At 63.4% G+C, this 55,479-nt stretch carries 58 protein-coding genes, 2 tRNA genes and 1 riboswitch (1 of these 61 only partly in view); of the genes, 28 read left to right on the top strand and 32 right to left on the bottom strand.

Annotated elements, in window-relative coordinates; translation table 11 throughout:
- The first annotated feature begins 1,268 nt into the window (after positions 1–1,268).
- Positions 1,269–1,829, top strand: coding sequence for a hypothetical protein (locus tag DL891_RS14695; protein ID WP_157962540.1), 561 nt, complete (start codon positions 1,269–1,271; stop codon positions 1,827–1,829).
- Between the two features lie 133 nt (positions 1,830–1,962).
- Here DL891_RS14695 and DL891_RS17165 read toward each other — a convergent pair whose 3' ends face one another.
- On the bottom strand, positions 1,963–2,907 hold the full coding sequence (locus DL891_RS17165; RefSeq protein ID WP_157962541.1) for a LysM domain-containing protein: 945 nt from the start codon (positions 2,905–2,907) through the stop codon (positions 1,963–1,965).
- Between the two features lie 291 nt (positions 2,908–3,198).
- Between DL891_RS17165 and DL891_RS14710 the strand changes: the two genes are divergently transcribed.
- Positions 3,199–3,786, top strand: a complete 588-nt coding sequence (locus tag DL891_RS14710) for a recombinase family protein (RefSeq protein ID WP_111721215.1) — start codon at positions 3,199–3,201, stop codon at positions 3,784–3,786.
- Between the two features lie 324 nt (positions 3,787–4,110).
- Positions 4,111–4,473, top strand: coding sequence for a hypothetical protein (locus DL891_RS14715; RefSeq protein ID WP_111721216.1), 363 nt, complete (start codon positions 4,111–4,113; stop codon positions 4,471–4,473).
- Between the two features lie 22 nt (positions 4,474–4,495).
- Here the strand turns inward: DL891_RS14715 and DL891_RS14720 are convergent, their stop codons facing one another.
- The 3 genes from DL891_RS14720 to pdhA are packed head-to-tail and all read right to left on the bottom strand — an operon-like array spanning position 4,496 to position 8,009.
- Complete coding sequence (locus DL891_RS14720; RefSeq protein ID WP_198668942.1) at positions 4,496–5,890, bottom strand: dihydrolipoamide acetyltransferase family protein; 1,395 nt, start codon at positions 5,888–5,890, stop codon at positions 4,496–4,498.
- Complete coding sequence (locus tag DL891_RS14725) at positions 5,887–6,900, bottom strand: alpha-ketoacid dehydrogenase subunit beta (protein ID WP_111721218.1); 1,014 nt, start codon at positions 6,898–6,900, stop codon at positions 5,887–5,889. Before DL891_RS14725 ends, DL891_RS14720 begins: the two co-directional genes overlap by 4 nt.
- Positions 6,897–8,009 (bottom strand): pyruvate dehydrogenase (acetyl-transferring) E1 component subunit alpha, encoded by a 1,113-nt coding sequence (pdhA, locus tag DL891_RS14730; protein ID WP_111721278.1) that lies wholly within the window; start codon positions 8,007–8,009, stop codon positions 6,897–6,899. Before pdhA ends, DL891_RS14725 begins: the two co-directional genes overlap by 4 nt.
- A 277-nt stretch (positions 8,010–8,286) precedes the next feature.
- Here pdhA and DL891_RS14735 point away from each other — a divergent pair, with 277 nt between their 5' ends.
- From DL891_RS14735 to DL891_RS14745, 3 genes are all read left to right on the top strand, one after another.
- Positions 8,287–8,760: an Lrp/AsnC family transcriptional regulator gene (locus DL891_RS14735; protein WP_111721219.1), complete on the top strand. Its 474-nt coding sequence runs from the start codon at positions 8,287–8,289 to the stop codon at positions 8,758–8,760.
- A 191-nt stretch (positions 8,761–8,951) separates the two neighbouring features.
- The gene (locus DL891_RS14740; RefSeq protein WP_111721220.1) at positions 8,952–9,881 is read left to right on the top strand and encodes a DUF4190 domain-containing protein; all 930 of its coding nucleotides are present in this window, start codon (positions 8,952–8,954) and stop codon (positions 9,879–9,881) included.
- Positions 9,882–9,978: 97 nt separating this feature from the next.
- Positions 9,979–11,652, top strand: a complete 1,674-nt coding sequence (locus tag DL891_RS14745; RefSeq protein WP_111721221.1) for an FAD-binding dehydrogenase — start codon at positions 9,979–9,981, stop codon at positions 11,650–11,652.
- Positions 11,653–11,761: 109 nt separating this feature from the next.
- Here DL891_RS14745 and DL891_RS14750 read toward each other — a convergent pair whose 3' ends face one another.
- A complete protein-coding gene (locus DL891_RS14750; protein WP_111721222.1) occupies positions 11,762–12,439 on the bottom strand; it encodes a hypothetical protein in 678 nt (225 codons plus the stop codon).
- Positions 12,440–12,520: 81 nt separating this feature from the next.
- On the opposite strand from DL891_RS14750, the gene DL891_RS14755 reads away from it, so the two are divergent.
- Together DL891_RS14755 and DL891_RS14760 are read left to right on the top strand one after the other, a co-directional pair.
- The gene (locus DL891_RS14755) at positions 12,521–13,402 is read left to right on the top strand and encodes an acyl-CoA thioesterase II (protein WP_111721223.1); all 882 of its coding nucleotides are present in this window, start codon (positions 12,521–12,523) and stop codon (positions 13,400–13,402) included.
- A gap of 50 nt (positions 13,403–13,452) precedes the next feature.
- Positions 13,453–14,865 carry a DUF2254 domain-containing protein gene (locus DL891_RS14760; protein WP_111721224.1) on the top strand — a complete coding sequence of 471 codons (1,413 nt, stop codon included), beginning with the start codon at positions 13,453–13,455 and terminating at the stop codon, positions 14,863–14,865.
- Positions 14,866–14,889: 24 nt separating this feature from the next.
- Here the strand turns inward: DL891_RS14760 and DL891_RS14765 are convergent, their stop codons facing one another.
- The 6 genes from DL891_RS14765 to DL891_RS14790 all read right to left on the bottom strand — a co-directional run bounded on the left by DL891_RS14765 (position 14,890) and on the right by DL891_RS14790 (position 20,189).
- Positions 14,890–15,567 carry a GntR family transcriptional regulator gene (locus DL891_RS14765; RefSeq protein ID WP_111721225.1) on the bottom strand — a complete coding sequence of 226 codons (678 nt, stop codon included), beginning with the start codon at positions 15,565–15,567 and terminating at the stop codon, positions 14,890–14,892.
- Positions 15,564–16,547 carry an EamA family transporter gene (locus DL891_RS14770; RefSeq protein ID WP_111721226.1) on the bottom strand — a complete coding sequence of 328 codons (984 nt, stop codon included), beginning with the start codon at positions 16,545–16,547 and terminating at the stop codon, positions 15,564–15,566. Before DL891_RS14770 ends, DL891_RS14765 begins: the two co-directional genes overlap by 4 nt.
- A 79-nt stretch (positions 16,548–16,626) precedes the next feature.
- Complete coding sequence (locus tag DL891_RS14775; RefSeq protein ID WP_111721227.1) at positions 16,627–17,118, bottom strand: thioesterase family protein; 492 nt, start codon at positions 17,116–17,118, stop codon at positions 16,627–16,629.
- 6 nt (positions 17,119–17,124) lie between these two features.
- Positions 17,125–18,807 carry an energy-dependent translational throttle protein EttA gene (ettA, locus tag DL891_RS14780; protein WP_111721228.1) on the bottom strand — a complete coding sequence of 561 codons (1,683 nt, stop codon included), beginning with the start codon at positions 18,805–18,807 and terminating at the stop codon, positions 17,125–17,127.
- 182 nt (positions 18,808–18,989) lie between these two features.
- Positions 18,990–19,493 (bottom strand): hypothetical protein, encoded by a 504-nt coding sequence (locus DL891_RS14785; RefSeq protein WP_232819205.1) that lies wholly within the window; start codon positions 19,491–19,493, stop codon positions 18,990–18,992.
- A gap of 141 nt (positions 19,494–19,634) precedes the next feature.
- Entirely contained in the window at positions 19,635–20,189 is a 555-nt protein-coding gene (locus tag DL891_RS14790) for a single-stranded DNA-binding protein (protein WP_111721229.1), read from the bottom strand.
- A 462-nt stretch (positions 20,190–20,651) separates the two neighbouring features.
- On the opposite strand from DL891_RS14790, the gene DL891_RS14795 reads away from it, so the two are divergent.
- From DL891_RS14795 to DL891_RS14805, 3 genes are all read left to right on the top strand, one after another.
- Positions 20,652–21,650, top strand: a complete 999-nt coding sequence (locus DL891_RS14795) for a DMT family transporter (protein WP_111721230.1) — start codon at positions 20,652–20,654, stop codon at positions 21,648–21,650.
- 79 nt (positions 21,651–21,729) lie between these two features.
- On the top strand, positions 21,730–22,008 hold the full coding sequence (locus DL891_RS14800) for a hypothetical protein (RefSeq protein ID WP_111721231.1): 279 nt from the start codon (positions 21,730–21,732) through the stop codon (positions 22,006–22,008).
- A gap of 75 nt (positions 22,009–22,083) precedes the next feature.
- Positions 22,084–22,908: a hypothetical protein gene (locus DL891_RS14805; RefSeq protein WP_111721232.1), complete on the top strand. Its 825-nt coding sequence runs from the start codon at positions 22,084–22,086 to the stop codon at positions 22,906–22,908.
- A gap of 126 nt (positions 22,909–23,034) precedes the next feature.
- Here DL891_RS14805 and DL891_RS14810 read toward each other — a convergent pair whose 3' ends face one another.
- Both DL891_RS14810 and DL891_RS14815 read right to left on the bottom strand, forming a co-directional pair.
- On the bottom strand, positions 23,035–24,513 hold the full coding sequence (locus tag DL891_RS14810) for an arsenic transporter (RefSeq protein ID WP_111721233.1): 1,479 nt from the start codon (positions 24,511–24,513) through the stop codon (positions 23,035–23,037).
- Between the two features lie 134 nt (positions 24,514–24,647).
- Positions 24,648–24,720 (bottom strand) — tRNA-Arg (locus tag DL891_RS14815).
- Between the two features lie 211 nt (positions 24,721–24,931).
- On the opposite strand from DL891_RS14815, the gene DL891_RS14820 reads away from it, so the two are divergent.
- On the top strand, positions 24,932–26,425 hold the full coding sequence (locus tag DL891_RS14820; protein ID WP_111721234.1) for an APC family permease: 1,494 nt from the start codon (positions 24,932–24,934) through the stop codon (positions 26,423–26,425).
- A 34-nt stretch (positions 26,426–26,459) separates the two neighbouring features.
- Here DL891_RS14820 and DL891_RS14825 read toward each other — a convergent pair whose 3' ends face one another.
- Positions 26,460–26,738, bottom strand: a complete 279-nt coding sequence (locus DL891_RS14825) for a thioredoxin family protein (RefSeq protein ID WP_111721235.1) — start codon at positions 26,736–26,738, stop codon at positions 26,460–26,462.
- 55 nt (positions 26,739–26,793) lie between these two features.
- Between DL891_RS14825 and orn the strand changes: the two genes are divergently transcribed.
- The 4 genes from orn (at position 26,794) to DL891_RS14845 (ending at position 29,448) form a co-directional block, all read left to right on the top strand.
- The gene (gene orn / locus DL891_RS14830; protein ID WP_111721236.1) at positions 26,794–27,414 is read left to right on the top strand and encodes an oligoribonuclease; all 621 of its coding nucleotides are present in this window, start codon (positions 26,794–26,796) and stop codon (positions 27,412–27,414) included.
- Positions 27,415–27,466: 52 nt separating this feature from the next.
- Positions 27,467–27,542, top strand: a tRNA-His gene (locus DL891_RS14835).
- Between the two features lie 62 nt (positions 27,543–27,604).
- Positions 27,605–27,946 carry a metallopeptidase family protein gene (locus tag DL891_RS14840; RefSeq protein ID WP_111721280.1) on the top strand — a complete coding sequence of 114 codons (342 nt, stop codon included), beginning with the start codon at positions 27,605–27,607 and terminating at the stop codon, positions 27,944–27,946.
- Between the two features lie 194 nt (positions 27,947–28,140).
- On the top strand, positions 28,141–29,448 hold the full coding sequence (locus tag DL891_RS14845) for a D-alanyl-D-alanine carboxypeptidase (protein ID WP_111721237.1): 1,308 nt from the start codon (positions 28,141–28,143) through the stop codon (positions 29,446–29,448).
- Here DL891_RS14845 and DL891_RS14850 read toward each other — a convergent pair.
- From DL891_RS14850 to DL891_RS14865, 4 genes are read right to left on the bottom strand one after another with little or no spacing between them, the layout of a single operon-like run.
- Positions 29,445–30,080 carry an ATP-binding protein gene (locus DL891_RS14850; RefSeq protein WP_232819206.1) on the bottom strand — a complete coding sequence of 212 codons (636 nt, stop codon included), beginning with the start codon at positions 30,078–30,080 and terminating at the stop codon, positions 29,445–29,447. The two genes, DL891_RS14845 and DL891_RS14850, sit on opposite strands and share 4 nt — an antisense overlap.
- Entirely contained in the window at positions 30,077–30,898 is an 822-nt protein-coding gene (locus DL891_RS14855) for an energy-coupling factor transporter transmembrane protein EcfT (RefSeq protein ID WP_111721282.1), read from the bottom strand. The genes DL891_RS14850 and DL891_RS14855 overlap by 4 nt, the downstream gene beginning before the upstream one ends.
- A complete protein-coding gene (locus DL891_RS14860; protein ID WP_111721238.1) occupies positions 30,898–32,424 on the bottom strand; it encodes an ABC transporter ATP-binding protein in 1,527 nt (508 codons plus the stop codon). The genes DL891_RS14855 and DL891_RS14860 overlap by 1 nt, the downstream gene beginning before the upstream one ends.
- Positions 32,424–33,077, bottom strand: coding sequence for an ECF transporter S component (locus tag DL891_RS14865; RefSeq protein ID WP_111721239.1), 654 nt, complete (start codon positions 33,075–33,077; stop codon positions 32,424–32,426). The genes DL891_RS14860 and DL891_RS14865 overlap by 1 nt, the downstream gene beginning before the upstream one ends.
- Before the next feature lie 58 nt (positions 33,078–33,135).
- A riboswitch (TPP riboswitch) is annotated at positions 33,136–33,245 on the bottom strand.
- A 49-nt stretch (positions 33,246–33,294) separates the two neighbouring features.
- Between DL891_RS14865 and DL891_RS14870 the strand changes: the two genes are divergently transcribed.
- The gene (locus tag DL891_RS14870; RefSeq protein WP_111721240.1) at positions 33,295–34,224 is read left to right on the top strand and encodes an LLM class F420-dependent oxidoreductase; all 930 of its coding nucleotides are present in this window, start codon (positions 33,295–33,297) and stop codon (positions 34,222–34,224) included.
- A gap of 3 nt (positions 34,225–34,227) precedes the next feature.
- Here DL891_RS14870 and DL891_RS14875 read toward each other — a convergent pair whose 3' ends face one another.
- On the bottom strand, positions 34,228–34,566 hold the full coding sequence (locus DL891_RS14875) for a hypothetical protein (protein ID WP_111721241.1): 339 nt from the start codon (positions 34,564–34,566) through the stop codon (positions 34,228–34,230).
- Between the two features lie 123 nt (positions 34,567–34,689).
- Here DL891_RS14875 and glgX point away from each other — a divergent pair, with 123 nt between their 5' ends.
- Positions 34,690–36,867, top strand: a complete 2,178-nt coding sequence (glgX, locus tag DL891_RS14880) for a glycogen debranching protein GlgX (RefSeq protein WP_111721242.1) — start codon at positions 34,690–34,692, stop codon at positions 36,865–36,867.
- Positions 36,868–36,938: 71 nt separating this feature from the next.
- Here the strand turns inward: glgX and dinB are convergent, their stop codons facing one another.
- Entirely contained in the window at positions 36,939–38,186 is a 1,248-nt protein-coding gene (gene dinB, locus DL891_RS14885) for a DNA polymerase IV (RefSeq protein ID WP_111721243.1), read from the bottom strand.
- A 62-nt stretch (positions 38,187–38,248) separates the two neighbouring features.
- Positions 38,249–38,758, bottom strand: a complete 510-nt coding sequence (locus DL891_RS14890; protein ID WP_111721244.1) for a DUF664 domain-containing protein — start codon at positions 38,756–38,758, stop codon at positions 38,249–38,251.
- 190 nt (positions 38,759–38,948) lie between these two features.
- Here DL891_RS14890 and DL891_RS14895 point away from each other — a divergent pair, with 190 nt between their 5' ends.
- A complete protein-coding gene (locus DL891_RS14895) occupies positions 38,949–39,188 on the top strand; it encodes a DUF664 domain-containing protein (RefSeq protein ID WP_111721245.1) in 240 nt (79 codons plus the stop codon).
- Complete coding sequence (locus DL891_RS14900; RefSeq protein WP_232819207.1) at positions 39,185–39,628, top strand: hypothetical protein; 444 nt, start codon at positions 39,185–39,187, stop codon at positions 39,626–39,628. Before DL891_RS14895 ends, DL891_RS14900 begins: the two co-directional genes overlap by 4 nt.
- 236 nt (positions 39,629–39,864) lie before the next feature.
- Here DL891_RS14900 and DL891_RS14905 read toward each other — a convergent pair whose 3' ends face one another.
- The gene (locus DL891_RS14905; RefSeq protein WP_111721246.1) at positions 39,865–40,089 is read right to left on the bottom strand and encodes a hypothetical protein; all 225 of its coding nucleotides are present in this window, start codon (positions 40,087–40,089) and stop codon (positions 39,865–39,867) included.
- Positions 40,090–40,278: 189 nt separating this feature from the next.
- Here DL891_RS14905 and DL891_RS14910 point away from each other — a divergent pair, with 189 nt between their 5' ends.
- Positions 40,279–40,584 (top strand): winged helix-turn-helix domain-containing protein, encoded by a 306-nt coding sequence (locus DL891_RS14910; protein WP_111721247.1) that lies wholly within the window; start codon positions 40,279–40,281, stop codon positions 40,582–40,584.
- Position 40,585: 1 nt separating this feature from the next.
- Complete coding sequence (locus DL891_RS14915; protein ID WP_111721248.1) at positions 40,586–40,831, top strand: hypothetical protein; 246 nt, start codon at positions 40,586–40,588, stop codon at positions 40,829–40,831.
- 46 nt (positions 40,832–40,877) lie between these two features.
- Here the strand turns inward: DL891_RS14915 and DL891_RS14920 are convergent, their stop codons facing one another.
- Positions 40,878–41,840 carry an acetylxylan esterase gene (locus tag DL891_RS14920; protein WP_111721249.1) on the bottom strand — a complete coding sequence of 321 codons (963 nt, stop codon included), beginning with the start codon at positions 41,838–41,840 and terminating at the stop codon, positions 40,878–40,880.
- A gap of 107 nt (positions 41,841–41,947) precedes the next feature.
- Here DL891_RS14920 and DL891_RS14925 point away from each other — a divergent pair, with 107 nt between their 5' ends.
- Positions 41,948–43,639, top strand: a complete 1,692-nt coding sequence (locus tag DL891_RS14925) for a long-chain-fatty-acid--CoA ligase (RefSeq protein WP_111721250.1) — start codon at positions 41,948–41,950, stop codon at positions 43,637–43,639.
- The gene (locus DL891_RS14930; protein ID WP_111721251.1) at positions 43,636–44,289 is read left to right on the top strand and encodes a DUF1345 domain-containing protein; all 654 of its coding nucleotides are present in this window, start codon (positions 43,636–43,638) and stop codon (positions 44,287–44,289) included. Before DL891_RS14925 ends, DL891_RS14930 begins: the two co-directional genes overlap by 4 nt.
- A 114-nt stretch (positions 44,290–44,403) precedes the next feature.
- On the opposite strand, the gene DL891_RS14935 is transcribed toward DL891_RS14930, so the two are convergent.
- The 4 genes from DL891_RS14935 to DL891_RS14950 form a co-directional block, all read right to left on the bottom strand.
- Positions 44,404–44,910: a GNAT family N-acetyltransferase gene (locus tag DL891_RS14935; RefSeq protein ID WP_111721252.1), complete on the bottom strand. Its 507-nt coding sequence runs from the start codon at positions 44,908–44,910 to the stop codon at positions 44,404–44,406.
- 153 nt (positions 44,911–45,063) lie between these two features.
- Positions 45,064–45,894 (bottom strand): DUF3097 domain-containing protein, encoded by an 831-nt coding sequence (locus DL891_RS14940; protein ID WP_111721253.1) that lies wholly within the window; start codon positions 45,892–45,894, stop codon positions 45,064–45,066.
- A gap of 67 nt (positions 45,895–45,961) precedes the next feature.
- Positions 45,962–46,486 carry a hypothetical protein gene (locus tag DL891_RS14945; protein ID WP_111721254.1) on the bottom strand — a complete coding sequence of 175 codons (525 nt, stop codon included), beginning with the start codon at positions 46,484–46,486 and terminating at the stop codon, positions 45,962–45,964.
- Positions 46,487–46,608: 122 nt separating this feature from the next.
- Positions 46,609–47,277 carry a Type 1 glutamine amidotransferase-like domain-containing protein gene (locus tag DL891_RS14950; protein WP_111721255.1) on the bottom strand — a complete coding sequence of 223 codons (669 nt, stop codon included), beginning with the start codon at positions 47,275–47,277 and terminating at the stop codon, positions 46,609–46,611.
- A gap of 585 nt (positions 47,278–47,862) precedes the next feature.
- On the opposite strand from DL891_RS14950, the gene DL891_RS14955 reads away from it, so the two are divergent.
- A complete protein-coding gene (locus DL891_RS14955; RefSeq protein ID WP_111721284.1) occupies positions 47,863–48,444 on the top strand; it encodes a hypothetical protein in 582 nt (193 codons plus the stop codon).
- 471 nt (positions 48,445–48,915) lie between these two features.
- Here the strand turns inward: DL891_RS14955 and DL891_RS14960 are convergent, their stop codons facing one another.
- Entirely contained in the window at positions 48,916–49,572 is a 657-nt protein-coding gene (locus DL891_RS14960; RefSeq protein ID WP_111721256.1) for a TetR/AcrR family transcriptional regulator, read from the bottom strand.
- 83 nt (positions 49,573–49,655) lie between these two features.
- Here DL891_RS14960 and DL891_RS14965 point away from each other — a divergent pair, with 83 nt between their 5' ends.
- Complete coding sequence (locus DL891_RS14965; protein WP_111721257.1) at positions 49,656–50,105, top strand: DUF6326 family protein; 450 nt, start codon at positions 49,656–49,658, stop codon at positions 50,103–50,105.
- Positions 50,106–50,126: 21 nt separating this feature from the next.
- Here DL891_RS14965 and DL891_RS14970 read toward each other — a convergent pair whose 3' ends face one another.
- A complete protein-coding gene (locus tag DL891_RS14970) occupies positions 50,127–50,630 on the bottom strand; it encodes a VanZ family protein (protein ID WP_111721258.1) in 504 nt (167 codons plus the stop codon).
- Positions 50,631–50,754: 124 nt separating this feature from the next.
- On the opposite strand from DL891_RS14970, the gene DL891_RS14975 reads away from it, so the two are divergent.
- Together DL891_RS14975 and DL891_RS14980 are read left to right on the top strand one after the other, a co-directional pair.
- Entirely contained in the window at positions 50,755–51,807 is a 1,053-nt protein-coding gene (locus DL891_RS14975) for a zinc-dependent alcohol dehydrogenase family protein (protein ID WP_111721259.1), read from the top strand.
- A 110-nt stretch (positions 51,808–51,917) separates the two neighbouring features.
- Positions 51,918–52,919: an aldo/keto reductase family protein gene (locus DL891_RS14980; protein WP_111721260.1), complete on the top strand. Its 1,002-nt coding sequence runs from the start codon at positions 51,918–51,920 to the stop codon at positions 52,917–52,919.
- A 47-nt stretch (positions 52,920–52,966) separates the two neighbouring features.
- On the opposite strand, the gene DL891_RS14985 is transcribed toward DL891_RS14980, so the two are convergent.
- The 3 genes from DL891_RS14985 to DL891_RS14995 form a co-directional block, all read right to left on the bottom strand.
- Entirely contained in the window at positions 52,967–53,182 is a 216-nt protein-coding gene (locus DL891_RS14985) for a hypothetical protein (RefSeq protein ID WP_111721261.1), read from the bottom strand.
- Positions 53,175–55,220, bottom strand: coding sequence for an acetate--CoA ligase (gene acs / locus DL891_RS14990; protein ID WP_111721262.1), 2,046 nt, complete (start codon positions 55,218–55,220; stop codon positions 53,175–53,177). The genes DL891_RS14985 and acs overlap by 8 nt, the downstream gene beginning before the upstream one ends.
- Positions 55,221–55,320: 100 nt before the next feature.
- On the bottom strand, positions 55,321–55,479 hold the 3' end of the coding sequence (locus DL891_RS14995; protein WP_232819208.1) for an acetate uptake transporter. Its footprint extends 492 nt past the window's final position; 159 of the gene's 651 nt are visible here — the last part of the coding sequence; its start codon lies beyond the right edge, outside the window; its stop codon occupies positions 55,321–55,323.

The raw sequence follows: 55,479 nt of genomic DNA on the forward strand, positions 1-55,479 counted from the left end.
TCATCATCGTTGATGCCGGCCACCGCCGCGAGATCTACCGGTAGGCGCAGAAGTCTCGTTACGCAAACGAGGACGTACGCGGATACCTGCCCACTGCAAACGCCGGTGGCGTGCGGAAGCGGATCCGCGAACGCTACAGAAAGTCCGCCGGTAGCCGATGGGCTGCTGATGCCGCTTTCGTGCTGCTCAGAGATGAGCGTCAACGTTCTTTGGGCATCCGACGGTCGACGCTTGCGAACCGGCCATGAATGAGATGATGACTGATTGATCGAATGCGAGCCAGAATCGAGGGAGCCAAGGATTGGACGGTCAGATAGTCACACGATTCCGCAGTAACATCTGGGCCGCGATTAGCGTAATTCTCGCCTTCCTGCTCCTAGTAATCGCACCTTTCTTCATACTCCTGCCGACTATCCGTTGGCTCAATTGCAACCGTGCCTCGCCGGAAACTCCTTCTCAACTCGCGATCGCGGCGCTTCTGATAGCGCTGGCCACGGTGCTTTGGGGCACCGCCAGAGCACTTGCCCAACCCGCGAATCTGCGAAACTTTGTCACCGGGAGCTGGATCGCCCTGATCGTCTTAGCCGTTCTACTGGTTCCCCTCTACGGGTTAACCCTCTTGCCGTGGAACCAGCAAATCGGCAGCTTCCGTGAATCCTGCGGCGTTGTTCTTGGCATTGCCGCGGCGCGATCTCTCGTACTCTTCTTGCCCCACCTCGCCTTAGCCCTGGCCTTCATTCTTCTCCCAGCACGCAAACGAATTTCCGGGCGCCGGACGGCAGTTGTCGCCGCAGCGATTGTATTCTCGTGGTTGGTCCCGTTGGGAATCTCAGCCCTATAAGACCTCTTCGGGGCCGACAAGTGCTGCATGCCTGATCGGCCCACTCGAAAAATAGAGGCACTCCGGCGTGGTCCGCTAGCCAACCAGGTGAGGGCGCTCGACGACGGCTCGAAGGCGCAGCCGTGTGGGCGCCTGGAACGAGGACTTTCCGCGTCAGCGGGAGTGGGGACGCAGTTCGTTGGTAGGGTTTCGGGGACGACAGGAGGCGCGGATGCCGAAGTTTAAGCAGGACAGTGTGAGCAAAACGGGCTCTGGTTCCCGGCGGGCGCTGTGGCCGGTGATAACCGGCGCATTCGCCGTCTGTGTGTTGGCCCTCACCGGGTGCTCAGCCCCCACACCCAACGCGCCGGGGCCTGGTTCCGCGACCTCCGACGCCCCGTCGCCACCGACAGGGGCGCCGGCAGACTCGTATCCTGCTGTTGACGATGTGCTGCGCGAGCTCGGCCCGGCACCAAAGCCAGCCTCCTTCAGCGAGGAGCAAGTCGAGGAGGCACGGCGCGCGCAGGTCGAGGGCGAGTGGGAGAACGTCCTTGAGCGGTTCCCGGATGCTCAACGGCCGGATGTCGCGTTTATCCGCTACCTGGCCGACGATGAACGCGCGCAGGTGATGGTGGATTGCCTGGTCGACCGCGGCGTGGACGCAGAGCTGTCCCTGTCAGGGAACGAAGTCTCGTCGTCTTCGCCGCCCGAGCAGGAGCAAGCCGATGCGGTCTCTCACTTTGAGTGCAGAGTACAGTTTCCCGTACGGCCGTGGCCGCCGCTGACTGCGGAGCAGCTCGGCTACCTCTTCGATTACCTGGAGGGGTTCACGGCGCCGTGCCTGGAAGCGCACGGCAATCCGCAACCCGCCGCACCGACGCGCGAGTTCTTCATCGAGAACTGGCCGCAGCAAAACTGGTTCCCCGGCCCTAGCCTCGAAATCATGGGCACCCCCGAAGGGTCGGCCATCGAGCAGGCGTGCCCGGTGACTCCTCCCGGGTTTAACTGAGCGGAGCGGGACAACTTACCGCACGCACGCAGAGTGCTGTGCGCCGGATGTCGGGACCTGACATCATCGTGCAGGTTTCTGATCGGCCAGCAGCCATCGGCACGCTGTACCCTCCGGCCGGTCGCAGGGCCCGTCAGAGACTGTCGGGGTCCAGATTCAGTGTCGTGCCCTCGTATAGGTACTGCTGGTTCCCGAATACTTCAAGACCCGCGTTCAGCCAGATGAGGCCCTCGATCGAAACCCCGAAACGATCCGCCACGACAGAGGTGATATCGCCCGGGGCGACGAGGTACTGTTTCGGGGCGCCGCTGGCCGTGCTCGCCGTCACCTCGCCCGCGGCATAGGCGCGTGGCCCGTCGTCGGCCGGCTGGACATTGGACTGCCGGGCCGGGATGTCCCAGCGCACGGTGTCGACGGCGAGGATCTTGTTCGGTCCGAGCTCGATCGGGACGCCGTCACCGGAGCTTGCCGATGAATAGGTCACAAGAGTGCCCAGGTAGGAGGGTTGCCCTTCGGAGCCCAGTGATACCGATGAGGCAGGTGCAGCCGTGGTCGTTGGACCGCCGAGCTGATGGTCGCCGATCCCGTGGTAGGTGAGACCGTCGCCAACCTCGGGCGGAACGTCGATGAGCGTGACCGACACCGGCACCGGCACCGTCGAAGTGAAGCCCGAATACTGCGCGGAGTAAGTGTTGTCACCGTTCGAGATCATCCGATAGTGAAAGTAGATGCTCCCCTTCGGGGAGGCCACGTCCCCCTCGGCGACGACCGTTCCCTCCGGAACGGGGATCAGCTCGGGTTTGGGTACCGGTGTGTTGACCGGCTCAGGGGTCGCTGGCTGGGGGTTTGCCGGATCCGCAGTCGAGGCCGACGGCCGTGGGGTGGGTGAAGCGGACGCGGGTGCCGTGGCCTGGGGGGACGGGCTGTGCGTCACTTGCGCGGTGCTGTCCTTGGCGGCCGGGAAGCACCCGGCGAGCGTGGCCGTGATCGCGACCGCGATGCCGATTGCGGCGAATCTACGCCCCCATGCTGTGCCGACTCTTGCTCGGGCAACGCCGCAGATCACCCTGTCTGGCATGATTCCCCCATAGCCGAAGCCTAGTCTCGGGCGCAGATCACTCTGCAGCACCACCGTTTGAGCAACGCCCCCAGCGACACGAGGCAGCGCAAGTCTTCATGGGCCGCTGGGGATGTAGCGAGTCATGGATAGGGCTGCTGTCGCCCGTTAGACGGTCCTGCTGTGGACACCACAGACTACTATCCGTTGCGGCTGATCGTCACCAGTGTTTGGTTGGGCAGGGACGCGAAGCAATTTCCGCTTGAAGGATCACTATTGCCCAGTCCTCGATGATGGCGCACAGTTCAGAATATGAATGAATTACACATCGGGTACGCGCGCGTATCCACAAACGAGCAGGATCTCACCGCACAACGCAACGCCCTGGAAGCCCTCGGCGTCAGATCAAACTTGATCTATACCGACCATGGCCTCACCGGCACAAACCGGGCGCGCCCCGGACTACGAGAGGCTCTTGCCGCCTGCCGAAACGGTGACACTCTCGTCATCTCCAAACTCGACCGATTGGCCCGTTCCCTCAAGGATGCGCGGGACATAATCGACGAGCTCACGATCAAAGGAGTCAAGCTCAGCATCGGCGGTTCGGTGCACGACCCAACCGACCCGGTCGGTCGCCTCCTGTTCAACGTGCTTGCGATGGTCGCAGAGTTCGAGTCCGATCTCATCCGCGCACGAACGAGAGAAGGAATGCTGGTGGCCAAAGCAAAGGGCCACCTGCGGGGTAAGCAACCCAAGCTGTCGGTGGCGCAGCAACGTCACTTGATGGAAGTCCATCAGGCGGGAACGCATTCCACCGCCGAACTCGCCGAGTTGTTCAATGTCGCTCGCTCAACCGTCTACCGAACTGTTCAACGACAGTCCGCAGTACGCGACGACTAGAGTGCTCTCACAGCCCAACTATGGAACAGTCCTTACCCGTAGAGGGGCCCACTTGTGGTGCTTCCCGCACCGTTACGGGGATCGACGCGTCGGAGATCCCAGCGATGCCCGTAGAGGTGTCCCGAATAATTGCCCGATGAACGCGCGCCAAGCGCAACACCAATTCGGCGCCACAACTGCGGGCGTTAATGCAAGTCACGATCTGTCGGTTTGCCCGAACTAGAGTGAGAGCAACAGCCGACTTCCGGCTCATGCAATCTGGGCAATCGTGACGGTGCGGGATCCACGCCCTAATCCCAACACATTGAGATAGGGGCATTCTGTATGACCGAGAACCGAAAAAGTGGCGCAAACACCGGCTCAGCTGGGCGATTGTCCTTGCCGTTTCTCGGAGTCACCGCGCTGATTTCCGGTGCCATCACACCGGCCTGGGTGGTGCTGACGGTGATCACCGGAGGACCGGAGGCTGCAGCCTGGGTTCCTGTGATCGTGCTCTTTCTCATGCCCTTCAATCTGGTCGTCTTTGCCCTGTTCATCGGGGCGGTGGTCTGCGGTATCTATGCTCTCCGCAATGCAGGCACCGACCGCGTACTCGGCAGAATCGGCCTGATTCTGGCCGGCGTGCAACTGCTCGCCGCAGTCGCCTATCTGGTCTGGGCCCTCACCGACGGCCTATTCGGTGGTTGACACCCGCGGCACGTTGCTACCATCACACCATCGTGAGCACGCGGGCGGGGTCACTCAGGATCGTCCCGACGTCGGTGAGGAAACGCGAACCCTGCTCGCCGTCGACCAGCCGGTGGTCAAACGACAGGCTCAACGTCATCACTTGGCGCAGGGCGACCTCGCCCCTGTGTTCCCAGGGCATCCTGCGCACGGCACCGATCGCGAGAATGGCGGCTTCGCCGGGGTTCAGCACCGGCGTGCCGGCATCGACGCCGAACACACCCACGTTCGTGATCGAGATTGTTCCGCCGGTTAGCTGGCGCGGCGTGGCCCTGCCCGCACGTGACGTCTCGGTAAGTACGGCCAGAGCGTCAACGAGCTCGCGAAGGCTCATTCGTTCCGCGTCTTTGATGTTCGGCACCACCAAGCCGCGTTCGGAGGCCACAGCGATACCGAGGTTGACATAGTTGAACTGTATGATCTCCTGTGCCTTATCGTCCCAGCGAGTGTTCACCGAAGGAGTGCGAGCGGCGGCGATACACATCGCTTTCGCCACCACGGCGAGCAGGCCGGGCCGGCTGCCGGCGAAATCGCGTGACGCACGCAATCGGTCCACGAGCTCCATCGTCGGCGTCACGTCGATGGTCAGAAACTCGGTGACATGCGGTGCCGTGAAAGCACTGGCCACCATGGCCTGTGCCGTGTGCTTGCGCACCCCGCGGATCGGGGTTCGAACCTCTCGAATAGCGGCGGGGTCTCCGATGGTGATATCGGGTTCCATGGTGGGGCTCACCTGCAGGTGGTCCAGTACGTCCTGCCTGGTGATCAGCCCGCGCTCACCGGTGCCGGTAACCTTGGTCAGATCGACGCCCTCGTCCCGTGCGAGTTTGCGCACGGGCGGTGTCGAGCGCGGCCGCTCCAGAACCGGTTCGGCGCGCTTCTGCTCGGCACGATCGGCGTGGGCCTCCTCGGATTCCACCGCGGGATCCATGGCAGGCTCTGCGGATACTGGCCGGTGTGCCTGCCGCGCAACGGCGTCGAATCCGGCGGCCCGTGCCCGGCGACGCGGGCGATCCGTCGAATCGACCGGGGCCCCGTAGCCGACCAGAACGGGGTTGCGTTCGGCAACCTCGCGCTTCTGATCGGTTCCGCTATTGTCGTCTCCATTCGGGCCATCCGCACCATCAGGCGCACCGTCGGGCACGTCGATGGCGACGATCGGCGCACCGACCCGAACGGTCGACCCGGCCTCTTCATAGAGCTTCTTGACCACGCCGGCGTACGGGCTGGGCAGTTCGACCAGCGCTTTCGCCGTTTCGACCTCTGCGATGATCTGGTTGAGCTCGACCGTGTCACCCACCGCAACCTTCCAGGCAACTATGTCTGATTCGGTGAGCCCCTCCCCGAGGTCGGGCAGGTTGAAGGTCTTCGTGCTCATGATGCGTGGCTCCAGTCACTGAGTGAATTGCGGCGCCCGAGTACACGGTCGACGGCATCGAGCATGCGGTCGAGGTTGGGCAGGTAATGCTCCTCGAGCTTCGCCGCCGGGTAGGGCACATCAAAACCTGTAACCCGCGCCGGGGCCGCCTCAAGGTAGTCGAAGCAACGCTCGGTGATGCTGGCCGCGATCTCGGCACCCAGCCCTAAGAACTGCTGTGCCTCGTGGGTGATCACGAGCCGGCCGGTCTTGCGCACCGAGGCAGCCACCGTGTCAAAGTCGATCGGTGACAGCGAGCGCAGGTCGATGACTTCCACCGAGACTCCGTCGTCGGCTGCAGCCAACGCTGCATCCTTCGCGGTCATTACCAGCGGCCCGTAGGTTACCAGGGTCACATCGGTGCCGGAATTGACAACCTGGGCACGCTCCATCGATGGCTGCTCGGTTTCGGCCAACTGATCCACCTCGCCCTTGCTCCAGTAGCGTCTTTTCGGTTCGAAGAACAGCACCGGGTCGTCGGATGCGATCGCCTGTTGGATCATCGTGTAGGCATCCTGCGAGTTGGAACAACTGACCACCCGGAGCCCCGGAGTATGGGCGAAATACGCTTCAGGTGATTCGGAGTGGTGCTCCACCGAGCCGATTCCGCCGCCAAACGGCACTCGGATCGTGATCGGCAGTTTCACCGCACCACGGGTTCGGGCGTGCATCTTGGAGATCTGGGTGATGATCTGGTTGAAGGCCGGAAAGATGAATCCGTCGAACTGGATCTCCACCACCGGGCGGTAGCCACGATAGGCCAACCCGATCGCGGTGCCGAGCATGCCGGACTCGGCGAGCGGGGCATCAATCACTCGATTCGGGCCGAAGTCTGCCTGCAAACCGTCGGTCACACGAAAGACACCGCCGAGCTTGCCGATGTCTTCGCCCATCAACACGACCTTCTCATCTACTTCGAGGGCGCGCCTGAGCCCGGCATTGATCGCTTTGGACAGTGTGAGCTGGGTCATCGCGCACCGCCTTCAAACATGTCCAGATATGCGGAGTACTGGCTCTTCTGTCGCTCCAACCACGAACTCTCGGTGCTCAGCACGTGGTCGAAGATGCTCAAGCTCTCCGGGTCGGTGAGCCCGAGGGTTCCGGCGCGCACCTCAGCGGCCACGCTGTCCGCCTTGGCCTGCACCTCGGCGCGCACCTCATCGGTCAGCGCGCCCATGCTGCTCAAGTGAGCCTCGAGCCGCTTGATCGGGTCTTTCACCGACCACTCGTCGAGTTCTTCCTTGTTGCGGTAGCGGGTGGGGTCGTCACTGGTCGTGTGCGGCCCCATACGATAGGTAACCGCCTCGATGAACGTCGGGCCTCCACCCGTCCGCGCACGTTCGATCGCCCGCCGAGTGACCGCCATCACGGCGAGCACGTCGTTACCGTCGACGCGAATACTCGGGATGCCGAATCCTGGAGCCCGGTTCGCGATCGCGATGCGCGCTTGTCGCTCTACAGGTTCGGAGATCGCCCATTGGTTGTTCTGGCAGAAGAAGACGACCGGTGCTTGGAACCTGGCCGCGAAGACCATGGCCTCACTGATGTCGCCCTGGCTGGTCGCCCCGTCGCCGAAGTAGGCGATGGCGACCTGGTCGCCGCCGTCGAACTGGCAGCCCATGGCGTAACCGGTCGCGTGTAGCGCCTGGGTGCCGATGATCACACTGGGGATGGCCATGTTGATCTCATAGGGATCCCAACCGGAGTGGGAGTTGCCTCGCCAGACCCGCATCAGATCGGTGAAGTCGACGCCCCGGCAGTACGCCACCGCGTTCTCGCGATAACTGGAGAAGACGAAGTCGTCAGACCGGAGGCTGCGGGCGGAACCAATCTGGGCGGCCTCCTGCCCGAGTAACGGTGCCCACAACCCGAGCTGGCCCTGGCGCTGTAGGTGCATGGCCTCGGTGTCGATACGACGCACGACGACATGATCCTCATAGAGTCGCACGAGACTGGCAACGTCGACATCAGCGACCCACGGGTCATAGTCGGCATTGGGCGTGCGGTGCCCATCCGGCGTCAGAAGTTGGAGAAAATCTGCTGAGGCCTCGCCTGGTGGGACGGAAGTCCCGTCGACCATGGGCTCGGTCGGAATCGCCCGTTCATCGTGCAGATGATTGCTCAGTGACGTTTCAGGTTGAATTGTGGACATGCTCGCACGCGTCCTTCGCTTGTCTTACGACGGGTCTCGTCGCCTCGCTCTTTGGCTGCGGCTGTTGGCCTCGCGCCAAACTTCGGCATCATTGCCTCCTGCTGTTCCGACAATACCCATCGTTCAACAATGAGCGCAACCACGCGCGATCTGCTTGAGCACTTTGCTCTAGAGCCATAGAAAGTTTGTGCTGTAAGTTCGCATTATGCACCCTATCGATAGCCTAGACACGAACCTGCTACTTGCTCTGGCCGACGACCCACGAGCAACTGTCGTCGCGTTGGCGCTGGAGTTGGGGGTCTCGCGCAACACGGTGCAGTCTCGTCTGGCACAGTTGGAGAAGCGCCACCTGTTCCTCTCTTTCGAACGCCGCCTGAACCCGGTCGCTCTGGGTTACCCGTTGATGGCGTTCATCTCGGTGCACATTCAACAGCAGAAACTGGGCGCCATCGTCGAGCAATTGGCCGAGATTCCGGAGATCATCCAGGCACACGGCCTCAGCGGTTCGGCCGACCTACAGGTACGGGTGGTCTGCCGTGACGCCGAAGATCTGTTCCGCCTCAGCAAAGCGATCCTTGCCTGCGACGGAGTTGAGCGCGCCGACACGGCACTCGCGATGAGCGAACTGATCGAGTTTCGAATGGAGCCATTGCTCAGGCGCGATTCATCCGGCACGTGACGGTTCACGATCTCTTTCCGGCCCGCACTGGTGCGTGACGTTTGAGCGACGCCTCGGACGGGGGTGAGAATTTCGATCAGAAACCTGCCACGATCAGGGGTATGACGATCCCTGACGATGCGGGCCAGCGACCGCCACCAATAGACGCCCACCCCGCGCACCCTGGTCAGCCCCGGAGCCAGACCCGGACCTTGGAACCGCGACCTCAGCCGGGGCAGCGCCAAGTCGCGACACGACGCGGCCTGGCGATCGCCGCCCTTGTGGTCGGGATTGTGGCCGCGCTCGCCGGCTGGGCTCCGATCATCGGTGCTGTGATCGGTGTCGCGGCCGTCGTTCTCGGCGCGATCGCGCTGGCCAGGAAGCAATCGAAGCCATTCGCGGTCACAGGACTTGTGCTCGGTGTGCTCGCCACCGTAACTTCCCTCGTCATCACCTTCACGATTGGCGCCCTCGGCGGCAATCTGTTGAACGAGCTCAGTCAATTGGACGAGTCAAGCGGTGGGAGTTTCGAGGTGGCAGAGCCCGGCGTCGTGGTCGACCCGGAACAGCTCGAGGGCGAGGGGATCTTCGAAGTGGACGGCGATGACTTCTTCGATCTAGACGGCGACGAAGGCTTCTTCGATTCGGACGAAGACGATGGCGTCCTCGATTCCCCGCTGGCCGAACCGGTTGATGCCCCGATCTCCACCGCGTCGGGCACCGAGGACGACCCGCACCTGATGGGCACCCGTATCGTCGGCGAGGAGTGGGACATCGTCATCAACAGTTTCACCCTCAATGCCACCGACGAAGTGTTGCAGGCTGTGCCGGAGAACAGGCCACCGAAAGAAGGCAAGCAGTACGCCCTCGTCAATGCGACTGTGTTCTACACGGGCGAGGGCAATGGCAACCTCACTTATGGGCAGGTCGATCTCAAGTACAACGCTCCGAGCCGGTTGCTCCCTCCGGTCAAGAACGGCTCACTGGCGCCGGAGCCCGGACTCTATCTGGAAAACCTGCAGATCAGCGACTATTACACCGGGAACGTGGTCTATGAAATCCCAGCAACCGATACTGCCGGAGGACTCTATTTCACGAGGGGTTCAACTTCTGCAGAGTCGGTGCACGTCGCCATCCGATAGGTCCATCGGCGCTGCGCGCCGAGGGGGACAGCACGAGCACCGACTTCTCCACAGTACTCTGGTCCCACAGAGCGAAGACAAACCCTGAGGAGAGCCAATGTCGTCCACTCCAGCGCCGAATGCGACGCCCCAGTCTGACGCGATCGTCGTCGGAGCCGGACTCGCCGGCCTGGTGGCTGCGGCAGAGCTCGTCACCGCGGGCAAGCGGGTCACCATTGTTGAACAGGAGCCGGACGCATCATTGGGCGGCCAGGCGTGGTGGTCTTTCGGAGGGTTGTTTCTGGTCGACTCCCCCGAGCAGCGCCGGATGGGCATCAAGGACAGTATCGATTTGGCCCGGCAGGACTGGGACGGCACCGCTGGGTTCGATCGGGACGAGGACGAGTGGGGTCGCAAGTGGGCTGATGCCTACCTCGACTTCGCCGCTGGGGAGAAACGCTCCTGGTTGCACGAGATGGGGGTGCGGTTCTTCCCCGTGGTCGGGTGGGCGGAGCGCGGCGGCTACACCGCGACCGGGCCGGGCAACTCGGTGCCCCGGTTCCACATCGTCTGGGGAACGGGCCCCGGCATCCTCGCCCCATTCATCAAAAAGGTGCAGGAGGGTGCCCTGGCCGGTCTGGTGACCGTGCATCACCGGCACAGGGTCGACGAGTTGATCGTCGACGCCGGCGCAGTTGTCGGAGTACGGGGGCGCCAATTGGCATCCAGCGATGTGGCCCGCGGTGAGGGCAGCTCGCGGGATGAGGTCGGTGACTTCGAGTTGCAAGCACCCGCGGTGATCGTTGCCACCGGCGGGATCGGCGGCAACCACGACCTGGTGCGGGAGAACTGGCCGGAACGTTTCGGCGAGGCCCCGGCTTCGATGCTCTCTGGTGTTCCCGAACACGTTGACGGCCGGATGCTCGCCATCGCTGAGGCCGCTGGCGCTCGGCTGGTCAACAAAGACCGTATGTGGCATTACGTCGAGGGCATCAAGAATTGGGCACCGGTGTGGGCAAAGCATGGCGTTCGTATCCTGCCTGGGCCGTCGCCGCTCTGGCTGGATGCCACCGGAAAACGCCTGCCGGTGCCGCTCTTCCCCGGTTTCGACACCCTGGGAACGCTGGAATATATTCTGAGAACGGGATATGAGCACAGCTGGTTCATTCTCACCCAGAAGATCATCGAGAAGGAATTCGCGCTCTCGGGCAGCGAGCAGAACCCCGATCTGACCGGCAAGGACCTGAAATTACTCGTAAAACGAGTCGGTCCCGGTGCCCCCGGCCCGGTGGAGGCGTTCAAGGACAAGGGCGAGGATTTCATTGTGGCCTCGTCGCTGGCCGAATTGCTCGTCGGCATGCAGCAGCTCTCCCCCGAGGCGACCATCGACCTCGAACAGGTGGAGCGCGAGGTGCGTGCCCGTGACCGCGAGATGGACAACGACTTCACCAAGGATGCCCAGATCACGGCGCTGCGCGGTGCTCGGTCCTCCCGCGGCGACAAGCTGATCCGGGTGGCGTCACCGCACAAACTGCTCGACGAGAAAGCCGGGCCGCTGATCGCGGTCAAACTGCATATTCTGACCAGAAAGTCGCTGGGTGGCATCCAGACCAACCTGAAATCGCAGGCGTTGGGCTCCGACGGCACCCCGATCACGGGGCTGTACGCCGCCGGTGAGGTCGCTGGCTTCGGCGGCGGCGGCGTGCACGGCTACCGGTCGCTCGAGGGCACATTTCTGGGCGGATGCCTGTTCACCGGCCGCGTGGCGGGCCGGGCCGTCGCCGCTCTCTAGCGAACAGCGAACGTGAGAGGTCCCACGAGCGCCCCCATTGTCGGTGAGGAGGGAACAGTGCACGACTTGGGCGGGACTTTCCGGGCAGGAGCTGGATCTACCGTTTGAGCTATGCCTTGAGCGTCCAGGGCTGGCGGCGCACCAGGATGTGCCCGCGGGCGGTCGTGAGCCGCGTCCACGGCCCCGACTGGAACACCGCCACACTGTTGGCCTGGATCAGGAAGCCCAGACTGAGCGCCCCGAAAGCCGACCCGGCGCCCAGATATTCCGCGCCGGCAATCGGGCGGCCCCACACCTCTTGTCGCACCCGGGTCACAATCTGCTCCCCCACCGCTTCCGGCACTGTCTGGGCTACTTCAGCGATGCCTGCCTGTGCGGCCTGCTCGAGAACAGTCGCGGCGATCGGCTCGAGTTTCACCCAACCTCCGCGCGGCGGCGAAATGCCCGACCAGGTGACCGTCGACACCGGATGCGGCAGCCGCACAGTGACGGGCGAATCCGATATCTCGATCCCGGGGCCCACCTCGGGCAGCCGTTCGAGCAGCGAGCGGATCGGCACGACCGAATCGAAATTGATGCCGATATCAATCGCCCACGTACGAAGGCCCAGCACTGTATCGGAGCGGTCGAGTAACCCACGCGGGTAGAAGATCGCGGAGTAGACGGCGAGCACCCCGGAGCCGGCGATCAGGCGCACGGAGCCGTCTTCGACTCGGGCTGCGCGCGACAAGTACACCCGGAGGTCTGAAACTGCCAGGGAATCAGCTAATGCAAAGGAGTTGGTCATCTGCTGTCTAAACTATCTGAGCAAGGCCGAGGTTTCATCTTGGCGCCTGCGGGGTGGCCCCGCACCGACTCTGGAGTGAGCATGAACGAATCCCTCGCCGACCTGCTGGCCGCCCTCGACCTGACCGACACGGGCGCCCGCACCAACGAGGACATCTTCACCGGGCCGTCGCAGTGGATGCCCCTGGGGCGGGTGTTCGGCGGTCAAGTGCTCGCCCAGTCCCTGGTTGCTGCCGGCAAAACCGTTCCAGAAGACCGGCCCGTGCACTCGATGCACGGATACTTCCTTCGCCCGGGTGATGTGAAACTCCCGTTCACTTTCTCGGTGGATCGCATTCATGACGGCAATTCCTTCACGACCAGGCGCACTCAGGCCTACCAGAACGGAGTGCCGATCCTGTCGATGATCGCCTCCTTCCAGACCGAGGACACGGGGCTGGACCACCAGATGGATATGCCAGCCGACCTGCCCGACCCCGAGTCGCTGCCAGATGCCGCAACGGCTCTTGCCGCATTCGATCATCCGGTCGGACGATACTGGGCAACTCAACGACCCTTCGACATTCGTCACATCGATTCCCCGATCTACATGAGAGTCGACGGCGCGCACGTCGCGCACCAGGCGATCTGGATGAAATCCTTCGAGCGCCTGCCCGACGATCCCATGCTGCACCGGGCCGCGCTGGCGTACGCCAGCGACTACACCATTCTGGAACCCATCTACCGCCGCCACGGCATCGCCTGGGCCACGCCGGGACTTCGAACAGCCAGTCTGGATCACGCCATGTGGTGGCACCGGTTCGGACGGGTCGACGACTGGATGCTGTACGTGCAGGAGTCGCCGAGTGCCTCGGGCGGTCGGGGTCTTTCCATCGCGCGCATCTACAGCCGCACCGGTACGTTGCTCGCCAGTGTTGCGCAAGAAGGCATGGTACGAGTCAAGAGCAGTGAACCCACCGCCTGAAGGCACGCGCGACACCCGCTGATCGAGGATCCCGACCGAGGAGACAAAGCGTGACCGCAGCACTGCGCAGCCAGCCCCGCCTGATGCGAGCCAGGGAGCGACTGGCGAGAATCTCGGAATCGTTTGAGTCCCGGCTCTGGCCCATCCCTGTTGCCGCAGTGGTGGTCGCCGTCATGGCTGGGATCCTGCTGCCTCGAATCGACCTGCAGGTCGACGGTTCACTGCCTGACTCGATTGATTCCTTGATCTTCAACGGCGGCGCCGACACGGCACGCGCGGTGCTGTCTTCGATCGCCGGCTCGCTGATCACCGCCACCTCCCTGACGTTCTCGCTGACCGTGGTTGCGCTTCAACTGGCCAGCAGCCAGGCCTCACCCCGCGTCATGCGTCTGTTCGCGCGCGACGGCCACGTACATCGCACACTGGCTGTGTTTCTCGGCACGTTCGCGTACTCGATCACAGCGTTGCGCTCGGTACGCTCGGCCGACCAGCAAGTGGTCGAGTTCGTTCCACGGATCACCGTCACCATGGGATTCCTTCTGACCTTAGTGAGCGTTGTGGTGCTGGTCTTCTTCCTTGCACACCTCGCCACCCAGTTGCGTGTCGAAACCATCATGCGGGAGATCCACACCGACACCGAGCAGACAATCCGACTGGTCAGCGACAGCAACGCCTCGCTCACCGCGTTCGCCTCACCGGTCGTTCGCCCGGAATCGACGACGCACGTCCTCAGCCCATCAAGCGGGTTCCTCACCAGTCGTGACCGGGGAACCCTGCTCGCCTTTGCCACCTCCCGTTCGATCGTGGTCGAGGAACTGGCGCGCATCGGGGACAATGTGGTCACGGGTACGCCGCTCGCCAGATGGTGGGTCTCAACCGGCGAATCGGGTGATAGCGACGGCGCTGTCGATGCTGCTGAGGTGGAAGACGTGGTTCAGCGCTCGATACACATCTCCTACGAGCGCACCGCGGCCCAAGACGTTGATTACGGTGTGCAACAACTGGTCGATATCGCGTTGCGTGCCCTGTCTCCCGGCATCAACGACCCCACAACGGCCTCAAACGTGCTTGGGCATTTGGGGGCCATCCTCACGCGAACAATCGGCATGCCTCAGCTTCCGAAGGGCATTGCAGACGCAGCGGGGCAGTTGCGGATCGTGACCGATCCACGGTCAGAAACCGAGTTGTTGCGCCTGGCACTCTCGCAGATCAGACACTATGGCGCGACAGACCCCCAGCTTGTCAAACGGTTTCTGCAGGTACTTTCCGACCTGACCTACACCTCGGGCGGGTTCGGGATCGGGACTGGTCTGAAGGAACAATTGGATGCGCTGGAACAGCAACTGCGGGAGGCCGCCCCCGGCGACCCGGCCGCGGTTGCCATCCTGCTCCAGGAGTGTGCCAATCTGCGCCCCAGGCTCAACAACCTGCCCGCCGACGCACTCGCGCCACCGGGCGGATGAACCAGCCCCTCACTTCGACTGTGCCTACGAAGTCTGCTGAGCCTCGGCCTCGCGGGCGCCGGTGACCATGGCGGTGAACGAATCGATGTGCTCGCGCACGCTTTCCACACCGTACTGCTGGATGTCGGCCAGGTATTGCACGTGGTCCGCCAGAAGCATGTTTGGTCCGTAGAGCGGCCGAACGTGAAGCATGAGCAATTGCACCTCCGCCTCCAACTGCCGATAACTCTCGATCATTCGTGGACTGTTGCAGGCCTCGACCACCGCGGTGTGGAAACGCGAGTGCGCCCCTTCCATCTCTGCCCAGCCCTCACGCAGGTCAACCGACGCCTGCAGCATCGCGTCGAGCGGGGCTTCCAATGTCTCGATCACCTCATCAGGCCACGAGTTTCCGTATTTTTCACGCAACATGCGCACCGCTTCAGACTCGAGCGCACAGCGCAGGTGCTGAAGTGCAATGAGATCGGCGTTGTTGTGGTCGGTCACCCGGATCCCGACATAAGGCTGGTTCTTGACCAACCGCTCCGAGGTGAGTTGCGCGAGTGCCGACCGCACGGTGTGCCGGGAGACTCCGAATTCATCGGCCAGATGCGTTTCCCGGAGAGGCTCACCGGGCGCTAGTGCCCCGGTGAGGATCCGGTCGCGCAGGATCGACGCCAGATCGACGGAGACGGTGCGGCGGGTGGGGATCTTCTCGATCACGTGAACCTCCGTTGCATTCGGCCAGTCGGCAGTAGTCTCGCCGGTACGGTCAAAACCGCAATCCCCGCCGCCAAAACCACCAGCCCGACCACAGAGGTTGCGCTCAGTTGTTCTCCGAGGATCAGAATTCCAAGCACCGTCGCTGTCACGGGCTCCCCCAGAGTGAGCGTTGAAACCGTCGGTGCTGCCAGCCGTTTCAACCCCCAACCGAACAATACGTAGGCGAGCGTGGTGGTGACAAGCCCCAGCCAGAGGGCCATCGCCAATCCATCGACCGTCGCCAGCCATGCGGTGTTCGTTGCCGCCAGCAGCGGAATGGAGAACAACGCTGCAAGACCGAACACTCCACCCATCGCGGCGGTTGGGCTCCAGCCCCGCTCTAGCAGCGCCTTACCCGAAAGCGTGTACACCGCGTACGAGGCGCCGGCAGACAGCGAACTCAGGATCCCGGAAAGGGTGATCGTCGTCTGCCCCGCGTCGGTCAACCCGCTCAGCAACACCACCCCGACGGTGGCCAGAACGGTCGCTACCAGCCAGATGACACCGGGAAATCGGCGCCGCAACGCCCAGTCGCAGGCGCCGGTGATGATTGGGGCCGAGCCGAGCGCCACAATTGTGCCCACCGCCACCCCGTTCTGGCTCGTACCCGCGAAGAAGGTCGGCTGATAGGCGAGCACACCACACGCCCCGAGCAGAACGATGGCCCAGGATGGCAACCCGAATCGACCACGCACCCGCCCAACCGGCGGTACCAGCATCGCTTTCCCCAGAAGTTGTGACCTTTCGGCGCCGCGAATCGCGGACGCGCGGTGATCGCGGTACACCACGAGTGCGGCGATCAACGCCAACGCTCCCCCGCCGATCAGGATGCGCGCAGCACCGATCGAGGCGGGTGTGGCGTCGGTTGCACCGAGCGCTTGGCTTGTCCCGGTCGTTCCGAAGAGCAGTGCCGCGAGTAAGACCGCCAGATAGGGGCGCATGTAATATATTGTTGCACAAAACGTTCAAACATGGGCCGGTGGGGAACACTGAAGTTGCACCAGGTGGTGAGAGAAGTAACTACCCGCGCCTTCGGAACTGCACCGGTTCGCCGAGGTACGGCTCCCACGCTGCCCGCTCCGCTGCACTGATTCGCCTGGGGCGATCGGTGTCGGAATCCACTAGGACCAGCGTTGTGCTCGCCCGTGCGTAGAGTTGCGCGGGTTCAAGGCCCTTCGGCGTCCAGACCTCGTAACAGATTTCAAGGCTCGCGCCCCCGATCTCCCCTATCCAGAGTTGGATGTCAATCGGTTGCCTGTGGTAGGGCACGGGCGCCAGGTACTCGACTTCCTGGCGAGCGATCAGCGAAATTGTCGACCCGCCGGCCTTGCCGTCGAGCATGCGGGTCGCCAGCGGCGACCCCAACGGCGACGTCGGCACATCAGGCTCATCTGACTCCCAGAACGCGTAGATGCGCGCCTCCTCCAGGAGGTGCAGCATCTCCGCGTTGTTGACATGGCCATACGCGTCGAAGTCTGACCAGCGGAGGCGCGTCGGAACGTGTATCCGCACGTCGCGTCAGTCCCGCGTGAGCTTGCGGTACGCGGAGCGGTGTGGCTTCGCCGCCTCCGGCCCGAGCCGCTCCACCTTGTTCTCCTCGTACGAGTTGAAGTTGCCCTCGAACCAGTACCACTGGGCTGGGTTCTCGGCGGTGCCCTCCCACGCGAGGATGTGAGTGGCAATGCGGTCGAGGAACCAGCGATCGTGTGTGATCACGACAGCGCAACCAGGGAACTCGAGAAGCGCGTTCTCAAGGCTCGACAGGGTCTCCACGTCGAGGTCGTTGGTGGGCTCGTCCAAGAGCAGCAGGTTGCCGCCCTGCTTGAGGGTCAGCGCCAGGTTCAACCGGTTGCGCTCACCCCCGGAGAGCACCCCGGCCTTCTTCTGCTGGTCGGGCCCCTTGAACCCGAAGGTCGAGACGTACGCGCGAGACGGAATCTCGGTCTTGCCCACCTGGATATAGTCCTGGCCGTCTGAGACAACCTCCCACAGGCTCTTCTCGGGGTCAATCCCGCCACGACTCTGGTCGACGTACGACATCTGAACCGTGTCACCGATCGTGAGTTCACCCGAGTCGAGCTCCTCCAGACCTACGATCGTCTTGAACAGCGTGGTCTTGCCCACACCGTTCGGACCGATGATGCCGACGATGCCGTTGCGGGGCAGGGAGAAACTCAGGTCGTCGATCAGCACCCGGTCGCCGAAGCCCTTCTTCAAGTTCTTCGCATCGATGACCTGGGAGCCGAGGCGTGGCCCAACCGGGATCACGATCTCCTCAAAGTCAAGCTTGCGGCCGCTCTCTGCCTCCTTCAGCATCTCGTCGTAACGTGCCAGGCGTGCCTTCGACTTGGTCTGGCGGCCCTTTGCGTTGCTGCGCACCCACTCGAGTTCGCTGGCGAGGCGGCGAGCCAGCTTGGCGTCCTTCTTGCCCTGCACCTGCAGGCGTTCCTGCTTCTTCTCCAGGTAGGTGGAGTAATTGCCCTCGTATGGGTAAAGCTTGCCGCGGTCGACCTCGGCGATCCACTCGGCGACGTGGTCGAGAAAGTACCGGTCGTGGGTGACGGCGAGCACTGCGCCGGGATACGCGGCCAGGTGCTGCTCCAGCCAGAGCACGCTCTCGGCATCGAGGTGGTTGGTCGGCTCATCCAGCAGCAGTAGGTCGGGCTTCTGCAGGAGCAGTTTGCACAGTGCCACGCGACGCTTCTCACCGCCAGAAAGGTCGGAGACCGGCCAGTCACCGGGCGGAGTGCGCAGGGCGTCCATCGCCTGCTCCAGCTGGGCGTCGAGATCCCAGGCGTTCTGTGCGTCGATCTCCTCCTGAAGCTTGCCCATCTCGTCCAAGAGGGTGTCGAAGTCGGCGTCGGGTTCGGCCAACTCGGCACTGATCTCGTTGAATCGCTCGATCTTGCCCATGATCGGGCCGACGCCCTCTTGCACATTCTCGAGCACGGTCTTCGACTCGTCGAGTTCCGGCTCCTGCATCAGGATGCCGACGCTGTAGCCGGGGCTCAGCCGCGCCTCTCCGTTCGAGGGGGTGTCGAGCCCAGCCATGATCTTGAGGATGGTCGACTTACCGGCACCGTTGGGCCCGACCACTCCGATCTTCGCACCGGGAAAGAATGACATGGTGACGTCGTCGAGGATGACCTTGTCGCCAACCGCTTTGCGCGCACGCACCATCGTATAAATGAATTCAGCCATAACCATCAAGTCTATTGGTCGCCGCCGCGGCCGGAAACCGGGAGACGGGAACCGGGCGCGCGAACCGGACGCGGGAACCGGACGCGGGAACCGGACGCGCGAACCGGACGCGGGAACCGGACGCGCGAACCGGACGCGCGAGGCTGGGCGCCGAAACCAGCCACGGGAATCATGCGTGGTTGTTACCAGTCGATCGGCCGAGTGGCTCCGACCAGGCACTGGTCGGTTGCGAGCGGCGCCGCGACCATGCTGTGATAGCCGGTGCCTGCTCCCCACTGGCCGATGAGGCATTCGTCGTGGAACATGACGGAGAATTGGATGGAATCGGCCCGGAGCCCGGTCGGCGTGACGTCCCGGCTGACCTCCATTTGCGATTTGTCGAAACCGGCCGCGGCCAGCCCGTCGATGATGTCGCGGCCGCCAATATCGTCACCGCCGAGGATCACCATGATGTTCGTGTAGTCGAAGAAGGGGAGGTTTTCGGGCGCGGTCCCCTCGGGGGTGAACTCAGGAGGGGGGCCGGGCTCCAGCGTGGGCAGGCCTGGTGCGGGCTTCGCCGATGTGCCGGCACTTGTCGCCGGGGCATCGGGCGCAGTCGTGCAGGCGGCCAGTCCAACGGTGAGTGCCCCGGCGAGCGCTGCCGCGCCGAGCACCCCAGTAGCGAACCGCTGATGCTTGAGCCGCATTGCGAAACTCGCGCGCGGGTTCCGTGTCTGCGCGGTGGCCTGATCCCGGCTGTTTCGCGAGCACGTCAGTCGGTGCTCCGGCTCCATCAACGTTTCCTCTCGTTCTGCGAATGCGGCTGTGTCTCGCCGCGAAAGGAGAGTCTACGATGCCCGCGTACCGGAACTCTCGTCGGGCAGGAACGGTTGCTGCAGATTGGATGCATAATCAGTTGGCCGGTTGCTCACCTGTGCGGCCGCTACGGCCACGCCTTCCCCTGAAATCTCGGTTTCTTGCGACGATGCCCAGGCATTCCCGCCGGGGCCCGCCTGGTCGCCCATCGCACCGGTGCCGGCTCCGTTGCGCGCGATGTACGTGAAGACCGAGCGGCCCCAGGCCAAATCGTGCCCTATCGTGTCCGCCTCAACCTCGACGTCGATCCCCCGACGTTCATCCCTCTCCCACTCCCGCACCCTCAGCTTGCCAGTCACGACCACGAGGTCGCCCTTGCGCACCGAGTGCTGAACGTTCTCGGCCAGGTGTCGAAACGATGTCACCGTGTACCAGTTGGGGCTCCCTTCCGCCCAGAGTTGCTTCTTTCGGTCGAACCAGCCCTGCTTCGATACCAGCCGGAACTTGTGGATCATGACGCCTTCGCCAGTTGTGATGACCGTTGGTTCTGTGCCGACCCGCCCAGTGATTGTGATGATGTCTGACATCTGTCTTCCTTACGTGTAGCCGGATGGATACGCCTCGGGGTGACACTCGTGCCGGTTTCGGTCGCCCCGAGGCGTGCATCCATGCTCACTCGCCCCGTGATGCGAACGGGACGAAGATCCAAAATTGAGCAAAGTCAGGCGGTTAGGGCGGGTGTGGAGGACCGGACTTTCAAAAAAACGGAGAGCATGTGATGCCGTGACGACACGGCGGAATTACGGCTTGCCGCGGAGTACTCCCTGGCCAGCGACTACCGAGCGGCGACCCATCCGGGCTCGAGAATGCCTCGCCGCGGTTCCGCGAGCCTGCTGTCTTGATCCATACCAGTACTGTCATCGATAAGGGCACTGGTGTAAAGCCTTTAGTCCTCTCCCAGATGCAACGCACGGCGGCGAGGAGAGTTGCCCATAGAGTGGAGCCATGAGCGCCCATGTCACTGTTATGCCCCGCGAAGGCTAACCGGTATGGGCTACATCTACGCGCTGCTTTCCGCGCTGCTTTTTGCCGCGAACGGCAGCGTCATCAAGGTCTTGGTCGAAACCGGCATCTCCCCGGCCCAGGTCACCTTTTTTCGCGTCGCCGGCGTTGCCGCGATCTCCGGCATTGTCTTGCTCTTTCTGGATCGAAACGCGTTTCGTCTCCCTCTGAGAAGGTTGGGCGTCATGGTGATCCTCGGGATCACCGGTGTGGCGATGGTGCAATGGTTCTACGCCTCCGCGCTGAGCCTGGTTCCAGTCGGGATCGCGCTTCTGCTGGAGTACATGGCGATCATCCTCGTGGCAGTCATCGCTTGGGGGATCTTCAAGGAGCAGGTGAAGGCCAGGCTGTGGTGGGCCATTGTCTGCGTCATCATCGGCCTGGCGTTCGTGGCACAGATCTGGGCCAGCACCCTGGACCCACTCGGTGTGATGATGGGCCTGCTCGCAGCGCTCTCATTGACGATCTACCTGCTACTCGGCGAACGGCTGGTTGCACAGACATCCGCCCTCGCCGTGGCGTTCTGGTCGATGCTCTTCGCCGCAGCGTTCTGGGCTATCTTCAGCCAATGGTGGCGGATTCCGCTCGACGCATTTCAGACCGAAGTCTCGATGTCGGGGACACTGAGCGAGGTGATCCTGCCCCTGTGGCTGCCCATGCTCTGGAACATCGTGCTCGGATCTTTCGCCCCCTTCTTTCTCTCGTTCCTTGCCCTCAAACATCTCACTGCGACAGCGGCCGGCATCATCTCTTCCTCCGAGGTGATCTTCGCTTTCATCGTTGCCTGGCTCTGGCTCGGCGAGGCACTCGCGCTCAACCAGATCATCGGCATCGCGATCGTGCTGGCCGGAATCTTGCTCGCCCAGACGGCGCGCGTGCACAAGCTGGTTGGGCCAGATCTGGAGGCGCAGGACGTGCTTCTGTCGACCGGTGCGATCACGGTCATCGACGTGCGCCCCAGCGACCCAGTCGACGTTCCCGACTAACAGCTGCCCCGGCGATGTCGGTGGCCCACCTTAGTCTGGCATTCACAACATTCGAGGCCGGCAGAGGTAAGGGGACAACATGCGCGACACAGCAACCGAAATGGCCATGCCGGCACCACATGCCGTTGCAGCGAACAGGCGGCATACTCTCACCGCGGTGCGTGATGACCTGTGGCGGGTTTGCGGCCGCGACGGTCACATCGTCGGTCACATCGAGCGACTTCTCGACCCCGCCGGTGACCGCTACAGCGCCCGGCGCCTCATGCGGGCCGCGCCCGGGGCATTGCCTGCGGCCACACTGCCACTGGGGCTGTTCTGGCGGCTCGATGATGCAGAGGAGAGTTTCAGCTCCGCCTGACGCGCGCTGCGGCTGATCGGCAACACGGCGGCCCGGCGACGGCCGATCCGGCGCCCGTCGCTGTAGGGTGCCAGCATGGAATGGTTGAGCGACTTTTTGGACTGGCTCGTCACCGACCGCGGGCAAGAATCCGTGCGCGTTGGGTTTCTGTTCCTGCTCGCGCTGCTCATAGGCGCCGTGCTCGCCGGATGGGTCACCAGAATGGGAATCCGAGGCTTGCTTCGCCGGTACGACCGCGGTTTACGCGACGCCGCAGTGCTGGCCCTCATCGAGGCGGCCACGGAGGCCTCGGTGTGGAATTCGCTGTCGCCGCAGGAGCAGATGCTCGCGAATCGCACGATCGGCAGAGCGGATGCCCAGATCAGGCTCCTTCCGCTGAACGGCTCAGACATTGCCGCCAATTGGGCTTCCCACCAATTGAACGAGATGAAGCGCAACTCCGCCACATTCGGCTACCTGCTCGACCCGGTGGTTCTGGCGTTCAGGGAGCGTCTGCTCTACTGGTGCGATCGGCCCAACAAGGCCAAGCGCATTTTTGAGGCCGACCTCGATGCCTGGCAACAGGCCTCCAGCGAGTCGGAACGCAAGCTGCTCGCAGAGCAAGAAGCCTGGGTCGCTCAGCAGCATCAGGAGCGTTACAGTGACTCGGCGGCCAACACGCCGATCCAGCGGGCCTCCGCGGCTCCGGTTCCGCAGGTCCCCCAGCCGGTCGCTGCCCAACCGGTCGCCCAACCGTTCGCGGCCCAACCAGCGGCCGCGCAAGCTGCAACGCCCACTCAGCCATTCCCACCTGCACCGACGCCGCAATTCGCGCCCGATCAGGCACCGACAGTGCCGTTCTCGACGCCCAGCGAGCAGTTCTTCGACGACCTCGGCGCACTGAACCACAACCAGCGCTGATCGCCACCCCAGCGGGTTGAGGTGTCGCACGGGGGCCGTCTGGGCCCCAGGAATTCGACGGACCTCGGCGCCATGGCTGAACTGGGTGGGCTCGAATATGCGCATCGATGAACGGCTTGCCCATTCTCAACCGAGGATGATGAGCCAACCCGCCAGCGCGGTGAGAGAGATCAACAGGACGGGAATGGTGAGCACGATTCCGGTTCGAAAGTACTGTCCCCACCCGATATGGATACCTTTGCGATCGAGGACATGCAGCCAGAGCAAGGTGGCAAGGCTGCCGATCGGGGTGATCTTGGGCCCGAGGTCAGAGCCGATGACGTTGGCATAGATCATGACTTCATGGGTGAGCCCGGTCGCCCCGGCAGACGCGATGGCGAGCGCTGCGATCAGCACCGCGGGCATGTTGTTCATGATCGAGGCGAGTCCGGCGACGATCACGCCCACGCCGAGCGCGGTGACAAGTGTGCCGTTGTTGCCGATGGCAGAGAACACTCCGGCAAGGTTGTCTGTAATGCCCTGGTTGCGCAACCCGTAGACGACGAGATACATTCCGATCGAGAAAAGCACTATCTGCCACGGGGCTTCCCTGAAGACCTTTGTGACCGAGACCCGTCGAAGCCCACCGACCCTCTCGGTTGCAGCCGCGAGCGAACCCATGGCGTCGGAGCCGCGGTCTGCTGCTCCGGGAGCTTCGAGATCACGGTGAGTGAGCACGGTGTCCCGAGCCACGCCGTCTGCGGCGGTGTCGGTGACGGCTGACCGGGATGTGAGTGCTTTCGCATGGCTGAAGAGAAACGTGGGCCTGCGCGCGGCAACAACGCACAGCGTCGCGGCCCCCGACCCCGCGATCACTGAGAGCGGGATGTTCAGGGGGTCGGCCACGAAGTAGCCGACAAGGAGCAGGGCGAGCACGACCCAGCCCACGCGAAAGGTCAGCGGATCATGGATTGCAGTGCGCGGTGGGACAAGCCCGGAGGGGTCGTAACGGGTCGGGATCGACTTTCGGAAATAAAGCATCAACACTCCCATGCTCGCCACCACCGTCACAATGCCGACGGGCACCATGATCAAGGCATACCGACCGAATCCGATGTCGAAGTAGTCTGCGGAGATGATGTTGACGAGGTTGGACACGACCAGTGGCAGGCTTCCGGCGTCGGCGATGAAGCCGCAGGCGATCACGAAGCCGAGGGATGCTTTGGCTGAAAATTTCAGCGCCAGCAGAATCTGAATGACGATCGGGGTCAGGATGAGGGCGGCACCGTCGTTCGCGAACAGTGCTGCGATCGCAGCACCAAGCAAAACGATGAGAACGAACAGGAGTCGGCCATTGCCGCGCCCCCAGCGGGCGACGTGAAGTGCGGCCCATTCGAAAAGGCCCGACTCGTCAAGGAGCAGCGAGATCAACACGATGGCTACGAATGCGAACGTGGCGTTCCAGACGATGTTCCAGACCGTCGGAATGTCTGAAAGGCTGACAACAGTCGTGATCAGCGCAAGAACCGCTCCCCCGAGGGCCGACCAGCCGATCCCGAGGCCGCGCGGTTGCCAGATGACAAGCACCAGGGTGACGACGAAGATCGCGATGGCGACGATGGTCATGAGACGGGAATCCTCCAGGCCTGCGCGTCGACGGCTCTACCGAGACCTGTCGACGGACCGTCGGAACCACACGGGTGTTCGCGAGGCCCAAGTGGCGTCGATCCGGCCAAAGCTCAAGGAGCCACAGGCCCGCGTGCCCCCGGCAGGATTCGAACCTGCGACCAAGAGATTAGAAGGCTCCTGCTCTATCCCCTGAGCTACGGAGGCATGGGTACCTGTAACACGATACCGCAGGGGGTGGCCGGAACTTCGACCAGCGCGCGCGACACGAAAAGACAAGACGTTGCTGAATGCTGGGAGGCGGCGCACACCCGCATTATGCTGTGCCCAATGCGCCCCAGTGGATGTGGTGCGGCGAGTTGCTGGGTTGACGATCCGTACTCTCCATTTCGGCACGGCCGACAATGGAAAGGTGACCATGTCCATTCCCGATAATAAAACGCGAAATTTCCTCAGCGATGAGGAACACCTCCGCAAACTCGGTTACGAGGGCCGATTCGACCGGTCGATGTCGCTGTGGGGCACGTTCGCCCTCGGCTTCACCTACCTCTCCCCCCTTGTCGGGGTCTACTCCTTATTCGCCTTCGGCGTCTCACTGGGCGGCCCGCCGGTCATCTTCTGGCTGGTCATCGTCGGTTGCGGCCAGTTGCTCGTTGCCCTGGTCTTCGGCGAGGTCGTCTCGCAGTATCCCATTGCCGGCGGCATCTATCCCTGGGTGAGGCGGCTCTCTGGCCGCTACTTCGCTTGGATGGCGGCGTGGATCTACATCTGGGCCATCATCGTCACCGTCACGTCGGTGGCCGAGTATGGCACCGGGTTTCTTGCCAGCCTGTTCGGCCTGCCGCAAACAAAAGAGATATCGCTGGCTCTGGCAGTCGCCCTGCTCCTGGTGGCCCTGGTCATCAACCTGAGCGGCACCAAGAACCTCGCTCGCGCCGCCAAGATCGGTCTCGGTGCGGAGCTGATCGGGGTGGTCGGGGTGGGGATCTATCTGATGATCTTCCAGCGCAAGAACGACTTCTCGGTCTTCTTCGACACCATGGGAACCGCCGGCGACGGCAGCTACCTCCCGGTGTTCATCGGTGCCGCGCTGACCGGCTTGTTCCTGTTCTATGGTTTCGAAGCCTGCGGGGAGGTCGCCGAGGAGGTGGCGAACCCGGGCAAAGAGATTCCGAGAGCCATGATCATGACCATCCTCGTCGGCGGCGTATCCGGACTCATCGCATTCGCCGGCTACATCTTGGCCGCACCGGATCTGGCAGCAATCGTCAGCGGCGAGAACGCCGATCCGATTGCCGGCATCTTGGAGGCCACGCTCGGAACAGTGGGAGGAAAGATCTTCCTCGTGATCGCGCTCACCGCATTCCTCTCCTGCGTGCTCAGCCTGCAGGCGGCCGGCAGTCGACTGCTGTACTCGTTCGGCCGCGACGGGATGATGCCCGGCCACAAGTGGTTGGCCGAGGTCTCCGCGAAGAAGGTGCCCCGCAATGCGTTGATCGTCGCCTGCCTGGTGCCGATCTTGATCTGCCTGATCATCTACTTCGGGCCTGAGGGTCTCATCAATCAGGTGACAGCGTTCGCGGTGCTCGGAATCTACGTGTCGTTCCAGTCGGTGGTGCTGGCCTCGCTGCTGGCTCGGTTCAAGGGCTGGAAGCCGGCTGGGCAATTCAGCCTCGGTGCGTGGGGTCTCGTTGTGAACATCGTCGCCCTCGCCTACGGCATCACCGCGATGTTCCTGCTGGCCTGGCCGGGCACCAGCGGCGAGTTCCTGTCTGACTGGATCGTGCTCATCGGTCTTGTCCTCGTGGTCGGCACCGGCCTGATCTATATGGCCATCGTGCGCCCCGGCCGCAACCTCAGCCTGCCTGAGGGCGACGCAGTCGAGATCGCCGAGCAGTTGCGAAACGGGTGACTTCGGCGCGCCGGGTGCCGGCTCATCCAGCGTGCTACGGTGCCATCGCCCCCGCGACTGCCGTCAACACCTGGTTGATCGTCGGCACCCCGGATGCCCGAAAGATCTCGGTGCCGCTCGCGTTTGCAAGCACGACGGTGGGAGTGGTGAGGATGTCGAATGCGGCGGCCTGCGGCTCGTGCCGCACAATATCGAACTCGCGCACGTTGATGGCCGGAACGAGGCGTTTCACCTCGGCGAGCACCTCCCTCGTCAGCATGCACGGGTCACAGAAAGCAGACGTGAAAAGCAGCAGCTCAGGGAGTTGATTCATCCCCACCAGTCTACGGCCGAGGCCGGCTGTCGGCGGCCGACACTAGACTTTCGGCATGACAACAGCCACAGATCGACTCGTCTGGATCGACTGCGAGATGACCGGACTCGACCTCGAGAAGGACCAGTTGGTCGAGATCGCGGTAGTCGTCACCGACTACGACCTCAACCTCGTCGACCCGGGCCTCGACATCGTGATCGCGGCCGACGACGATGCGCTGGAGCAGATGGGTGACTTCGTGCGCGAGATGCACACCGAGTCGGGGCTGATCGATGAGATCCCCCATGGGGTGAGTGTTGCCGATGCGGAACGCCAGACGTTGGAGTACCTCTCGAAGTACATCCCCGAGGGGCAGAGGCCACCGCTCGCCGGCAACACGATAGGAACGGATCGTGCTTTCCTGGCCAAATTCATGCCGACGCTCGACGGCCAACTGCACTATCGCAGCGTTGACGTCTCCTCGATCAAGGAGCTGTCTCGGCGCTGGTATCCGCGCGTGTACTTCGCAGCTCCTGAAAAGAACGGCGGCCATCGTGCCCTCGCCGACATTCTCGAGTCCATTCGCGAGCTCGATTACTACCGCAGGGCGGTGTTCGTTCCTGAGCCGGGCCCCAGCTCGGTGCAGGCGAAAGACGTCGCCGCGAGCGTGGTGTCTTCACACGCCGCCCAGATGTAATAGTATGAAGAGGTTGTGTTGGCCGCTGACAAAATCGTGGCTGGCACACATGGTGGGCGTAGCTCAGTTGGTAGAGCGCTGGCTTGTGGAGCCGGATGCCGCGGGTTCAAGTCCCGTCGTCCACCCCAAGAAAGTTTCATAGCAGCGGGCACGTCGTGCCCCGAGCGTGGAAGGCTGTGCCGTGCTCGAGATGACCGAGGACGAGTTCGAGGAGCTCTTCGTCGCCGCACTCGACGCACTACCCGATGACATGGTCGACGGCATCGACAACGTCATCTTCGTCGTCGAGGATCGACCAGAAGACGGTTCCCTCGACCTGCTCGGTCTGTACGATGGGATCGCCCTGACCGAGCGTGGCCAATACGGCTATGGCGAGATGCCCGACCGCATCATCCTGTTCCGCGAGCCGTTGCTCACGATGTGTGAGTCGCTGGAGGAGCTCAAGGAGGAGATTCACGTCACCCTGGTGCACGAGATCGCCCATTTCTACGGCATCGATGACGAGAAACTGCACGAACTCGGCTGGGCCTGAAACCGCCGCGAGACCACGCGGCGCCGAGAGTGAGCCCACATCGCCGGCACTCAACGATGTGTCAGCAGCCGGAGGCCGTGCGAAGGGGATTGCTGCGATCGACCTCATCCGACAGACACCCCATCGCATCACAACTTGCCCACACTCCGGCCCGGGCATCCGAATACTGAGGCGACTGCATTTACTCTGAGGACATGTCCCGCAGAACCCACCCACGCCGCATCGTCGGAGTCACGATCGGTGCCCTGGTGATTCTGGCTCTGGGCGTCTACGGACCGGCCACCCTGCTCGGTCCGCTCCCCCAGGTCGATGCGCAGGTGCTCACCCCGCCCGCACCGGAAACGGTCGTGAACCCACCGGTTTTGCCCGAAACCGGCGCCAGCGCCATCACCGGAGCGGCCACCGAGGCCCCGTTGGCTGTGGCCGGCAATTCAGGCCCACTGCCGATAGCCGGCATCGCCAAGGTGATCACGGCGTTGGTCGTGCTCGATGAGAAACCGCTGGAGGCCGGCCGAAACGGGCCAGCAATCACGATCGGTATCGAGGATTACCGTTCTTACATCGACAACACAAACGCCGGTAACGCCACGGTCACCGTTCTGCCCGGCGAGACCTGGACCCAACGCGAGATGATGCAGGCAATGCTGCTCGGTTCGAGCAATAACCACGCGGAGTCCCTGGCCCGGTGGGCATTCGGTTCGGGCGCCGCCTATCTGGAAGCCGCCGACAGCTGGCTGCTGAAGCACGCACTCACCTCGACCCGCCTGGCCGACTCCACCGGGTTGTCCGAAGACGACGTGTCCACCGCGACCGATCTCGCCACGTTGGCCGCGATCGCCGCAACGGACCCGACCATCGCCGAACTGCTCGGCTCCGTCGACGACCTCAACTCGCACGGCCGCGGTTTCAACAACCGCACTCAGTACCTGCCCGAACGGGGAGTGACCGGAATCTCTCGCAGCTACACCGAGACTGCGGGAATCTGTCTGCTGTTTTCCGCGACCGTCCCTGCCGGCGACGACACGTTCACGTTTTATGGGGTGTTCATCGGGCAACCCGACTGGGACACCCTCGATGCGGCCGCCGCGGCTCTGATGGACAGCGCCGAAGCCGGAATCCAGCAGCAGCCACTCGTCACCACCGGTGACAGCTACGCCAGGTTCACCACTGTGTGGGGAGACACGGCCGACGGAGTGGCCATGCTCGACCGCACCGAATTGGGCTGGCTGCAGCAGAAGCCGACCAGCACCATCGAAACCGTCGAGTTCAGCACGAATCCTCGAGGTGCCCTCGTGGGCAGTGTCGAGGTTGCGGGTTCTCGCGGAACAGTGACGGCTCCGCTCGAGCTGGATGAGACGATCGACAGCCCCAGCCTCGTCTGGCGGGTGCTCCACCCGGTGCCGCTGATCCAGGAGTGGTTCGCGCATCCCCCGTTCCAGGCACCGCGCGACACTGCCGGGCCAAGTAGCGCCCCGTCATCATCGCCCACCGGTTCTCCCTAGCGAGGCGCGCGGCCATCACTTCCGAATTCGCCGCGGCTCACACCACACGCATCGAGGATCAGGTCGGCTGACTGTTGGGGTTTCTCCTTGGCCACGAACGCGGCGAACTGTTGCTCCCACGCCTCCCAGAAGGCGTCGAAGCCCTCACTGCGAGCCAACGCGCGCACCTTGCGCTCGTCATCATCGGCCACCAGCCAGATTCGTAGGTCGGCGAGTGCGGCGCCGGCACGGCTCAGCGCACCGCAGCCCTCGATGATCAGCGGATACCCGGCATCCACCCGGTGCCATTCGGCTAGTTCGCCCGTCTTCCAGTCGTAGCGCTGCCAGCGCCCTGGGAGACCCGCAGCGCGGGGCACCAACAACTGTTCCACGACCTGGCGGCTGCCGTGGTCAAGCCCGCTCCAGCCGAGGTAGAGGTCGTCGAGGTGCACGACGACGCTGCGCGGGAGCGCGCACGCAAGGGCGTCGGCGAGTGTGGTCTTTCCGGCGCCGCTGGGCCCGTCTATCAAGATCACCGGGTTCGGCGACGAGGCGCGCAATCGTTCGCGGATCGGTGCGAGCAGACCCGCGAGATCCTGCCCCCCGTGATCGTAGTTCCCGGTGGCCTCATTCATCGGATTCGTGGGTGTCATCCGAAGATGAAGTTCCAGTGACCGGACCAGACCGAGATGCCAACGGCGGTCGCCGCGACCAACACGGCGATCATGACCAAGAACCAGTCCCGGCCGACGAACACCGACTCCCTGGCCCAACTCCGTTGCGTGTCGGCGCCGAAACCGCGGGCCTCCATCGCGGTCGCCAGTTTGCTGCCGCGCCGTAGAGCCAACACCAGAAGCGAGAACGCCTGGTTCAACCAGAGCCGCAGCTTGCCCATGAATCCCTGCGAGTCACCCACCCCGCGGGCTCGGCGGGCCAGACCGAGCGAGCGCCAGTCGTCGACGAGGAGCCCGGCGAGCCGCATCGCTGCCAGCGCCCCCAACACGAATCGGGCGGGTAGCCGCACCACTTGGGCGAGACCATCGGCGAGGTCGGTCGGGTCGATCGTCAGAAACATGACCATGCCCGCCAACCCGATCGCGAGAATGCGCAGGCCAGTTGCAACACCCAGGTAGATCGAGCCGTCGGTGATGTGCACGAACAGAAACTGCCAGTAGCTCTGGCCCGACGGCTCACCGTAGAGCAGGGTGGTCAACCCGGCGAGCGGCGCGGCGAGCAGTATTGGCCAACTGCGCTTGAGGAACACTGACAGCCGTATGCCCGCCCACCCGAAAAGCGCGGCTTCCAGAACCAGTACCACCCCGGCTGATACCCAGTCGACGCTGGCGATCAGGGTGAGACTGATAATGAACGCCGCCGCCAGTTTCGTGACCGGGTTCACCCGGTGGATCGGTCGGGTGCCCTTGCTGGTTCGGAGTGCGGGACCGGTGGGTGTGGCAGTCGTGCGGGTCATCACCGCACCGGCCCGACGGGAAGCGGCGAGGTGAGCTCATGTGTATGGTCGGCGAGTGCTTCGACGAACTCTCGATCGTGAGTGACAGCGACCAATGCGGTTCCGCCATCAAGAAGACCCGCGAGCAGTGCCACCAGTTCTTGCCAGGTCTGCGCATCCTGCCCGAAAGTGGGCTCGTCCAAGACCAACACCTGGGGGTTCGTGGCCAGCGCCGTGGCCACCGAAAGCCGGCGCTTCTCACCCCCGGAGAGGGTGAATGGGTTTGCCAGGGCCAGATGATCCAACCGCAGGCGCTGCAGTAACTCGTCTACCAAAGCCTGAATTTTTGCCCCAGAAAGCGCGAGGGTGCGCGGCCCGAGCTCCAACTCTTTACGAACAGTGGCCGTAAGAAACTGGTGTTCCGGGTCTTGAAAGACGGTGCCGATTCGGGTGAGCAACTGCCGTGATTTCCAACGAAACGGTTTACTCCCAGCGCCTTGGGCCAATCTGTCGGTGGCTCGAAGGTCACCGCCCGCGGTGGGCAACAGGCCGGCAAGTGTCAGGGCGAGGGTCGATTTGCCAGAGCCGTTCGGCCCGGTCACCGCGAGGGCCTGCCCGGAGTTCACCGTGAGCCGCACACCCGAGGCGACCACGGTGCCCGGGATTCGCGCCACCGAAAGGTCGTCAGCACACAGCAAGACGTCTGTGCTCGAAGCATCGTTCGGGCCGACGGAGCTCACGGCGCGTCGGCGCTCAGGGTGGGCAGGCGGAAACCCCGGAACCCACACACCCTGCGCGGCCAGACGGGCCCCTTCTTCAGCGAGTACCTGCTCCGGGTGCCCATCGGCCAGCAGGCCACCGCCGGGGTCGAGCACGATCACCCGGTCGACCAGGGGAAGCCAGACCCCCACCCGGTGTTCGATCACGATCAGGGTCGCTTTGGTGTGCTCGAGCATCCGGGCCACAGCGTCCCGTACCTCTGCGACCCCCACGGGGTCGAGGTTGGCGGTCGGCTCGTCGAGAAGCACCAGCCCGGGCCGCATTGCGAGCACCCCGGCCAGTGCCAATCGCTGCTTCTGCCCCCCGGACAGCCGGGAGGTGGAGTGATCAAGCGGCAGGTCCAGGCCCACCGCATCCAACGCCTGGCCCACGCGTCGCCAGATCTCATCGCGTTCGACTCCGAGGTTTTCGCAGCCGAACGCGACATCGTCACCCACCCGCGCCAGGGTCACCTGCGAATCGGGATCCTGCAAGACCAGACCGACCCGGCCGCGCACCGCCGCGGGCGGCAACCCGTCGACCAGCAGTCGTCCGTTGTCATCTCCGTCATCGGAATCACCCAACACCCCGGCGAGGGCGTGCACGAGGGTGGACTTCCCGGCACCGGAGGGCCCGAGCAGAAGCACCTTCTCCCCCGGCTCGATGTCGAGGTCGAGGTCGCGCACTGCCCACGCCCTGCGGCCGGCATGTCGCCAACCCCAGCCGCTGGCCGTCACCCGGCTGCCACGCACCGGGTCACCGCCCAGATCGCGGTACGGCGCAGACATCAGACGTCGGCCGTCACTTCCCGGCCGGCCGCAAACCGCCCGAGCGCGCCGGTTCGGGCGATTCCCCGCACGGCGAACCAGGAAAGTGCTCCCGCGATGACCGCCCCGGACACGGCGACAGACACGAAATACGTGATCCTGAACGCCCAGGTCACGCCCGGATACCAAACGATCAGGTCGTTCACCCCAGCCGCCATACCCGCCGCCATACCCGCCAGGATCGCGACGTAGATGCGCCAGTTCGCATAGAGGAACAGCGCGAACACGAGTTCGGCACCCAGTCCCTGCAGAAGCCCGGAGATGATGGTCGTCACCCCCCAGCTCGTGCCGATCGCCGCCGAGACGGCGGCGGCGATCACCTCGGTGAACAGGGCTGCCCCAGGCTTGCGAATGATTAACCCGCCGATGACTCCGGCGAACAGCCAGCCGCCGCCGAAGATCCCCTGCAGACCGGGCAGTGCCGCCTTGAGCGGCCCGCTGAAACCCTCGTAGGCGATGCCCCACGCCCAGAACAGCACCCCGGCCGCGACTCCGATGACGGCCGCGATGACGATGTCAACCACGCGCCAGCGAAAACTGCGCTTCGGTTTGCCGGTGGCGACGGCCACATCGGGGGTGGATTCGGTTTCCGTCGTTTTTGTTGTGTGCACCATGTCGTGCCCTCTCGTCAGACGATAACTGGGCACGGGTTTGCGTTCAGACGGTGCCTGAACGCAAGAGAAGCTGCCTCCCTGCGCTGGCATTATCCAGATCAGGTTCGACGGTCGAAGATTGAGAATCTTCCTCTCAGCCCGGCTCACCGGACTCCCGTGTTTATGTCTCAAGCCTAACCCACACACCCCCGGTGCGCTTCATGAAAGACTCGCAGGCATGGACTTTCGTATTTTCACCGAACCTCAGCAGGGTGCCGACTACGACGAACTGCTCGCGGTCGCCCAAGCCGCGGAACGACTCGGGTTCGACGGTTTCTTCCGTTCCGACCACTATTTGCGCATGGGTGACGGCAATCCGTTGCCGGGGCCGACCGATGCGTGGACAACCCTTGCCGGCGTTGCCCGCGAGACCACCACCATCAGACTCGGCACCCTGGTCTCCTCAGTCACCTATCGCCACCCGGGCATCTTGGCGATCCAAGTCGCCCAGGTCGACCAGATGTCGCGCGGCCGGGTTGAATTGGGCCTCGGTGCGGGCTGGTTCGCTCGCGAGCACGAGGCCTACGGCATTCCCTTCCCCTCCAATCGGTTCGACCTGCTCGAGGAGCAACTGGCCATCGTCACCGGCCTGTGGAACACACCGCTCGGTGAGACGTTCTCGTTCGCGGGTGAGCACCACACCCTGGTCGATTCGCCCGCTCTGCCGAAACCGATCCAGTCCCCGCCCCCGATCATCGTCGGCGGCAAGGGTCCGAAGCGCACGCCCGCCCTTGCCGCGCGATTCGCCGACGAGTACAACGCGTCGTTCCCGGAGTTCGAAGCGATTCCCGGGCTGTTCCGCGGCGTGCGAGACGCGTGCGAGGCCATCGAGCGCTCTGCCGATGAACTCGTCTACTCGGTGGCTCTGGCAGTTGCGGTCGGCGGTTCCGAGCCGGAGTTCCAGTCCCGTGCGGCTGCCATTGGCCGCGAGGGTGCGGAGCTGCGCACCCACGCGGTGGCGGGCACCGTCCCAGAAGCGGTCGACAGGCTCAGTCGACTCCAAGAGTTGGGCGTCGAGCGGGTCTACCTGCAGGTGCTCGACCTCGGCGACCTGGACCACCTCGAGCTGATCGCGAGCGAAGTCGTGCCGCAGCTGAACCGGCCCTGACGGCTATTTCTTCAGGGCGCGGATGACGCGGGCCATCGCCCACCCGGAGACACAGATCATCGGTATCGACACAGCCATCAACGTGACCAGGTTGGGCCGGAACCGCAACCCGTCGATGTCTTTGATGTACGCGCCGACCGGAATCGACATTCCACCGCCACCGCCGCCGCCCGCCACTGAACCGTCCGGCTCATCGGAGGCATCGCTGCCGCCGCCGAAACCGTAGTAGGCCAGCGAAACCGGCACGAGGGTGACGCCTTCCACCTCGATCGGGTCACCGTAGACGGTTCCCATTCCCAGACTCTTGACAGCGTCGGCCAGTTGCACAGCGAGATTCGTCATAACCCAACGGTACCCGTGCACGGCGAGCGAAACCAGCCGACGTGCCTTCTTACTTTTCAACGCACAGTCATTTACGGCCGATGCGGTTACGGTTAACTCATCACCGCCCCCGATGGAGGACACATGGAAATCTGGCCTGGAACCCCCTACCCGCTCGGCGCCACCTTCACCGGCAGCGGCACGAACTTCAGCTTGTTCAGCGAGTGCGCCGAACGCGTGGAACTCTGCCTCTTCGACGACGACCGGGTCGAAACCCGGGTCGAGATGCACGAAGTCGACGGGTTCGTCTGGCATTGTTTTCTTCCCTCTGTGCAGCCAGGGCAACGCTACGGCTATCGGGTGCACGGCGCATACGATCCCGCGAACGGGCACCGGGCCAATCCCAGTAAATTGCTGCTCGACCCGTATGCGAAAGCGACCGATGGCGACATCGACTGGAATCAGTCGCTGTTCTCCTACGAGTTCGGTGATCCAGATTCCCGTAACGACGAAGATTCGGCACCACACATGATGCTCGGGGTCGTCATCAATCCCTATTTCGATTGGGAGGGCGACCGGCACCCGAAGACGCCGTATAGCGAAACGTTCATCTACGAGGCGCATGTGAAGGGGATGACCGCGTTGCACCCGGACGTGCCCGAACCGCTGCGCGGAACCTACGCCGCCCTCGGGCATCCAGCGGTCATCGACCATCTGGTGAAACTGGGGGTCACCGCAATCGAGTTGATGCCAGTTCATCAGTTCGTGCATGACAAGACTCTGATTGAAAATGGCCTGACCAACTACTGGGGGTACAACACGATCGCGTTTCTTGCACCGCATCGGGAGTACTACTCGGGAGACAACCCCGGCCAGCAGGTGCAAGAGTTCAAGACCATGGTGCGTGCCCTCCACGTTGCGGGTATCGAAGTGATCCTCGATGTGGTTTACAACCACACCGCCGAAGGCAACCACATGGGGCCCACACTGTCCTTCCGAGGCATCGACAACTCCGCGTACTACCGCCTGGACGAGGATGACCCGCGGCACTATGTCGACTACACCGGCACCGGAAACACCTTGAACGTGCGCCATCCCCATGCGTTGCAACTGATCATGGACTCGCTGCGTTACTGGGTGGTGGAGATGCACGTCGACGGGTTCCGATTCGACCTCGCCTCGACCCTCGCCCGCGAGTTCTACGACGTGGATAGATTGTCGACCTTCTTCGAGCTGGTTCAGCAGGACCCGGTGGTCTCCCAGGTGAAGCTCATCGCCGAGCCGTGGGATGTCGGGCCCGGCGGTTACCAGGTTGGCAACTTCCCGTCATTGTGGTCTGAGTGGAACGGGAAGTACCGAGACACGGTGCGCGACTTCTGGCGCGGTGAACCGTCGACGCTCGGCGAGTTCGCCTCGCGGTTGACCGGGTCTTCCGACCTGTACGAGCATTCGGGGCGCCGGCCGGTCGCGTCGATCAACTTCGTGACCGCGCACGACGGGTTCACCCTGCGCGACCTGGTCTCCTACAACGAGAAGCACAATGAGGCCAACGGCGAGAACAACAAGGACGGCGAATCGTTCAACCGGTCGTGGAACATGGGGGTGGAGGGGCCGACCGACGACCCCGTCATCCTCGGCCGCAGGGCTCGTGCCCAGCGCAACTTCATCGCCACACTGTTGCTCTCTCAAGGGGTGCCGATGTTGTTGCACGGCGATGAGTTGGGCCGCACCCAATCGGGTAACAACAATACTTATGCACAGGATTCGGAGCTGAGCTGGATCAATTGGGATGCCGCCGACGAACCGCTGTCGGAGTTCACCTCCATGGTGGCGGCGTTACGCAGTGCCCACCCGACCTTTCGGCGCAGTCGATTCTTCGACGGGCGTCCGGTGCACCGCGGGGAGGGCGAACCGTTACCCGACATCGTCTGGCTGACCTTCGACGGTGAACCGATGGAACCGGAGAACTGGGATGTGTCGCTGGAGCGCTCGGTCGGGGTCTTCCTGAATGGCCAGGGCATCCGCGAGGTGGATTCGCGCGGAATCCCGGTGGTCGATGTGAACTTCCTGCTCTATTTCAACGCGGACGAGAACGAGGTCGAGTTCACGATCCCCGGCGAGGAATACGGCGCCGAGTGGGAGATCGTGATCGACACCGCCGGAAGCGGGGCCGACACGGTTCCCCGACCCGCTGGGGCACGGCATCCCGTAGCCGGTCGATCTATGACCGTACTGCGTGTGTTGAAGGGGGAACCTGCCGGCCCGCCCGCCGACTCTGCGGAGGCATCGGTGGCCTTCCTCGCCCGAGATTCCGCGGACTGACTCGGCCTGATGAAGTGGCCCGCGAAGCGACGGGGCGTGCGTGAACGGCGCATGAACGTGCGGAGTGCGGGCTACTTCTCCGGCTGCTGACGCGGGTCTGCCACCACATCAGCCCGGCGCAGCAGCGACGCCGGCCCGAGCAGCCCGCGACCGAAGCGCGAACTCACGTCGTCGATGGTGCGCTCCGCATCGCGCCAGCTGTCATCCTCATCCCACAGGCCGATCTGGCCGCTGCCTCCGGAAGAGAGCTGTTCCACCCGCACCCCGATCAGCCGCACGGGTGGATGGGCGCCCAACGCCCGATAGCTGGCGCTGACCTCCTCGTGAATGCGGCGACCCAGGTCTGTTGGTTCGGCCAGTGTGCGCGATCGGGTCAGGGTCGAGAAGTCGTCGTAGCGCAGCTTCAGAACGACCGTGCGCGCAGTGACCCCAGCCTCGCGCAAACGCACCGCGACCTGATTGGACTGCCGCAGCAGTTCACGCAACAACAGCTCTGAATCCCGTTGGTCCACCTCGAAGGTCACCTCGTGTCCGATGCTCTTCTCCGGATTGCCGACCGTTACCGGTCGCGGATCGATGCCGTTGGCGAGCTCGTGCATCTTGTTTCCCGCCGCCGCACCGACCGTGCGCTGCAGAACGGAGACGGGGGTCGCCGCGACGTCACCGATGGTGCGCAGTCCGCGGGCGAGCAGACTCGACTCGGTGGCCGCTCCCACCCCCCAGAGTGCGCCCACAGGCAGCGGGTGAAGAAACGCCAAGGTCTGTTCGTCGGGGATCACGAGCATCCCGTCCGGCTTGGCTCGCCCAGAAGCGAGCTTCGCCACGAATTTCGTCGACGCGGCCCCAACAGAGCACGCCAGCCCGGTCTCGACGCGCACCCGGCTGCGGATCAGCTCGCCGATGTCGGCGGGGGTGCCGTGAACGCCACCCGCACCGGCGACGTCAAGAAACGCCTCATCAATTCCCAGACGTTCCACCATTGGGGTCATCTCGTCGAAGATCGCCATCACCTTCGCCGAAAGCATCCGGTACTTCTCGAAATGCGGCTCCAACACGATCAGATTCGGGCACCGCCTGAGCGCCTGGGCGAGCGGCATCGCCGACCGCACACCGAACTTGCGGGCCGGGTAGTTTGCCGCGGTCACCACCGATCGCGCGGATCGCCCGGCGACCGCCACCGGCCGGTCAACAAGGTGCGGATGCTCAAGCAATTCGACCGATGCGAAGAAGGCGTCGAGATCAACGTGCAGGATTGTTGCCGTGGAGCTGTCGACGGATGCCGCACTCACCTGCCTGGCACTGCCGTCCTGCTTGCTCACCTGTTCAGGCTAACGCCTGCACCTGCCCTGCGCCCGTATGAGAATGGCGTGCCTCTGGGAGGTCACTCCTCGAGAAGCTGACCACGCAGGTAGGCGGCCTGCCCCGCGTGCTGCAGGTCATCGGAGATGACACTGACAAGGCGCACTCCAAGCGTGACCGGCGGGTTCCACCCCTCGTCCACCACACGATCCAGATCACCCGAGTCGAGTGCAGCCACCTGGCGCACCGTGCGCTCCGTAACTGCGTCGTGATAATCGAGCAGCAGTTGGGCTGACTGCACCTGTACCCGGGTCACCTCATCGGCGCTGTGGCCATAGCCGGTTGCCAGCTTCTCGAATGGCAGACCAAACCGTGTGTACCATCCGTCGTCCAGCCAGAGTTGCGGCAGGTCGAACGCATCGGCCACGTGATCGTCCTGCACCCGGGTCAGATGCCAAATGAGCCATGCGATGGTGTTGCCCCGAGCATAGGCACGCCACCGCAGTTGTTCCGCGCTCAACCCCCGAACCGAGTGGTGCACCGATTGCTGCACGCGCTCGAATCCGTCGTTCAGTATCTCTGTTGCTTCCACGGGAGCCTCCTCACCGGCGACTCCCCCAGTCTGGCCTGTGCCACCCCACGGCGGCAGGCCTGATTCCTTGCCACGGCCACGGCCACGGCGGCAATGATGGTCAGAACCTCCACCAGCGTCAGTTGCCAAGAGGCTCGGTCCAGTTACCGAGGTCGTCGAACAAGACCGGGACTGGGAGTTCCACACCGTAGTGCACGACGATCCCGATGAGCTGCGCGCCCTGTATCGGGCTGCATGCAGCCGCAGTCGTCACGCGCTGGCGGAGGCCAAGTTGGATCTCTCGGTTGGCGTCAACCGTGACGGACGGCGGTGGAACCTGCGTTGGATCTTGACCCATCTCAGTGAAGAGACGGCCAGGCACAATGGCCACGCTGACCTCCTTCGTGAAGCGCCGGTTGCGCCAGCGGCGGGAAGTAGAGTGGCGCCATGAGACCACTGATGATCCCGTCGCGCCCAATTCGTATCGCATTGTTTGTGGTGGCATGGTTCAACCTTCTCTCGGCGCTGGCCGGAATGGCTGGACTCACCCTGGGCGGCGGACTCGGCATCCCGTTGGAATGGATCGAGGGAAGTATCTTCACGTCGTACTTCTGGCCCGGCATCATCCTCGGCGTGGTTGTCGGTGGTATCCAGGTGCTCGCGGTCATCGCCCAGTACGGCAGGTTCGCACTTGCGTGGGGACTGCACGCCGCGGCCGGGCTGGTGATGATGATCTGGATCTTCGTGGAACTCGCCATTATGCTCGTGTGGTCCCCACTCCACGGCATATACTTCACCACCGGGCTAATTCAAATAATCTTCGCCGTGCTCGCATTAGGTGCCTGGCCCGTTCCGTTCCTGCAGCGTTCTCGCACCGTTTCGGGCAAGTAGTTCCATAGGTTCTTACCAAATTCTTGTGCAGGCCGATCCGCCACCAGGCCGGATTTCACTGTTCAACGTGAAGCAGACTACAGGGCATTTCTCGAGGACTTCCCGCATGCTGACCCGTGGGTTCAAGCGGTGCTTTATGCTGTACTGGCGAATGCTTGTTCGGGGTTGGATCAGAGGCTGAGAAAGTCCTCCAGCCACATCTGCGGCGCTCCGCACGCAAGTTGATCATCAAAGGGTCAGACGTCCGAGTTCCGAGGATGATTGCGGGCAACACGCTCGTTCCCACGCTGGTAGTTGCCCGTGACGCGGGCCATGAGCGATTGCGCCTCGTGCGTTTCGACATCGGCCAGGAAGCACTCTGCCGCGGCTGCTCGGAGCGTTGTCGCTCGACGACCGTGGTGGCGAATCACCACATCGCTGCCGATCACCTGATATTCGAAGCCTCCGGGAGAACCAGCCATAGGAGTATTCTTCCTCACCGCGGAACGCCGCACCACCAATGCCGGCGAGGGGCCCCGGTGAGCCCATCTCGCGTCTCGCCACCCCACGCTGGTTCTCACCGCACTGACCGCGCGCCGCGATCAGAATCTCAAATTTATCGCATCAACACTTCATGTGTTATATTCTTCTGACAGGTGCAAGGAGAAGCGATGGATGCAGAAGAGCTGGCGAAACGCCTCACGGCTATCGCGAGCGTACAGCGCCTTCGGATTCTTGCGAACCTCGCGGCAGGCACGGTGCACGTCAGCGAGTTGGCCCGCCGCGTGGGCATGAGCAGAGCTCTCCTCTATATGCACCTGACCAAGCTCGAGGAGGCCGGCTATGTGGCGGGGCACCTCGAACTCTCCGAGGATGGCAAAGCCCTCAAGATATTTCAGATCGTGCCGTTCAGTCTGACAATCGACCAAGCTGCGGTGACCGCAGCGGTCGCCGCGACCAACGAAAGTGAGAAATGACATGGACGCCTACACCCCGTGGTTCGCCTACATCCCGTGGTTCGCGTGGATCGCGATAGTTGGAATTGTCGTCTGGGGCATCACAGTGATTGTCGGGACTTTCGGCTCCGGCCGCGGTAAGAAATCCGACGACCTCGCCAAAGCCATCGAGGAGAACGCCGCGACCAACAGAGCCCTGCTCGCCAAGATGGAGGGCATTGACCACCGGCTCGGCGCCGTCGAGAAGACGCTCAACGATATCCCGTAGTCGCCAACCGGCCCAGGCTGCGCCCAGTCAACGTGGCGCGGTTGTTTCAGACCAGATGCGCGCGGAACGTATTCAGCGCCAACGCGTCATCTTCCCAGGCGCCGCCTTCATGCCCGTTGTATGGCCACACTGTGATCTTCTTTGGTCCGGCATACGCGTTGAAGGCACCGAAGACCGTCGATGGAGGGCAGGTCGCATCCATCAGCGCGACAGTCATGGTCAGGGGCGCGGAGGCCCGGCGGGCGAAGTTCACCCCGTCGAAATATGCCAACGTCTCCTGCACCTGCGTCGCCCGATCGCGGTTGGTCGCGAGGAACCCCCCGATCTCCTTGTACGGCATCTCGTCGGTGATGACCGTCGCGCGCGGAAAGTCGCACAAGAATGGCACTCGAGCAACCGCTGCCGCGATATCGGGCACGAGGCCGGCTGCGGCGAGCGCGATCCCGCCGCCCTGGCTTGTTCCCATCACGCCGATCCGGTTGCCATCGACCAGATCCAGGCTTCGGGCGGCGTCAATCGCGCGAACCGCGTCGGCGAAGACCCTTCGGTAGTAGTAGGTTTCGCGCGAATCGATTCCGCGAGTCAGAAACCCGGGCGCGTGCGGCCCGCTGCCTGCCTCGTCACCCGTGGCGGCAGTGCTGCCCCACCAGCCCTGTCCGCGCGTGTCCATCTCGAAGTGTGCGAATCCGGCCGATGCCCAGAGCAGGTTCTCGTAGGCCTGTCCTCGCCCTCGGCCGTAGCCGTGGTACTGCACCAATGTGGGCAGAGGCCCTGCCGCGCCCGCCGGAACCCGCAGCCATGCTTTGATCGGCTGCCCGCCGAACCCGGGAAACGTCACATCGAACACGTCGAGAGTGAGTAGCCCCGAAGCCACCCGGTCGACCGTGACGTGCAATGAGTGCAGCCGCGTCTCGGCGAGAGTCGTCGCCCAGAACGAATCAAAATCGGCAGGGTCGGCCTGACTGCTGCGGTAATCACGGAGTTCTGCTTCAGCTAAGTCGATGAACATGGATCACAGCTTACGGCCGCAGGCAGCCTCGATTCCGGTGCTCTCGATTCGTTCGCCCGGGCAACCGACGATAATGGGAGAGAACGAATGAGGAGGGTCCCCAATTCATGAGCAGCAATGCAGCACGCCCGTGGTTGAGCAGCTACGTCGACGGTGTTCCCGCCGACATCGATATACCCACAGGCAGCCTCGTCGACATGGTGTTCGACGCCGTGCACCGGTTTGGGCGCGAGGTCGCGCTGGAGTTCTTCGGGGCGACCACCACCTATGCGGAACTCGGCAACCAGATCAACAGGGTCGCCGAGGGGCTCAGGTTCCTCGGGGTGAAAAAGGGTGACCGGGTAGCCATCGTGTTACCCAACTGCCCGCAGCACGTTGTCGCGTTCTACGCCGCCCTGCGGCTCGGCGCAATCGTGGTCGAGCACAACCCGCTGTACACGGCGCGCGAGTTGCGACACCAGTTCGAAGATCACGGTGCACGCACCGTGATCGCCTGGGACAAGGTCTGCCCGCTCATCCAAGACCTGCCCGATGACCTGCAGATCACCACAGTGGTCTCGGTCGACCTGACCCGGGCGATGCCGTTGTCGAAGCGGCTGGCCCTTCGCCTGCCCGTCCCCAGGGCCAGGCGTGCCCGGCATGCCCTCACTGGGGCCGTGCGCGACACCATCCGGTGGGAGAAACTGCTCGAGAAGCGGCCCATCCGCAAGCGCCACGGCAAACGACCAGACGCGCAGGATATCGCCGTGCTGCAGTACACCAGTGGCACCACCGGCAAGCCCAAGGGTGCCATGCTCAGCCACACCAACCTGCTGTCCAACTCGGCGCAGGGGCGGGCGTGGCTGCCCGAGATAGCCGATGGCAAAGAGGTGGTCTATGCCGTTCTGCCCATGTTCCACGCCTACGGGATGACCCTTTGCCTGACCTTTGCGATGAGTATCGGCGCCCGCCTGGTGCTGTTTCCGAAATTCGACGCAAACCTCGTACTGGATGCCGCACGAACCCATCCGCCCACCGTGTTTCCGGCGGTGCCGCCTATCTATGAAAGTGTCGCCAACGGGGCGCGCGAGCGCGGCATCGACCTCCGCGGAATGAAACTTGCGATCTCCGGAGCCATGGGGCTGCCCGAACGCATCGCCCAGTTATGGGAGGAAACGACCGGAGGCCTGTTGATCGAAGGATACGGTCTCACCGAAGCCTCACCGGTCGCCCTGGGCAACCCGGCCGGACCCGGCCGACGCCATGGCACCGTCGGGGTGCCATTCCCGAGCACATGGGTGCGGGTGGTCGATCCGGAGAATGTCGAGCACGATCGGGCACCGGGTGAAGCCGGTGAACTTCTGATCAAGGGGCCGCAGGTCTTCCACGGCTACTGGAGCAACGCCGATGCGACCAACGCCACACTTCTCCCCGACGGCTGGTTGCGCACCGGCGACATCGTCACCATGACGGCTGACGGATTCGTCACAGTGGTCGATCGCATCAAGGAGTTGATCATCACCGGTGGGTTCAATGTGGCGCCCTCGGAGGTGGAGGAAGTGGTGCGCCACGCGCCAGGGGTCGCCGATGTAGCAGTGGTCGGGCTCCCCTCCGACTCGGGGGGAGAGACAGTGGTCGCTGCGGTCGTGTTGGAAAAGGGGGCATCCCTCGACCAGGAGGCAATCCGCACCTTCTGCCGCACGGAGTTGTCGGCGTACAAGGTGCCGCGCACGGTGGTCGCGGTCGACGAGCTCCCGCGCTCACTGATCGGAAAGGTTCTACGACGCGAAGTGCGACAGGCGCTGTTGGATCCCCAATGACCCAGCCCGCCGGCCCCTCGGTGCATCGGTCGCGGGTGCGGTTTGCGGCCATGATCGTCGTCGGCTTGATTGCGGCCGGGTTCTGCCTCGCCTTCGGCGTGTGGAAGTATGCTCCCGCCGTGGGCTGGGCCGCAGCTGCGAGCACCTACATCATCTGGGTGTGGAGCATCATCGGACGGATGGACGCGCGCGCCACCGCCGAAAGTGCCACCAGGGAAGACCCATCTCGCACCACCGTCGAGCTCCTGATTCTCTTGGCCAGCGTTGCCAGCCTGGCTGCAGTGGCCGTGCTGCTCGTGCAGGCTCACACGTCCGACGGAGTGGGCCGTGTGCTGCTGGCTGCTCTGGCCGTGCTCAGTGTTGCGCTGTCCTGGGGTCTCGTGCATACGCTGTTCACTCTTCGCTACGCCTCCCTCTACTACGGGGGCAGCCACCCTGGCGGGGTCGAATTCAACCAGGTCGAACCGCCGCGTTACAGCGACTTCGCCTACTTGTCATTCACTCTCGGGATGACTTTTCAGGTCTCTGACACCAATCTGCAGTCAAGCGTCGTGCGGGGCACGGCGTTGCGGCATGGCTTGCTGTCGTACTTGTTCGGCACCGTGATCCTGGCCACCCTGATCAACCTGATCGCCAGCTTCTTCGCCTGACCTCCTTGGTCGAGGGATTGAAGAGGAGCAAGGACTCGCCCCGACCACCGTCCGAGCGAACGCGTCCATCCCCTGGGGCGAGGCGGGCCACGGTCTGCTGAATACGGCCTTCGTTCAGCCGCGCACGGGCGCGGTCAGCAGAGCCACCACAACCGAACCGCCCTTGGTCTCCTGCCGGCCGGCCTCGGTGAAGCCCAGCCGGCCGTGGAAGAGCAACGAGCCGGGGTTCGGCGGTTCAACGTTCACCTCACAGGTGACCTCGGCGCGCCCGGCGGCCCGCGCCACCTCGAACACCTGGTCGTACAGTACTCGGCCGATACCGGCGCCTCGAGCATCGTCGGCCACCACGATTCGATCGACATACAGGTGGTCTATTCCGCGCGCCTCGAACCAGAGATAGTTCTCACTGTCGTACGGTTGGCCGGGTTCGATCGCGATCATGAAGCCGAGCATGCGATCTGGGTCTTCCGAAGCCACGGCGGCGACGGCGACGGTGGCAACGTCGAGCAGCCGGGCGATATCAGCCTCTGCCGACACGGGTACGGCAGGAGCCGCGGCATTGTTGAGCCGCACCAGTTCGGGCAGGTCGGCAGTGTCAAGTTTTCGAAGGATGAGGTCCACCAGTGCACTCTACTCGCCGAGACGCCTCGCTCCACCTCGCTGCACCGCGCGAAAGTGCAGTAGACGAGGGAAATTGTGTCTGATAACCGCATTAACTGCCCGCTCGGTGGAGACGTGTAGTCGGGCGAAAGATTGCGGGCGGGCGAAGACGGGCTACTCCGTGACGAAGTCGATCAACTGCTCGACCCGGCCGAGCAACGCCGGCTCCAGATCGGCGAAGGTGTCGACGCGACTCAGGATGCGCTGCCAGGCGTGCGCGATATCGGTCTGAGACTCCCCCGGCCACCCGAGAGCCTGGCAGATGCCACGCTTCCACTCAATACTCCGTGGAATGGCCGGCCACTGCTCCAAGCCGAGCCTGGCTGGCTTCACCGCCTGCCAGACGTCGACGTACGGATGCCCGACCACCAAAACGTTGGCCCCGAATGGGCCCCGTGCGACGTGCTCTGCGATTCGGGTCTCCTTTGACCCGGGCACCAGATGATCCACGAGAACGCCAACCCTGCGGCCGGGACCGGGGTTGAATTCTGCGATCAGCGCCGCCAGGTCGTCGATGCCGCCCAGGTATTCGACGACGACACCCTCGATGCGCAGGTCGGCGCCCCACACCTTCTCGACCAGTTCGGCGTCGTGCCGTCCCTCAACGAAGATGCGACTTGCCCGAGCCACGCGGGCGCGGGTATCAGCCACGGCCAATGACCCCGAGGCCGTGCGAGCTCTCCCCTGCGGCGTCGTTCTCGCCCGGATCAGAGTCACGGGCTCCCCCTCCAACAAGAACCCGCCGCCCAGCGGGAAGACGCGCACCTTGCCGAAGCGGTCTTCGAGTGAGACGGTACCCACTTCGGTGCGAATCACGGCGCCGCAGAAGTCAGTGCGCAGCTCTTCGACGACGAGGCCGGGAACCGCCTCAACGCTGCGAACGGGGGCGACGGCCGGGTGGCGCCAGTTCGTGGCCAACGGGTCAGTGTCATAACGGTCGTTCATCACCCGTCGAGGCTAGCCGATGGCATAACGGGTTCTGCCCGGGGCGCGCCCGCGAGCCCTGCGCTCACTACGAAGTGGCGTGAATGAATTCCGCAGCTGGCTTGCGGAGCCACTGCGTGATTCGCATGGTCAGTGCCATATCTGCCATCTGCGCCGTCCGAAGATTGGTCAGCCGGCTGGGTGTGCAACCGATTTCTTGCGCCAGCTGAGCCCACGTGGACCTACTCTTCTGGCGCTGCTCATTGAGTGCGGTGTGAAGCTGATTCAAATTCCACCGGAGCCTATGTTCTGGCCCTGGTCGCGGCAACCGAACGTCGCCGACGTCGACGACCGAGCCGATAAGAAATTCCTCGGGTGCCCGGTCGAGCCAGCGCAGCAAGAACAGAGCATATTGACACGAGGTTTCGCCGCGTACCCCCAACCGTGAGACGGCTCCGCCGCAGAGTGGACTGTCCATACGCTCGGCATTGAGCGTCGATGACAACTCCCATAGCTCGTCAGCGAATTCGTACCATCCCAGCCCATGTTCGCGGCGCTTTTCATCGAACGCGGAAAAGAACGCTGCGAAGTCGAACACCGGCAATTCGGTCATGATCTGCCACTTTACGCCCGGCAACTTCCCACACGTAGCTGGAAGACCGGCTGTATCCGCGAAGTTGACCGTCGGCAAGCGGGATCCGCGTCGCAACAGATCATAGGCATTTACCCACTCAGCTATGCGCTGAACAATCTCCAGTGCCCCTCGGAGACGACTTCGACGGCATCCCCGGTGACTTTGATAGCGGTCTCATCATCAATTGCGTAACACGGCGCCGATATGCCGGCGGCCCATTTCTCTGCATTGGAAATGGTGTTGTCTGGCAAGTCCTCGTTATCAAGATGCGGAAAGATCGAAAAATTGACCAGCCCCAACGTTTCGTCGGCACCAGTGGGCGGCTTCCAGCCAACGAAGGGCTTACCGATTCTGGGCGCCGCTACCATGCTCCCTGCGCTCAAGCCCACGTAGACAACATCGCGCAGCGACGGCAAGAGGTCTGCCAGTCCGGACTGGCACATCCAGTAGTGGAGATAGAGCGGATCACCGCCTCCCACCAGCAGGGCGTCAGTCCCCTGCAACACAGGGATCCAACGCTCCTTCTCGATGCTGGGCAGCGCTGTGAGCTCCAGCACTCCCAATGATTTCCAGCCCAGCTCGCACATGGGGGTTCTGGGTTCTCTCCCGCTGATGAACCGCCAAGCATTGCCGGCACCGTCGGGATTGGCGTATGACGCGGTTGGAATGCAGAGAGCATTGGACTCAGCGATCGGTTTGCCCAGGAGATCCACTAGTGCGTCGTGGATGCGCGCGTTCTTGATGCCCGCTGAAGAGAGAAGAAGCTTCACAATGGGGTCCCTTGGTCAGATCGTCACCCGGTCCGAGTGATCCCATTTCATGGTGTGGGACTGACACCCCTGGTAGACGGATCACCGCGACCACACCATGCGGAAAACCCGCTGGCCCTGCCCCACTATCGTATGACGCGCAAACAGCGAATGACGAGCGGCCAGGCGATCAGTCAGCGCTGCGCCGGGGAGGATGCGCGGCACACCGATGCCGATCAGCGCGTGGCGGGCATCAAATGCATCAAATGCTGGAGCCGGCCGGCGACGCCCTGGAGGCAGTGGCAGCAGTGGACATCCAGGGGCCACCTCTCCAGCCGACCGATCCGGATACCGCAACTGCGTCATGTCGCCGGAGTCAATCGCACTCAATCAGACACCCCATTGGGATCAGCGTTGCGCATTGTGGCTGCGGAAGTATTGCGTGGCTGATCCACCGATCGCCGCAAGTTGATCCCGGTGACAGTGATTTCGGGCTGGCGGAGAGCAGTCGCCCCGTGACTACACCCCCGAGCAGGTTTCCGAGAACGCGCGAGGAGTAAGAACATTCTCATGGCAAACATCCCCGCAGCAGAGTACGCTCCCCACATGGAAACCGATCAGCTGTTCCTCGCGACAGACGCCGCACTTCGAAGCGTCATAGACCGCATCACTCCAGAGGATTTCGACAAGCCGGTTCCCGCCGCGTGGTCGCAGACCCCCAACCCCACCATCCGCGACATCCTGAGCGCGCACGCCTACGACGAGGCCTGGGTTCCCAGAGTGCTTTCCGGTGCTTCGGCTGCCGACGGTGACGAGCTGCGCGACCGCGATCTGCTTGGTGACGATCCGATTGCTGCCTATGACACGCTCAACGACGCCGCGACAGTGGCCGTTCGAGCGGGCGTCGATCCGGAGGCCATTTTCCGTTTTCAGTATGGCGACTATCCGGCAAAGGAAGGCTTCGCACATCTGGCAATGTATCGCGGTTTTCAAGCGTGGCTCATCGCCAAGCACCTTTCAATTCCGTTCCACTTGTCCCCGGAGATCATTGCCGGGATGAACGAACACGTCGTGCCCAACGCAGAGGAATGGCGTGGGTTCGGGGTGTTCCCGCCCGCAATTGATCCACCGGCCGATGCCGACGATGAGACGCGGCTGCTCTGCACAGTCGGGTTCTGGATCGCCTGAACCCGGTCGCGACGCAGGTCGGCTTCACCTTGCCTCTATCAATTCCTCTGAATCGACGTTGCGTATTCGAGGGCAACTGACGTACCTGGGTGCCCGCAGAGCGATCCCTTTGCGCATCGGGTGAGGATCCCGTTCCGGACGTCCGCACTGAAAACCCTTTTGACGAGGCCAGCCCAACTACCACCTCGGGGCAACTCCTAATCAAATAGAAAGGTGACAGCGCGCTGCAAGAGTATGCGCGGTAGTGGCGTCGGAACATTCACTTCCGTGGCGGACTGTGCCCGTAACCCCGCCGGCGCAAGCCACACGGGTCACGCCCAAACGAAGCGTCGTGGATTCCGGCGAGATCTCTGATGAGTTGATGAGTTCCCACGTTCCGTCGCCTCCCTCTTCTGCGACAGGTACGCCAAGTCCGAGGTCCTGGGGGATGAGCAAGGTGCAGCCGCTCAGTACCATCGCCGCACAGTGGGATCAGTGCGTCGCATCGCGATGAAGTTGAAGCTGAAGCCCGTCCAGGATGAGCTCGAGGCCATTCCGAAATTCATTCTCAAATGCGTACACTCCCTCTCCAAGCAACTCGGCGAGCGAGCGCGCGAGGTAGGGGTAGTCCTCTGCAGACGGCGCAACTTCAGATGCGAAGGCGGCCTCGGCGCCTTCTCCCGGGGCAAACGGCAACCCAGATTCCGTCAGTGCGAAGCCGTACACGAATGCGTCGATTGTCGAGAATGCGTGGGTCGCGAGCGCTGCAGAGAAACCCTGGGTCAAGAGGCAGCCCAGAACGCGATCGTGATGGCTGAGGAGAGCTGGACCTGGCGTGGGCCGAGACTCGAGCATCCCAAGCGCCCAGGGGTGTTCTCGGAACACGTGCCTAGCCGACTCGGCGCGCAGAATCATCGCTTCGCGCCAAGGATCACTCACTTGGGGCAGTTCGATCTGAACGAACGCCCATTCAGCCAACTCGTCGAGCAACGTCTCCTTGTTGGAGACATGGTGGTACAGCGACATCGCTTCAACGCCGAGCTGCGCACCTACGCTTCGCATGCTGACACCGGTGAGACCCCGTCGATCTGCGACGGCAGCCGCTGCCGCCACTATTCGCTGTCGACTCAGCTTTCGTTTTACCGCCATCAACCTATCCTTGCGCCCCTTACATCCGTAAGGTTACACTTTGAGAAATCCCTCGCTGCCGCAAACCCGAAAGGTCTTTTCCCATGACCAACGCCTCGCTCCCCCTGGCTCCTCTGGATGCTCGTATTCGCCTTGCCGCATTGTGGACAGCAACCATGCTCATCGTGGCCTTCGTCGACATCTTCGGGTTCTACCGGCACGACATCAGGGAGCAGATCGAAGCAGGCCGGGTACTGGACTTCGAGATCGATCAAGTCTTCATGCTCGCCATTGTGGCGTACGTGATCGTTCCGACCCTGATGATCGTGCTCTGCACTCTGCTGCCGTATCAGGCGAATCGCATCACGAACCTTGTCGTCGCGCTCATCTTCGCGGTGACAATTGTGGGTGCCGCGATAGGTGAGTGGGGATACTACTTGTTTGCGAGCGCTGTCGAACTCGGCCTCCTCGCCGCGATCGTGACACTCGCTCTGAGATGGACCGTGCCAGCGACGCAAGCGTCACCAGCCTCGCTCGCGCCCGCCTCGGTCTAACGCCAGAGCGGCAACAGAATTTCAGCGTGCGATCGGGGCTCTGAGCCGGGCCAGCAGTGCGTCGCGTTCCCGGGCGAAGCGTTCTTCTCGTTCGCGCTCTCGCTTGAGACGGTGCGCCTTCGGCCAGGTGAAGAGTTCGACGAAGATCACACCAATCATGGTGCCTGCACCGTTCGCGATCACGTCGCGCACGTCGGCGACCCGGGTCGGCAACCAGAAGTGCTGTGCCAATTCGATCCCCACCGAGACAAGCACCCCGAAAACGATGGCAAGCCACCACTGTCGGCGGCCGAAGAGCAACACGAAAAAGACCCCGACCGGCACGAACATGGCGATGTTGGCGACGAACTCGATCAGGTTGAACGTGATCCACTCGGTCGACGCGTGACGGCTGAACAACTCGAGAACCCGGGCGAGAATCCCCGCGGTGCGATCGTCGTAGGGCGCCGGGCCCAGCGTGATCCAGCCGACAAAGCCCAGGTAGCCGAGCGTGACCAGGCTGAGGATCGGGTGGCGCAGAAACATTGCTCCAGTGTCTCACCCTTGCCCGTGCAGACGGCGTGAGTTTGCACAGAGTGCTTTCCGCACGAAATGGAGCAGGAACAGAATGGAGTGAGCACCCATTCGATTCAGACTGAAGGAGCCAGACATGCTGGGAACAATGATCTACGGCGAGCGCGACATCCGCGTCGAGGAGCGCCCGCGTCCACGGGTTCTCACGGGCACCGATGCCGTGGTGAGAGTGACGGCGGCCTGCGTGTGCGGGTCAGATCTCTGGGGATACCGTGGCCTGATGCCACTCACCGGCGGGCCGCGCCCGATCGGCCACGAGTTCGTGGGGATAGTGGATGAGATCGGTGATGCGGTGTCGACCCTCTCGGTCGGCGACTTTGTGATCTCGCCGTTCACCACGAGTGACGGAACCTGCCCGGCCTGCCTGAACAACATTCACTCCGCCTGCGTCAACGGATCGAACTACGGCGCCAAAGACCGCAACGGCGAGCCGCTGGCTGGCGCCCAGGGTGAATACGTGCGTGTGCCCTTCGCCGACGGCACCCTGGTGCGCGTGCCCGGCGACGTAGATGAGGCACTCGTTCCGAGCCTGCTCGCGCTGTCAGATGTGATGAGTACCGGGCATCACGCCGCCGAATCCGCCGGGGTCGAGGAGGGCTCCACAGTAGTGGTGGTCGGTGACGGCGCGGTTGGCCTGTGCGCGGTGCTCGCCGCGCATCGCCTGGGTGCCGAACGGATCATCGCGATGAGTCGCCACGAGAGCCGGCAGAAGCTCGCACGGGATTTCGGTGCGACCGACATCGTCGCCGAGCGCGGTGACGAGGGCATCGCGAAGGTGCATGAGTTGCTCGACGGGCAGGGGGCCGACTGCGTGCTGGAAGCGGTCGGCATGAAGGATTCGATGCACCAGGCGTTGCACTCCGCAAGGCCCGGTGGCTCGGTGGGTTATGTGGGTGCTCCCGTCGGCGGACCGGAGTTACCGATCGGCTACCTGTTCTCCAACAACATCCATGTCGGAGGCGGCGTCGCCCCGGCCCGCGCCTACATTCCCGAGCTTCTCGACGACGTGCTCGCGGGCACGATCAACCCGGGGCTCGTCTTCGACCTGACCCTCCCGCTCGCAGAGGCGCCAGCCGCCTACGCGGCGATGGATGAGCGACGCGCCATCAAGGTGCTGCTCAAGCCGTAGACCGGTCAGCACTCGCCGATCATCTCGTCTGGTCCGCGTCGTCGGTTCACACGGGGCCCTGTCGTGCCCTTTTATGCCGACCGTCACGGCTTCGGGCGTAGCCTCGAACTATGAAATACAAACATCTTGGAAACAGTGGTCTCAAAGTTTCAGAACTCATCTACGGCAATTGGCTCACCCACGGCTCCCAGGTCGAGAACGAGGTGGCGACCCGCTGTGTGCAGGCGGCATTGGATGTCGGGGTCACCACCTTCGACACCGCCGACGTGTATGCGAATACGGCTGCGGAAGTCGTGTTGGGCGACGCCCTTGCCGGGCAGCGGCGCGAATCGCTGGAGATCTTGACGAAGGTGTTCTGGCCAACCGGTCCCAAGGGGCACAATGACGTTGGCCTGTCACGCAAGCACATCCTGGAATCGATCGATGGTTCACTCACGCGGCTGAAGACCGACTATGTCGACGTGTATCAGGCGCACCGGTATGACGTGGACACTCCCTTGGAAGAGACCATGCAGGCGTTCGCCGACGTCGTCAGGGCGGGCAAGGCGCTCTACATCGGCGTCAGCGAGTGGAATGCGGACCAGTTGCGTGCCGGTCATGAACTGGCGACCGAACTGCGAGTGCAACTTGTTTCGAACCAGCCCCAGTACTCCATGCTGTGGCGGGTGATCGAAGCGGAGGTCATTCCGACGTCAATCGAACTGGGAATGTCGCAGATCGTCTGGTCGCCGGTCGCGCAGGGCATCCTGACCGGCAAATACAAGCCGGGCGAACCGCTCCCGACCGGCAGCCGTGCCACAGACGACAAGGGAGGGGCAAATGTTCTTCACGACCGGTTGACTGATGAGCTGTTGACCGGCGTGCAGAAACTGCAGCCGATCGCGGATGACCTTGGGATCACCATGGCCCAGCTCGCGTTGGCCTGGGTGTTGCGCAACCCCAATGTGTCGGCGGCCATCATCGGGGCGTCCCGGCCGGAGCAGGTGGAGTCGAATGCACTGGCTTCGGGAGTGGAACTGGACGACAGTGTGCTGGCGCGCATCGATGACGCGCTCGGCTCGCTTCCCGAACGGGACCCAGCAAAAACGGTGTCTCCGCCTTCGCGCGCGTAGCGGGCCATCGAGGTGCTGCTCGAGCCGTAGAAGGTTGGTACGAGCGTTCAGTCTTCGCTGCTGGTGCGGTCTGCGACGAACTCGACTAATGCCGGGTCGGCGGAGATCAACCTGTCCATCTCTTCATCCCCGGTGCAGGTGATCAGCGCTATCCGAAGCTCCGTGCCGCTGCGGGAGACCACCCTCCAGGTGGCACCGGAGTCTTCCCAGCGTCGCAGCACGTCAACCGGGGATGTAGGGGTCGCGTCGTGGCCTTCAGGCATGCCCTCCAGCTTCCTCTGCCGTAGTGCTGTCGGCAACTCCGGAAGCGGCCGAGCCATTCGTGGTGTCCTCTGCTTCTGCGGGGGCGTCGGCCATCAGCTCGGCGATCATGTCGACAACGGTGGAGTCTGCCAATGTGGTGACGTCGCCCAACTCCCGATGCTCTGCGACATCCCGCAGAAGTCGGCGCATGATCTTGCCCGAACGCGTCTTCGGCAGTTCCGGAGTCAACAAGATCTGGCGGGGCCGGGCAAGCTTGCCGATGCGCTCGGCCACCGTGTCTCGCAGTTCAGCGACGAGCCGCACCCCCGCCTCGCCTTCGGTGTCAACCGATGCCTTGATCGTGACGAATGCCACAATGGCCGTACCTGTGATCGGGTCGCTCGCGCCGACGACGGCGGCCTCAGCCACCTTGAGGTCGGAGACGATCGCGTGCTCCACCTCGGTCGTGGAGATACGGTGCCCGGAGATGTTCATCACATCGTCGAGCCGGCCGAGCACCCAGAAGTCGCCGTCATCATCTTTCTTGGCGCCGTCACCGCTGAGATACACGCCGGGGAACTTCGACCAATAGGTTCTCTGGTACCGCTCGTCGTCACCCCAGACGGTGCGCAGCATGCCCGGCCACGGCTCGGTGACCACCAGAAACCCGCCTTCGCCACGCCCGACCGGCTTGCCGTCATTGCCGAAGACCTCGGCGCTGATTCCGGGGAATGGTTTCATCGCAGCACCCGGCTTCGTCGCGGTGATCCCCGGCAGCGGAGTGATCAGGATGCCGCCGTTCTCGGTTTGCCACCAGGTGTCGACCACCGCCGCGGTGTTGCCGCCGATGTTCGAGTGATACCAGATCCACGCCTCCGGGTTGATCGGTTCTCCGACCGAGCCGATGATGCGCAGGCTCGACAGGTCGTGCATCTTCGGATACTCCTCGCCCCACTTCATGAAGGTGCGGATCGTCGTCGGTGCCGTGTACAGGATTGTCACACCATAATGTTCGATGATCTTCCACCACCGGTCCTTGCCGCCGGCATCCGGTGCGCCCTCATACATGACCGAGGTCACGCCATTCGCGAGAGGCCCATAGACGATATAACTGTGCCCGGTGACCCAGCCGATGTCGGCGGCAGTCCAGAACACGTCGGTTTCGGGCTTCATGTCGAAGATCAGCCGCGAGGTCGACGACACGTGGGTGAGATAGCCGCCGGTGGTGTGCAAAACCCCTTTTGGCGTGCCGGTGGTGCCTGAGGTGTACATGATGTAGAGCGGGTGCTCGGAGTCGAACATCTCGGGCGTGTGATCGGTGCTCGCTTTTTCCACCGTGTCGTGCCACCAGACGTCGCGGCCGGTTCTCCAGTCCACTTCCTGCCCGGTGCGCTTGACCACCAATACGTGCCGCACATCGGGGCAGCTGTCCATGGCGACGTCGACGGCGGGCTTCAACTCATTGATGACTCCTTTGCGCCAGCTTCCATCGGCGGTGATGACCACCTGCGCTCCACAGTCGATGATGCGGGTACTCAACGCTTCTGATGAATAACCGGCAAACACCACCATGTGTGGCGCACCGAGCCGGGCACAGGCGAGCATGGCGACCACGGTTTCAGGGATCATCGGCATGTAGATGGCGACCCGATCGCCTTTCTTGACCCCGAGATCGGTGAGGGCGTTCGCCGCCTGGCAGACTTGATCCTTCAACTGGGCGTAGGTGGTCGCGCGGGTGTCCCCTTCCGGTTCACCGACCCAGTGGAAGGCGACCCGGCCGCCGTTTCCTGCGTCCACATGCCGGTCGACGCAGTTCACCGAAGCGTTCAGGGTTCCGCCGACAAACCATTTGGAGTGCGGCGCCTCCCACTCCAGTACTTCGTCCCAGTGCCGATCCCAGGTGAGGAACTCGGCCTGTTCTGACCAAAAACCGAGTCGGTCGGCGGCGGCTCGCTCGTAGATCTCTGGCTGTGCATTGGCATTCGCGGCGAGGTCGGCGGGTGGGTCGAACTGGCGGTTCTCATGCAGCAGGACTGATAGTTCGGGGCTGATGGTCATGGTCTCTTTCCTTTGGTGTCTTGGTGGTTTTCGTCTCGCGGCGGTTCGGGGGTTCGGCAGTTCCAGCACACCGGCCGGATCGGCGCGATCCGTGCATCGGCTATTTGCTCAGCGGTCCGAGAGCCAGCACGGTGCGCTTGAAGGTCGAGTTGATCACGATCGCAAACGAGGTGTACCAGGCGATCAACGCGGTGACAATGCCGAGCCAGCCCCCGATCATGTTGAACGCCGAGTTGTCGGCAAATGCGCCGATGGTCAA

Source organism: Homoserinimonas sp. OAct 916 (assembly GCF_003260275.1).
Lineage (GTDB): Bacteria > Actinomycetota > Actinomycetes > Actinomycetales > Microbacteriaceae > OACT-916.

Coding starts and splice junctions, on each gene's coding strand:
- DL891_RS14820 (WP_111721234.1), top strand. CDS start 24,932: ATGTCCATTCCCGATAATAAAACGCGAAATTTCCTCAGCGATGAGGAA.
- DL891_RS14710 (WP_111721215.1), top strand. CDS start 3,199: ATGAATGAATTACACATCGGGTACGCGCGCGTATCCACAAACGAGCAG.
- DL891_RS14855 (WP_111721282.1), bottom strand. CDS start 30,898: ATGACCCGCACGACTGCCACACCCACCGGTCCCGCACTCCGAACCAGC.
- DL891_RS14800 (WP_111721231.1), top strand. CDS start 21,730: ATGCGCGACACAGCAACCGAAATGGCCATGCCGGCACCACATGCCGTT.
- DL891_RS14715 (WP_111721216.1), top strand. CDS start 4,111: ATGACCGAGAACCGAAAAAGTGGCGCAAACACCGGCTCAGCTGGGCGA.
- DL891_RS14825 (WP_111721235.1), bottom strand. CDS start 26,738: ATGAATCAACTCCCTGAGCTGCTGCTTTTCACGTCTGCTTTCTGTGAC.
- DL891_RS14915 (WP_111721248.1), top strand. CDS start 40,586: ATGGACGCCTACACCCCGTGGTTCGCCTACATCCCGTGGTTCGCGTGG.
- DL891_RS14945 (WP_111721254.1), bottom strand. CDS start 46,486: ATGACCGAATTGCCGGTGTTCGACTTCGCAGCGTTCTTTTCCGCGTTC.
- DL891_RS14905 (WP_111721246.1), bottom strand. CDS start 40,089: ATGGCTGGTTCTCCCGGAGGCTTCGAATATCAGGTGATCGGCAGCGAT.
- DL891_RS14755 (WP_111721223.1), top strand. CDS start 12,521: ATGAACGAATCCCTCGCCGACCTGCTGGCCGCCCTCGACCTGACCGAC.
- DL891_RS14805 (WP_111721232.1), top strand. CDS start 22,084: ATGGAATGGTTGAGCGACTTTTTGGACTGGCTCGTCACCGACCGCGGG.
- DL891_RS14725 (WP_111721218.1), bottom strand. CDS start 6,900: ATGACCCAGCTCACACTGTCCAAAGCGATCAATGCCGGGCTCAGGCGC.
- DL891_RS14845 (WP_111721237.1), top strand. CDS start 28,141: ATGTCCCGCAGAACCCACCCACGCCGCATCGTCGGAGTCACGATCGGT.
- DL891_RS14870 (WP_111721240.1), top strand. CDS start 33,295: ATGGACTTTCGTATTTTCACCGAACCTCAGCAGGGTGCCGACTACGAC.
- DL891_RS14735 (WP_111721219.1), top strand. CDS start 8,287: ATGCACCCTATCGATAGCCTAGACACGAACCTGCTACTTGCTCTGGCC.
- DL891_RS14875 (WP_111721241.1), bottom strand. CDS start 34,566: ATGACGAATCTCGCTGTGCAACTGGCCGACGCTGTCAAGAGTCTGGGA.
- DL891_RS17165 (WP_157962541.1), bottom strand. CDS start 2,907: ATGCCAGACAGGGTGATCTGCGGCGTTGCCCGAGCAAGAGTCGGCACA.
- DL891_RS14985 (WP_111721261.1), bottom strand. CDS start 53,182: ATGCCTGAAGGCCACGACGCGACCCCTACATCCCCGGTTGACGTGCTG.
- DL891_RS14745 (WP_111721221.1), top strand. CDS start 9,979: ATGTCGTCCACTCCAGCGCCGAATGCGACGCCCCAGTCTGACGCGATC.
- acs (WP_111721262.1), bottom strand. CDS start 55,220: ATGACCATCAGCCCCGAACTATCAGTCCTGCTGCATGAGAACCGCCAG.
- DL891_RS14900 (WP_232819207.1), top strand. CDS start 39,185: ATGAGACCACTGATGATCCCGTCGCGCCCAATTCGTATCGCATTGTTT.
- DL891_RS14965 (WP_111721257.1), top strand. CDS start 49,656: ATGACCAACGCCTCGCTCCCCCTGGCTCCTCTGGATGCTCGTATTCGC.
- DL891_RS14785 (WP_232819205.1), bottom strand. CDS start 19,493: ATGCGGCTCAAGCATCAGCGGTTCGCTACTGGGGTGCTCGGCGCGGCA.
- DL891_RS14940 (WP_111721253.1), bottom strand. CDS start 45,894: ATGAACGACCGTTATGACACTGACCCGTTGGCCACGAACTGGCGCCAC.
- DL891_RS14720 (WP_198668942.1), bottom strand. CDS start 5,890: ATGAGCACGAAGACCTTCAACCTGCCCGACCTCGGGGAGGGGCTCACC.
- DL891_RS14970 (WP_111721258.1), bottom strand. CDS start 50,630: ATGTTTCTGCGCCACCCGATCCTCAGCCTGGTCACGCTCGGCTACCTG.
- DL891_RS14860 (WP_111721238.1), bottom strand. CDS start 32,424: ATGTCTGCGCCGTACCGCGATCTGGGCGGTGACCCGGTGCGTGGCAGC.
- pdhA (WP_111721278.1), bottom strand. CDS start 8,009: ATGGTCGACGGGACTTCCGTCCCACCAGGCGAGGCCTCAGCAGATTTT.
- DL891_RS14925 (WP_111721250.1), top strand. CDS start 41,948: ATGAGCAGCAATGCAGCACGCCCGTGGTTGAGCAGCTACGTCGACGGT.
- ettA (WP_111721228.1), bottom strand. CDS start 18,807: ATGGCTGAATTCATTTATACGATGGTGCGTGCGCGCAAAGCGGTTGGC.
- DL891_RS14930 (WP_111721251.1), top strand. CDS start 43,636: ATGACCCAGCCCGCCGGCCCCTCGGTGCATCGGTCGCGGGTGCGGTTT.
- DL891_RS14850 (WP_232819206.1), bottom strand. CDS start 30,080: ATGACACCCACGAATCCGATGAATGAGGCCACCGGGAACTACGATCAC.
- DL891_RS14865 (WP_111721239.1), bottom strand. CDS start 33,077: ATGGTGCACACAACAAAAACGACGGAAACCGAATCCACCCCCGATGTG.
- DL891_RS14790 (WP_111721229.1), bottom strand. CDS start 20,189: ATGTCAGACATCATCACAATCACTGGGCGGGTCGGCACAGAACCAACG.
- DL891_RS14840 (WP_111721280.1), top strand. CDS start 27,605: ATGACCGAGGACGAGTTCGAGGAGCTCTTCGTCGCCGCACTCGACGCA.
- DL891_RS14975 (WP_111721259.1), top strand. CDS start 50,755: ATGCTGGGAACAATGATCTACGGCGAGCGCGACATCCGCGTCGAGGAG.
- DL891_RS14795 (WP_111721230.1), top strand. CDS start 20,652: ATGGGCTACATCTACGCGCTGCTTTCCGCGCTGCTTTTTGCCGCGAAC.
- orn (WP_111721236.1), top strand. CDS start 26,794: ATGACAACAGCCACAGATCGACTCGTCTGGATCGACTGCGAGATGACC.
- DL891_RS14750 (WP_111721222.1), bottom strand. CDS start 12,439: ATGACCAACTCCTTTGCATTAGCTGATTCCCTGGCAGTTTCAGACCTC.
- DL891_RS14910 (WP_111721247.1), top strand. CDS start 40,279: ATGGATGCAGAAGAGCTGGCGAAACGCCTCACGGCTATCGCGAGCGTA.
- DL891_RS14980 (WP_111721260.1), top strand. CDS start 51,918: ATGAAATACAAACATCTTGGAAACAGTGGTCTCAAAGTTTCAGAACTC.
- DL891_RS14920 (WP_111721249.1), bottom strand. CDS start 41,840: ATGTTCATCGACTTAGCTGAAGCAGAACTCCGTGATTACCGCAGCAGT.
- DL891_RS14810 (WP_111721233.1), bottom strand. CDS start 24,513: ATGACCATCGTCGCCATCGCGATCTTCGTCGTCACCCTGGTGCTTGTC.
- DL891_RS14955 (WP_111721284.1), top strand. CDS start 47,863: ATGGAAACCGATCAGCTGTTCCTCGCGACAGACGCCGCACTTCGAAGC.
- glgX (WP_111721242.1), top strand. CDS start 34,690: ATGGAAATCTGGCCTGGAACCCCCTACCCGCTCGGCGCCACCTTCACC.
- DL891_RS14770 (WP_111721226.1), bottom strand. CDS start 16,547: ATGCGCCCCTATCTGGCGGTCTTACTCGCGGCACTGCTCTTCGGAACG.
- DL891_RS14960 (WP_111721256.1), bottom strand. CDS start 49,572: ATGGCGGTAAAACGAAAGCTGAGTCGACAGCGAATAGTGGCGGCAGCG.